Genomic DNA, 54,553 nt, shown 5'->3' on the forward strand with positions numbered 1-54,553 from the left:
CACTGTCCGACGTCCCCGACGGGATGATCGGCTTGATGTCCTCGGCCGCGTCGCCAAAGTTGTTGCTGGCCATGCGGATCTCATGGCTCCGCATCCAATTCACGTTGCCCTTCAGCGTGTTGATCTCGCCGTTATGGGCCAGCATCCGGAACGGCTGCGCCAGCCACCACTGCGGGAAGGTGTTGGTGGAATAGCGCTGGTGATAGATCGCAAAGGACGATTCAAACCGCTCGTCCATCAGATCGGGATAGAACACCGCCACCTGCTCGGCCAGCATCATGCCCTTGTAGATGATGCTCCGGCAGGACAACGAACACAGATAAAGCCCCTGGATCTGCGCCGCCACCGCCGCCTTCTCGATCCGGCGGCGGATGATGTACAGCTCGCGCTCGAACTGCTCCTGATCAATGTCCTTCTCGCAGCGGATCAGGATCTGCTCGATCTCGGGCCGCGTCGCATTGGCCTTCTCGCCCAGCACTTCGGTGTTCACCGGCACGTGCCGCCAGCCATAGATGTAATGGCCCATCCGCAGCACTTCGGTTTCCACGATCGTCCGGCACCGCTCCTGCGCGCCGAAATCCGTGCGCGGCAGGAACACCTGCCCCACGGCGATCAGCTTGCTCGGGTCGGGTTCATGCCCCGTGCGCCGCACCACATCGTAAAAGAACTTCACCGGGATCTGCACATGGATTCCCGCGCCGTCGCCCGTCTTGCCATCGGCATCCACCGCGCCCCGGTGCCACACGGCCTTCAGCGCGTTGATCCCGTTCTCCACCACCTTGCGCGACGGCTTGCCCGAAACCGCCACCACCAGCCCCACGCCGCAGGACGAATGTTCGTCATCCTGCTTGTACAGCCCATTGTCATGCAGCCACTGCCGCTTGGCTTCCTCGGCCTTCACCCAGGCTTCATCATAGATCGTCATGGCTCGGGTCTCCTTACGACTTTGGCGGCAACGGCAGCGATGACATCACGGCATCGCAATCGAACAGCGGTTGGGTGCTGGCGAAACCGGGTTCGCCAGGAAAGATGAACTGCACGGGGCTTCCGTCCAGCGGCAAAAAGCTTCCTTCGCCGCCGTCCCATTCCGACGGGCCGGAAAAGAACATCCGCCACTCGGGATGGATGTATTCATTCCCGCGCGACCGGCGCAGGACGTTTCCGCTCAGGTCCGTCTCGGTATAGTTGAACTCGGTCTCCTGCAGGGTGATCCCGTCGATCACCACCTGCCGCCCGGTCAGCCGGTCGCCGCCGCGCACGCGGGTGCGCTCGCCTGTGTCATCCGACAGGCCGAAGATGTAATCGTCGCGCCCCTGCGCCAGCAGATCGGAAAACGATGCCGGGTCAGACGGGTTGGGATCCAGCGTCTGACGCACCGTCGGGTCGATCTCGAAGCTTTCCACCCACTGCGCCTCGTAATCTATGCGCGACAGGAAGAACGGTCCCTCCTGATCGAAATCCGCCCGCCACTGATCGCCCGGCGCATTAGCGGTGCATTTGTAATGGTTCGACACCCGGCACCCCTTGGCCTGCACCGTCATGAAGGTGGTGCATCCCTCAGGCGGCGTGAAACTGCCCGCCACGGCAGGGGTCGCAAAGCCGATGGCCACACAGGGCAATACGGGCAACAGGGGCAGAAGGGCGCGGATCATGCGGCAACTCCTTTGCTGCGGGCGTTCAGTTGTTCGGCCAACAGACTGGCCAGCGCCTCGCCCCGGCGGGAAAAGGCATGGTCCAGCACGGCGGGCAGCAGCCCCGCGCGCTTGATCCGCGGCGCGGTGTCGTGCCGCGTGCGGGGCAGGAAATACAGCGCCGCATTGGCCGCCCGCGGCAGCAGGCGGATCTGCGGCTTCTCCATCCGCGACAGGCCCATCACGATGTGATGGTCCGTCCCGGCGGCCATGTGATCGGCGGCATTGCGGATGCGGATCGCCCCGATCCGGCGGCGATAGCGAGTCCACCGCCCCTCATCAGGCACCAGCGCCGGGTCGATCGACATCTGCGGCGAAAAGGCCAGCGCCGCCCGCACCGGGACAAAGCCGCCAATCACCAGCGCCGCGAAACCGCCCATCGAATAGCCCAGCGTCACCGTCTCATCCGTCCCGGCCTCGTCCCGCGCCGCCTCGATCACCTCGACGATCTCTTCGATCAGCCCGGGCGCGTTCAGCCACGACCGCTGCGGATCGCCGATGAACACCGCGCTGTCGCGCCCGCCTGCCGTCGCGCTTTGCGCGAATTCCAGAACCGGGGGCGTATCCGGGGCATGGCCCACCGAACAGAACACCACCACCAGCCGCCGACTGGTGCCGCGATGCCACCACACCCACAGCCGCCGGTCCTTGCGCAGCAGCGGGATGTCCAGACGGGGCAGGGCAGGGGCCATCACCCCGCCCACCGCATCCGCCTGCCCCTCGCCGGCTGACATGCCCACTCTGCGCCCTCCGGCCCTATTCCGCCGCCACTTGGGCAGGCTGCGCCAGATAGTCGAGGATGGCCTCCGCCGCCTCGCGCCCATCGCGGATCGCCCAGACCACCAGCGAAGCGCCCCGCACGATATCGCCCGCCGCATAGACGCCCGGCAGGCTTGTCTCATGGGTGCGGAAATCGGCCTTGATCGTCCCCCAGCGCGTCACCGCCAGATCCGGCACGCCCCACAGCGTCGGCACATCCTCGGGCTCGAACCCCAGCGCCTGCACCACCAGATCGGCAGGCTCCACATAATCCGCGCCCTCGATGATCTCGGGCGACTGCCGCCCGGTGGCATCGGGGGCACCCAGACGCATCCGCTGCACCATCACGCCCTCGACGGCATCCCCCCCGGTGAACCCCTTGGGCGCGGTCAGCCAGACGAACTCCACGCCTTCTTCCTCGGCATTCTGCACCTCGCGCTGCGACCCCGGCATGTTCGCCCGGTCGCGCCGATACAGGCACTTCACCGATGTGGCGCCCTGCCGGATCGCGGTGCGCACGCAGTCCATCGCCGTGTCGCCGCCCCCGATCACCACCACGCGCTTGCCTTCTGCGTTCAATTCGCCGCTGTCAAACTCGGCCACATCATCGCCAAAGCTCTTGCGGTTCGACGCCGTCAAATAGTCCAGCGCCTTCACGATGCCCTTCGCCCCCACGCCGGGGGCCGCGATATCGCGCGCCTTGTAGACACCCGTCGCGATCAGCACCGCGTCATGCTGACCCCGGATCGCGTCAAAGCTGATATCCTCGCCCACGTTGCAATTCATCACGAACTGCACGCCCGCCTCTTCCAACTGGTCGATGCGCTGCATCACCACGGGCTTTTCCAGCTTGAACCCCGGGATCCCATAGGTCAGCAGCCCGCCCGCCCGGTCATAGCGATCGTACACCGTCACCTGCACGCCCCGGCGGCGCAGCATGTCCGCCGCCGCAAGGCCCCCCGGCCCGGCGCCGATGATCCCCACCGATTCCGTCCGCTCGGCATGGGGGCGGATCGGCTGCACCCAGCCGTTCTCCCATGCTGTATCGGTGATGTATTTCTCCACCGATCCGATGGTCACCGTGCCATGGCCCGACTGTTCGATCACGCAATTGCCTTCGCACAGCCGGTCCTGCGGGCAGATGCGGCCGCAAATCTCAGGGAAGGTATTGGTCGCCTGGCTGATCTCATAGGCCTCCTGCAACCGCCCCTCGGCGGTCAGGCGCAGCCAGTCGGGGATGTTGTTGTGCAAAGGGCAGTGCGACTGGCAATAGGGCACGCCGCACTGGCTGCACCGCCCCGCCTGTTCGGCGGCCTTCTCGGCGGCATATTCCCGGTAGATTTCGTGAAAATCCTGCGCCCGCAGGTTGGCCGGCCGCTTTTCGGGCGTCTCCTTGCCCACGGTCACGAACTGAAGCATGCGGTTCTTTGCCATGAGGCGCCCTCTCTGACGGGTTTTCTCGGGTGCGCCTTCTTACCCTGCCTGCCTGCAGGATAAAAGTCAGTATAGTTTACCTATTATGATGTTTTTTCAGGAACAGGTCAAAATCGCTGCCCATTTTCCCGAAAATTAGGTCAGCACAGTTTCCAATCCTGCCTAGAAACCCAGCAAAAGCAGGATCAGCGCCCCCCCGCCCACAATGATTCGCCACCAGCCAAAGATCGCAAACCCATTCCGGCTTACGAAATCCAGCGTCCAGCGCACCACCAGCACCGCCGACACAAAGGCCATCGCAAAGCCCACGCCGATATCCAGCACGGCGGAAAAATCCAGAACGTCCCGGCTCTTGTACAGGTCATAGGCAAAGGCCCCGGCCATCGTGGGCATTGACAGAAAGAACGAAAACTCGGCCGAGGCGCGTTTGCCCACGCCCAGCATCCGCGCCCCCACGATCGTCGCGCCAGACCGGCTCACCCCCGGGATCATGGCCAGACACTGGATGAACCCGATGATCAGCGCCTTGCGAAAGGGCAGGGCCATCGCCTCCTCATGCACGGACTCCGGCGCCACCCGGTCGATCACCAGCAAGACAAACCCGCCCAGAATCAGCATCACCGCAATCAGGATGGGTGTCTCGAACAGCACGGTCTTGATGATGTCATGCGCCAGTACGCCCACCACCACCGCCGGAACGAAGGCCAGCAGCACCGACGCCACGAACCGGGCCGAGGCCGGATCGCTGTGCATGGTCGATGCGACGCGCCACAGCTTGCCCGCATAGACCGTCAGGATCGCCAGCACCGCGCCCAGCTGGATCACCACCTCGAAGGTGCGCCCGGGGCTGTCAAACCCCAGAAAATGCCCCGCCAGCAGCAGATGCCCGGTCGATGACACGGGGATGAATTCCGTCAGCCCCTCGATCAGGCCAAGGAAGGCGGCGATCAGCGTGTTTTCCATCTGTCCCTTCCGGCCCGCGATCCGCCCGCTGGCAGATCAGACCTTGCGCAGGTTCTTGGCCGATTCCTTGATCGCCGCATACTGGCCCGACGGGCGATACCGCCACAGATACTCCGGCAACACCGGATCCATGGCCGTGGGCGTGATCCCCAGATCGACCAGCCCCTTAGCCCCCGGCGCCACCACATTGTCGGTCCGCAGGTTGCGCACCTGATCCCGCGTGATCAGGCCGTTCTGGAACAGGCCCAGCGTCACCGCCTGCAACAGATCGAACGCACCACCCATGATGCTGGCCACAAAGAACGGCACGTTCACGATCATCCGCCGCCGCCGGATCACCGTCAGCATCTTCTGCATCAGCGTGCGGAAGGTCGCCACATCCGGCCCGCCCAGTTCATACACCCCCGGCGCCGCTGCGCCCGTGATCCCCTTCACCGCCGCCTGCGCCACATCATCCACATAGACCGGCTGGAACTTCGTCCCCGCGCCCACCACCGGCAGCACAGGCCCGAACCGCGTCATCGCGGCAAAGCGGTTGAAGAACCCGTCCTCGTTGCCGAAGATGATCGACGGCCGCAGGATCACCGCGCCCGGAAAGGCCGCCAGAACCGCCGCCTCGCCCGCCGCCTTGGTGCGCTGGTATTCCGATGCGCTGTCCGCATCCGCGCCGATGGCCGAAAGATGCACCAGCCGCGCCACGCCCTCTTCGGCCGCGAGCCGCGCGATGCGCGCGGCGCCGCCGGACTGGACGGCGTCAAAGGTGTTCTTGCCAGACCGGTTCAGGATGCCTACGCAGTTCACCACCGCATCCGCCCCCCGCATCGCCGCCCGGACAGAGGCATCGTCGCGGATGTTGCAGGCCACAGGCTCCACCTGACCCACCACGCCATAGGGTTTCACGAACAGCGCCTCGTTCGGCCGCCGCACGGCCACGCGCACGCGCCAGCCCTCCTTGGCCATGCGGCGCGCGATGTATCGCCCGACAAACCCCGACCCGCCATAGATGGTGACAAGCTTGTTCATGTCCGGTTCCCCAATCCACTTTGCGCCGTGATTACACGCTTGCACGCCGAAGGCCAAGCATCCGCAGCGCCGCAGGCGCGGGGCTACGATCTTCCTTCGAAAAATCACCCCGCGCTGCCGGCCACCCGATGGCACCCAGAATTTTCGAAGGAAATTCGTACTGTCCCGCGGCAAAAGAAAAACCCCGCGTCGGGCGCGGGGTTCTTCAATCTCGTCACCGATCCGGCGGTATCAGGCCTTCTTGCCCTTCACGCCCGCCCAGATCCGCTTGTTCGTCAGATACAGAAGCGACGCGAGGATCGTCAGGAAGATCACCGCCTTGAAGCCCGCCTCGCGGCGGTCCATCAGCTTCGGCTCCGCCGCCCACATCAGGAAGGACGACACATCCTCCGCCATCTGGCTCTTGGTGGCGGGGGTACCGTCGGCATAGGTCACCAGATCATCTGCCAGCGGCTCGGGCATCGCGATCCAGCTGCCCGGAATGGTGGACACGCCATGCTCGTCCTTGCAGGTCTCGGGGATCGCGCCTTTGTCGAAGGACGTGTTGTAGTAGAACCCGTCGATGCCATCGGGGGCACATTCCGGGTTCTCTTCGTAATGGGTCAGCAGCGAATACATGTATTCTGCCCCGCCCATGCCGTTGAACAGCTGGCTCATCCCCGTGCCATAGGGCCCGGAAAAGCCCGCCCGCGCCTTCGTCATCAGCGAAAGGTCAGGCGCGCCTTCCATGGCCGAGGCCGGGAAGTGATCCGTCGGCAGGCCGGCGCGATCCTCACCGGTTTCCGCATCGGTCACGGTGAACTGTTCGGCATAGGCGCGCACCTGATCTTCGGGCAGCTGCGGGCCGCCTTCGTCGGCCAGCGTGCGGATCGGCACGTATTTCAGCCCGTGGCAGGCCGAGCAGACCTCGGTGTAAACCTGAAGCCCGCGCTGCAGCTGAAACTGGTCAAACTTGCCGAAGGGGCCTTCATGGGCGAAGGCCACATCGGTGATCTCCCGATGACCACCGCCCGCCGCCAGTGCCGCGCCAGAGGTCGCCACCACCGCCAGCGCGGCCGAGAGTGCGATTTTCCTGATCATGGTCTCAGTTTCCTCTCTCACTCGGCCGGTTGCGCGATGGCATTGCCACCCGAACCGCCGCTGCCCTTGCCGTAATGGGCATTGAAGTCATCCTCGATCGTCGCCGGCTGCGGCAGCGGCTTCTCGATCACGCCCATCAGCGGCAGGATCACCAGGAAGTAGGCGAACCAATAGGCCGACGCGATCAGCGAGATGGTGGCATAGGGCTCTTCCGCCGGCATCGCGCCGACCCACATCAGAACCATGAAATCCACCACCAGCAGCGCGAACCACCACTTCATCATCGGGCGATAGCGGCCCGACCGCACGGTGGAGGTGTCCAGCCACGGCGCCAGCGCCATCACCGCGATCGCCCCGAACATCGCCAGCACGCCAAAGAACTTGGCGTCGATGATGCCAAAGGTGATCCACTCCGCCGCGATCACGACCCAGACATCGGCCGTAAAGGCGCGCAGGATCGCGTAGAAGGGCAGGAAGTACCATTCCGGCACGATATGCGCGGGCGTCGCCAGCGGGTTCGCCTCGATGTAGTTGTCGGGGTGGCCCAGATAGTTGGGCATGAAGCCCACGATCGCGAAGAACACCGCAAGGATCACGGCCAGCGCGAACAGGTCCTTGATCACGTAATAGGGCCAGAACGGCACCGTGTCGCGCGCGGCCTCTTCCTTCGACCCGCGGCGCACCTCAACCCCGGTCGGGTTGTTGTTGCCGGTGGTGTGGAACGCCCAGATATGCACGGCCACAAGGCCCGCGATCACGAAGGGCAGCAGATAGTGCAGCGAGAAGAAGCGGTTCAGCGTGGCGTTGTCCACCGCAGGCCCGCCCAGAAGCCAGGTCTGGATCGCCTCGCCCACGCCCGGGATCGCGCCGAACAGGCCGGTGATCACCGTGGCGCCCCAGAACGACATCTGCCCCCACGGCAGCACATAGCCCATGAAGGCCGTGGCCATCATCAGCAGATAGATCAGCATCCCGATGATCCACGTCACCTCGCGCGGGGCCTTGTAGGACCCGTAGTATAGGCCGCGGAAGATGTGCAGATAGACCGCCACGAAGAACAGCGACGCGCCGTTCTGGTGCAGGTAGCGGATCATGTAGCCGCCATTCACGTTGCGCATGATGTGTTCGACCGACGCGAAGGCGTAATCGACATGCGGCGTGTAATGCATCACCAGCACGATGCCCGTGATGATCTGCAGCGCCAGACAGAAGGTCAGAACGATGCCCCAGATCCACATCCAGTTCAGGTTCTTGGGCGTGGGGATCATGATCGTGTCGTACATCAGCCCCACGATCGGCAGCCGCTTGTGCAGCCACTTCTCGCCGCCCGTCTTGGGCTCGTAATGGTCGTGCGGAATTCCAGCCATATCTCCGTTCCTCACCCAAGCTTGATCGTGGTTTCGTCAACAAAGGCCGCCACCGGCACCGGCAGGTTGCGCGGGGCGGGGCCGCGGCGGATACGCCCGGCCGTGTCATAGTGCGACCCGTGGCAGGGGCAGAACCAGCCCCCGAAATCGCCGGCGCCATCGCCCAGCGGCACGCAGCCCAGATGGGTGCACACCCCCATCATCACCAGCCACTCACCCGCCTCGTCCAGCGTGCGGTTCTGGTCAGATGCGTCGGCACCCGGCTGCGCGTTGGCATTCTCGGCCAGCGGATCGGGCAGGTCGGTCAGCGCCGTGGCGCGCGCGGCTTCGATCTCTTCCGGCGTGCGGCGGCGGATGAACACCGGCTTGCCCAGCCATTTTACCGTCAGCTGCGTGCCCTGCTCGACGCCCGAGACGTCGACAAAGATCGACGCCAGCGCCTGCACGTCGGCAGAAGGGTTCATCTGGTTGATCAGCGGCCAGACAGCGGCGCCCGTGGCAACCGCACCGGCCCCTGCCGTAGCGTAGTACAGGAAATCCCGACGGGTGCCTGCGTTCTCTTCAGCGTGGGACACGAGATCTTCTCCCTTCCAAAGCCGCGGGGCCGTCCCGCGACTCGCATATCAACATGGGCCGCGGTTCCCCGCAGCCTTGCCCGGCGGCTTTTAGACGTGTCGCGCTGGCTCGTCCAGCGGACAAACGGGCGCATCCCGGCCAAAAGCCCAAGGAAATCACGCCCTCCGCCCGCGCGCACCGTCCAGCGCCACCCAACGCCCGGCTTACGACCTGACTTTCGCGTTGTAGAGTCTGGCCCACCGCGCGCCCGTCTCAACCCCCTGCGACAAGTCGTAGCGCGAATCCCGCAAACAGAAACCCCGCCAAGGCCTGCAAAACCCATCCGGCCCGCAGGTAGAGCCGGGCCGCACCCACAGTTGAAAACAGAATCACATAGATTCCGTGAATCGCGAAAGACGCCACACAGGCCCCGGCACACAGGATCGCCACATCTCCCGGCCCGGCCGCCTGCAGCGGAAACATCCCCAGCACCGCCAGCCACGAGGTCAGCGCCTTGGGATTGACCGCGTTCACCGCCAGCGCGCGGCGAAACCCTGTGGCAAAGCCCGCCCCGTCCTGCCCCTGCGGCAGGGCCATGCCCCGCGCCCGAAAGCCGCGCCACGCCGCCCGCAGATAGCGCCACGCAAACCACGACAGCAGCACCACCGCCGCCCCTGTCAGCACCGCCTGCGCGCCGGGCAGCACCCCGATCACCGCCGCCACGCCCAGCACCATCCCCAGACACCACAGCCCGATGCCAAGACCCACGCCCGCGGCCGATCCCATCCCCGCCGCCCGCCCCGACCCCAGCGCCAGCGCCACCGTGTTCAAGACATTCGGCCCCGGCGTGGCGATATTGGCCGCCAGAAACAGCCAGACCGCCGCAAACTCGCCCCAGGGCAGGGTCATCGCGCCAGCCTCCGCGCGGGCCGGGTCAGACCGGCACGGTCGCCTGCATCGACGGGCGGGCCGCAAACTGCGCATACCACGCCGCCAGACGCGGGCGGCCAACGCGCCAGCCCCGCGCGTCATGGCGGAAATCCAGATAGCCCAGCGCACAGCCCACCGCGATCTGCCCAGCGTCCAAAGACCCCTCCAGATGCGCGATCCACCGCGTCTCAAGCGCGTCGAGCGCGCGGTCCACCTTGGCCCACTGCCCTTCGACCCAGGGGCCAAAGCGCATCTCCTCGGGCCGGATACGCCCCTCATAGACCATCAGCAGCGCGGCATCGAGGATGCCATCCCCCGTCGCCTCAACCGTCAGCGTATCCCACAGCCGCGCTCCCGTGGGGTAGAGCCCTGCACCCGCCCGGTCGTCCAGATAGCGGCAGATCACCCGGCTGTCATAAAGCGCAGGCCCATCCGCCCGCTCCAGCGCAGGCACCTTGCCCAGTGGATTGGCCTCAAGCGGCGCGGTCCCCGGATCGACCGGGTTTCCCGAACCCGTGATCCGCTCCACATCGCCCAACTGCCCGGTCTCGTGCAGCAGCACCATGACCTTGCGCACATAAGGCGAGGTGGGCGAATGATAGAGGCGCATGTCAAAACCCTCCGCAGGCCATCGCCCGCGACCCTAGGCCCGTCCCCGCCAACCTGCAACCACCCGCCGGAGCGGTTCTTGACGCAAAAACCGCTCCGGAATTTGCGCCAAATTCCGCTTCCCCCAAAGGCAGGCCCACGACACCGCGGCAGGCCGCGGCCCACCCCGCCATTCCCCTTACCCCAAGGCCCGCATCAATGCCGCGATCTCCGCCGCCATCCCGCCCTGCGCCTCCAGCGCCGCGATCACCCCGGCCCGCACTTCCGGCGTCTTGTTCTGGTTCAGCTTCCACGTCCCGTCCACCGCCGTGACCTCAAGCCGAAAGGGCAGGATGCCCCGCATCATCCGCTCCATCACGCCCTCGCCCATCTTGTCCTTGGTCCAGGGCCGCTTGTCCGCCAGCCGTCCTTCGAACACCCCGGTCAGCGCGTCCACCTGCGGCTCCAACTCTGCCGCGCCCATCGGGTGCAGCATCCCGCGCAGATGCACCGCAACATAGTTCCACGTCGGCACCTGATCCGGCACCCCGTACCAGTCGGGCGAGACATAGGCATCCGGCCCCTGCACGGCCAGAAGCGCGGGCGCGGGCAGCGCGGCCCGCGCGATCCCGTTCGACCGCGCCAGATGCACCTCCACCGCGCCGCCGGGGGCGATCACAAAGGGCACATGCGCCGCCAGCGGCCCCTCCGGCCCGTTGATGCACAGCATCCCGAAACCGCGCCGGGCGGCAAAGGCCAGGTTCTCCTCCCGGCTTGCGCCGCGAAAGGCCGGATTCGGATGCATGACATGACCCTCCAAAGTATTCGCCGTTTCATGGTTAACGCACCGCGCAACGTGCGCTGCGTGCATACGCCCGTCTGCACGCGCGCCTGCACACGATCCGGCACGCCCCGGAACGGCACACCGGCAGGATTTACACAGCGTTCCCGGTCACTTGGCAATCCATCCTGCCACCCCGGCGCGGTCGCCCCCGGCTGCGGCACGCGCGACGAAGAGATGAAGTTTCTGTAACGCAACGCCCTTGTTACATCCCGGCCACCGAACCGTCATCCCGCTGTCATCCCCACTGCCTACCCCGCTTCCACCAGTTGCACATCCGTGGGGGACAGCATGAACAACCTTCTGAAATCCGGCCTACTCAGCCTCGCCCTGATCACCGGCGTCACCGGCATGGCCGCCGCTCAGGACGTGATCCGCTTCGCCGTCACCGATATCGACGGCGCCGAAGCCGTCCAGCGCGAGATGGGCCCCTTCAAGGATGCCTTCGAACGCCTCTCCGGCCTCAAGGTCGAATTCTTCCCCGTCTCCGGCCGCACCGTGGCGGTGGAGGCGATGGCCGCGGATCAGGTGGATTTCGTCCTCACCGGCCCGGCGGAATATGTCGTCTTCAACGCCCGCATGGATGCCCAGCCGGTCGTGACTTGGAACCGCCCCGACTACTATTCCAACGTGGTCGTTCTCGACACCGCACCCTATCAGGCGCCCGCCGATCTGAAGGGCCAGAAAATCTCGTTCGGCGAGATCGGCTCCACCTCGCAACACCTCTCGCCCGCCACCCTGCTGGCCGAGGCAGGGCTTGTCTATGCCACGGATTATGAACCGGTTTTCCTCAAGCGCAACGTCGCCATGGAAGCCCTGATCGCGGGCGAGATCGCGGCCATCGGGCTCAACCGCACCCATATCGACCAGATGACCGAAGCCTTCCCCGACCATAAGCTGCGCGTGCTGGTGCGCGGCGACGGCCTGCCGAACGACGTCCTCCTTGCCTCCTCCAAGGTGCCCGCCGAAATCGTGGACACCGTCCGCCGCACCTTTGCCGACCATGGCGAGGAACTGATCGCCGCCGTCACCACCACCGAAGAGAATGAAAAATATCTCGGCGGCGGTTTCACCGCGGATGTGACCGATGCCGATTACGACAACGTGCGCAAAATGTTCGAAAACGTGGGCGTGACCGAATTCACCGAATTCGTGGGCGAGTGATCGGCGCATGACCGCGCACCCCCGCGCCGCACAGCTTCAGGCCGACCCCGCGCAGGCGGGGTCTGCCCTTGTTGTGTCGCGGCTGGCAAAATCCTTTGATGGCCGGCCGGTGCTGACGGGCCTTGATTTCACTGTCCGCGCCGGGGTGGCCACGGCCCTGATCGGGGCCAATGGATCGGGCAAGTCCACGCTGATGAAATGCCTCATCCGCCTGATCGAACCCAGCGCAGGCCAGATCACCATGCTGGGTCAGGATGTGCTGTCGCTCTCGCCGCGCGCGCTGCGGGCCTTCCGGTCGCAGGTGGGGGTGGTCTGGCAGAAGCACAACCTCGTCCCCCGCCTGTCGGCCCTGTCGAATGTGGTGCACGGCGTGCAATCCCGCATGTCCGGTCCGCGCACTTGGTTCCAGTCGCTCGCCCCCGCCGCCGTCCGCGCACAGGCGCTGGCCTGCCTTGACCGCGTGGGTCTAGCCGACCGCGCGCTCCAGCGGGTGGATAGCCTGTCGGGCGGGCAGGCGCAGCGCGTCGCCATCGCCCGGATGCTGATGCAAGAGCCGCGCATCATCCTCGCCGACGAACCCGATGCCAGCCTCGATCCCCAATCGGGGCAAGAGGTGATGCGCCTGCTGGCCGATCTCGCCCGTCAGGACGGGCTGACGCTCATCATCATCTCGCACCGCATGGAACACACGCTGGAATTCTCCGATCACATCCTCGGCCTGCAACAGGGCCGCATCGTGATGGACCGGCCCACCCGGGGCGTTGATGCCGCGCTCCTGCGGCGCTTCTTCGAACATCAGGATTAGGCCGGATGGCGGATACCACCCCCCAGATACCGCGATTCCAGCACCGCAGCCTCGGCGAATATTTCGGCATGATCATCGTGCTGGCGCTGGTCCTGTCCTCCATCGCCGCCACCGCGCCGCAACTCGATGCGCTGGGCCGCGGCCTGACGCGCCTCTTCGCGCCCTCGGGCCTTCTGGCGCAGATGTTCCCGCCCGACATCAGCCGGATCGACCGCATCGCGCTGCAACTGCTCGAAACCCTGCAGATGGCCGTCGCCGGGGCCGCGCTGGGCCTGATCTTCGCGCTGCCCTTCGCCATCCTCGCGACCGACCGCCTCTCCCCCCACCCGCTGATCCGCATGGCCGCCCGCGGCATCATCGCACTGTTCCGCACCATCCCCGATCTGGTCTGGGCCATCTTCTTCATCATCATGGTGGGCCTCGGCCCCGCCGCGGGCGTGCTGGCCATCATGGTGGACAAGATCGGCTTCGCCGGCCGCTTCTTCGCCGAAGCGATGGAAGAGGCCGACACCGGCCCGCAGGATGCGCTCCGCGCCATCGGGGCCAGCCGGATGGGCGTCATCTTCTCTTCCGTCATCCCCGCCTGCCTGCCCTCCTTCACCGCAACCTCGCTCTTCTCGCTGGAAAAGGCGGTGCGCGGGTCCGCCGCGCTGGGCCTTGTGGGCGCGGGCGGGATCGGGGTCGATCTCAAGGTCGCCTTCGATCTGTTCAACTACGACGAGGCGCTGACCATCATCCTGATGCTCTTCGCCCTCGTGATTGCGGTGGAACAGGGATCCAGCTGGATCCGCTCGAAACTGATCTGAAAGGGGGGCAGGGGATGACCACCGACACCGCGCATCGCTACTGGAACGAAGAATGGCGCCGCGCCGATGCCACCTCCAAATGGGCCAAGGCCGAGGAAGAGGTGCTCGCCCATGCCGCCCGCCTGCCCAAAGGCGCGCGCGTCCTTGATCTGGGGGCAGGCATCGGCCGCCACGCCCTCGCGCTGGCCCGTCTCGGCTGCACCGTCGATGCGCTCGACGCCGCCGCCGAATCCGTCCGCATCATCGACATCGCCGCCCGCGCCGAAGGCCTGCCCGTCACCGCCCGTCAGGGCGCGATGACCGAACTGCCCTACCCGGACGCCGCCTTCGATCACGTCCTGTCCTGGAACGTCATCTATCACGGCGACGAGGCGATCGTCCGCACCACGCTGGCCGAGGTGGCGCGCGTCCTGCGCCCGGGTGGCACCGTCATGGCGACCATGCTTTCGGCCCGCCGCCTGCCCGTGGAACGCGCCCGCGCCCCGGGACGCGAGATTTCGCGCAACACATGGGTGTTCGACGGCGAAGGCGACAAGGTCCATCCCCACTACTTCTGCCATGCCCGCGATCTGCTGGCCCTGTTCTCCGGTTTCGAACCGATATCGCTCGTGGACCGCGAACATGAACGCCCGGGCACATGGCACTGGCACATTCTGGCGGAGCGTCTCTGATGGATCCCATCCTCATCGAAGGCGCGCGCCTCATTCTGGATGACCGTGTCGAACGCGCCTCCCTCCGCATGGAGGCAGGCCGCATCACCGGGCTGGACGTGGCCCGCGACGGTGCCGCCGTGATCGACGGGCGGGGCCGCATCCTTGCCCCCGCCTTCGTCGATATCCACGGCGATGCCTTCGAACGCCAGATCCAGCCCCGCCCCGGCGTATCCGTCCCGATCGACGCCGCGCTTCTGGAAACCGATCGCCAGCTTGCCGCCAACGGCATCGCCACCGCCTATCACGCCCTCACGCTCAGCTGGGAACCCGGCCTGCGCTCGGTCGAGACGGGGGCTGAGATGCTGCGCGCCCTCCACCGCCTGCGCCCCCGCCTGACGGCCGAGAACCGCCTGCAACTGCGCTGGGAAACCTTCTGCCCCGAAGCCATCCCCCTGATGGCCGAGGCGCTCGCCGCCCGCGATCTGCCCGCCGTGGCCTTCAACGATCACACATCCGCCGCGCTGCTGCACCCGTCCATCGCGCTGCATGACCGGCCCTTCGACCTGATCCCCGAATACCCAGTGACCGATGTCCAGGCCCCCGCCTTCCGCGCCAAGATGGAGACGCGGGCGAAACGGTCGCACATGACGACCGATGATTACGTCTCGCTCATGCTGCGCATCTGGAACCGCCGCCCGCGCGTGGCCGATGACATCGCCGTGGTCGCCCGGATGGCCGCCGAACGCGGCGCGCCGATGCTCAGCCATGATGACAGCCAGGTGGAGACGCGCGATTTCTACCGCGCCCATGGCGCGCGCATCGCCGAATTCCCCATGCACGAACGGGTGTTTCTGGATGCCCGCGACAGGGGCGACTGGATCGTTCTGGGCGCGCCCAACGCCATGCGCGGCGGGTCGCATCTGGGCTCCCCCGGCGCGGCCGACATGATCCGCCGTGGCCTCTGCGATATCCTCGCCTCGGATTACTTCTACCCCGCCATGCTGGGCGCCGTGGTGCGGCTTGCCGCCGATGGCGTGGCCGCGCTGCCCGATCTGTGGCGCCTCGTCGCCGCCAATCCGGCCGCGGCCATGGGCCTGTCCGACCGGGGCCGCATCGCGCCGGGCCTGCGGGCCGATCTTTTGCTGCTCGACTGGCCCGATCAGGGCGCTCCCGCCCCACTGCGCACATGGGTCGCCGGGCGCGGCGGCTATTCTGCGTTGCCCGACGGCGCGCTTCATGTGGCCCAGATGGCCTGATCGAAAAGGGGGGATGCCATGACCGACAGTTTCGCCGCCGAAGATGCAGGCACCGATTTCACCTATTCCCATCCCGGCCAGTCACCCTTCCGCCGCGCCCTGATCCGCGCCGTCGAACGCGCCAGCGGCCAACCGATGCTGCGCAGCCTCTACAGGGATTGGCAGGCCGGTCCCCGCCGGGACGAGACCGTCTTCGACGCCGCCCTCCGCCTTTTGCGCATCCAGCCGCAGGCCACATGGCACAGCCCCGCCGCCCATATCCCCCAGACGGGCGGCCTCCTCCTGATTGCCAACCACCCTTATGGTATCGTCGATGGCCTCGCCCTCGGCCAGCTCGGCATGCGCCTGCGCGGCAACGTGCAGATCCTGACGAACAGCGTCCTCTGCCAGCCGCCCGAGATTGCGCCCCACCTCCTGCCCATCGACTTCAGCGGCACGCCCGAAGGGCGCAAGACTTCGGGCCAAAGCCGCCGCCTTGCGGTGGAACTCCTCACCGCGGGCAAGGTCGTTGCCATCTTCCCCGGCGGCGGCATCGCCACGGCGAATGCCCCCTTCCGGGGCCGCGCCCATGATGCCGAATGGCACGGCTTCCTTGGCCGCCTCGCCACCATCCCCGGCGTGACCACATTGCCGGTGCATTTCGGCGGCCAGAACTCACGCCTGTTCCAGATCGCCAGCCACCTGTCCTATCCCCTGCGCATCGCGCTCATCTTCCACGAAACCCGCCGCCTGATGGGCCGCCCGCTGCCCATGACCGTGGGCCGCCCGATCACCGCCCACAACCTGTCCGGCACCCCGCGCACCGAAATCGCCGCCGAACTGCGCCGCCGCACGATGGAACTGGGCGGTCAGGGGGATGAGGTCTTCATCTGGCCGCCCCACGTGAAATGGTAGGGCGGAAATGGCCGGGCAGGGCTCACCCCGGGCCGATGCCCATGGGTAGCGTGGGCTAAAGCCCACCCTACCCACGAACGCACAGCGAGGCGCCGCTCCCCCCGCCATCGCCGGTAACGTGGGCTTAAGCCCAAGCTACGCCTGCGCACACGGCGAGGCGCGCCCATCCCACCCGATCCACCGTCGCCCGTAGCCTGGGCTTCAGCCCACGCCCCGCAGGGGTGCCATTACGGCGGGGTTCACCCCGCCGCCCTTCATCCCACGCGCCGCCCAGCCACCCATGTCCCGCGCAACATCCCCGCCTCGCCAAAGCGATGCACGCGGATCACATCCGCCCGCTTGCCGATGGCGATCTCGCCCCGGTCCGTCAGCCCCGCCGCCCGCGCGGGAGCGTGCGTGACCGTGGCCACCGCCCGCGCCATATCCCCCCACAGATCGCCCAGCATCAGCGCCGCCGACAGCAGCGACGACGGCACATAATCCGATGACAGGATGTCCAACAGCCCCTCTTCGGCCAAAGCCTGCGCCGCCACATTGCCCGAATGGGATCCCCCCCGGATCAGGTTCGGCGCCCCCATCATCACCGCGATGCCATGCGCGCGGCAGGCCCGCGCCGCCTCGGCCGTGGTGGGGAACTCGGCAAACTGCGCCCCGTGCCGCGCCGATTGCGCCACATGCCCCTCGGTCGTGTCATCATGGCTGGCCAGCACCGCGCCATAGCGCCGCGCTGCCGCGACAGCCGCCGCTTCATGGGCCGCGCCCATCAGGGCCGACAGGGCCTTCTGCCCCTCGACATGCTCAACGAACTCCGCTTCGGAAAACCCGTGTTTGCCGCAGACGTAATTCTTCAACTGCGTCATGTCGCGAAACTGCCGCTGCCCCGGCGTGTGGTCCATGAGGCTGACAATACCCACCCCATCCTCGGGTCCGAACTTGCCCAGTTCCGCAATCAGCGTCTCGGAGCAGACCTCGGCCCGCAGATGCAGCAGATGGTTGATCCGCAGCGCCCCCGCCTCGCGTAGCGCGATGATCTCATTGGCCAGCGCCCGGGCATATTCGCCATAGTTGGATTTGGATTTCGAAACCACAGATCCCACCCGCAGCGCGTCGAACACCGTAGTGATCCCCACGCTCGCCAGTTCCGCATCATGCGCGATGATCGCCGCCGCATGGGGCCAGGCCACCTTGGGGCGCGGTTCGATATGCCGCTCCAGATTGTCGGTGTGCAATTCGATCAGGCCGGGCATCAGCAGATCGCCCCCCATATCCTCGGCCCCCGCAGGCACGCCCCCGCCATCCCCGATCTCGGCAATCACCCCATCGCGCAGCACCAAGGCCCCGGTCCGCATCTCGGCCCCCAGAACAAGGGTCGCATTGGCAAGGATCGTCTCTGTCATGTCAAAGTCCGGAAAATGCTGGCGGCTCGGGCCACCTTGTTGCGATAGGATCGGGGCCGAATTGCGCAAATTGCGTCACACCCATGTGACAAAGCCGGGCTAGGCCTCTCCGCATGACCGAATACACACGCTACGCCGTCTACTACGCCCCCCGCCCGGGGGATTTCGCCACCCGCGCGACCCTCTGGCTTTCCGACGCCGCGCCCCATCTGCCGGGCCTGCCGCGCCCGCCCGCCGACCTGACCACCGCCCCCCGCCGCTACGGCTTTCACGGCACGATCAAGGCCCCCTTCCGCCTTGCCGATGGCACCACGGAACAAGACCTGCGCGACGCCCTCGCCGCGCTTGCCGCGCGCCTTGCCCCGGTGCGCATGGCGGGGCTGAGGCTGGAACAGGTGAAGGGCTTCCTCGCCCTCCTCCCCGAAGGCGACGAGACCGATCTCCTCGCCCTCGGGGCCGAGGTGGTCAGCCACCTCGATCCCCTCCGCGCCCCTCTGACCGAGGCCGAGATCGCCCGCCGCCGCCCCGACCGCCTGACCGCGCGCCAGCGCGACCTGCTCGCCCGCTGGGGCTATCCCCATGTGATGGAAGAGTTCCGCTTCCATCTCACCCTCACCGATGATCTGCCGCCCGAACTGGCACAGGCGACCGCCGCCATCCTCGGGCCATGGTTCGCAGACGTGCTGCCCCGCCCCTTCGACATCGCCGATCTCTGCCTGTTCGGCGAAGATGCCGCAGGCCGCTTCCAGCTTCTGCATCGCTACCCGCTCACCGGCTGAAGCGCGCCCAGAAACCGGGCCACACCCTGCTCCAGCGGTCCGTCGTTGCACACATCCACCACCGCCAGCTGCTCCGGCACCTCATAGCTTGCCCGCTGCAGGCGCGCGGTGATCTCTTCCCGCGTCTCGCGCCCGCGCGCCAGCAGCCGTTCCATCAGCACGGCCGAAGGCGCGGTGACGCGGATCACCGTCAGGTCGGGATAGATCGCCGCCGCCGCCTCCAGCGCCGCGCGCGATCCGTTGAACAGCACATCCCGCCCGGTCATCCGCTCCGCGATCTGGATCGCGGGCAGGCCATAGCGCAGCCCATGCGCCCGCCAGTCCAGCGCGAAGGCGCCCTGCGCCTTGCGCTGCGCGAACTCTGCCTCGGTCACGCCTTCGAAATCCTCGCCGCCCATCGCTTCCGGCCGCGTGATCACCCGCCGCACGATCAGCAGATCGGGCCGCGCCGCGCGGCCTGCGTCAATCAGTGTGTCCTTCCCCGCGCCTGATGGCCCGACGACGGCAAACAGCCGCCCCATCATGCCGCAGCCTGCGGGGTAAAGGCCGTGACATCCACGAACCGGTCACAGACCTGCGCCCGCGCGGCCTCGTCATGAAAGATGCCAAGGATCGCCGCCCCCCGCGCCTTGGCCGCCGCGATCAGCCCCAGCACCACCTCGCGGTTCGCCGCATCAAGGCTGGCCGTGGGTTCATCCAGAAGCAGCGCCGGATAGGGGTGGATGAAGCCCCGCGCGATGTTCACCCGCTGCTGCTCGCCCCCCGAAAACGTGGTGGGCGACAGCGACCACAGCCGTTCGGGGATGTTCACCTGACGCAGCAGGGCCGCCGCCCGCGCCCGCGCCTCTTCTGCCGGATGGCCCAGCACCCGCAACGGCTCGGCCACCACCTCCAGCGTCGGCACCCGCGGCACCACGCGCAGGAACTGGCTCACATATCCCAGCGTCGCCCGCCGCAGCGCGATGATCTCGCGCGGGGTGGCCTTGGTGATATCCGTCCCCGCGATCACGATGCTGCCCGTCGCGGCCAGATAGTTGCCATAGACCATCCGCATCAGCGTGGATTTCCCCGCCCCCGACGCGCCGATCAGCCCGACACATTCGCCGGGCGCCACCGACAGCGCCGCATCCGCCATCACCCGGATCACCGCGCTGCCCTGATTGTGCAGCGTGAAGGTCTTCGAAAGCCCCGAAATTTCGATCATGTCACACCTGCAGAACGGAAGAGACGAGAAGCTGGGTATAGCCGTGCTGCGGATCGTCCAGCACCTGATCGGTCAGCCCCTGCTCCACCACATGCCCCGATTTCATCACCATCAGCCGATCGGCGAGCAGCCGCACCACGGCAAGGTCATGCGTCACGATGATGACCGACAGCCCCATCTCGCGCACCAGCCCGCGGAGCAGGTCCAGAAGCCGCGCCTGCACGCTGACATCAAGGCCCCCCGTCGGTTCATCCATGAACACCAGCCGCGGCCCCGTCACCAGATTGCGCGCGATCTGCAACCGCTGCTGCATCCCGCCCGAAAAGGCGCTCGGCCGGTCGTCGATCCGCTCGGCGGCAATCTCCACCCGCCCCAGCCAGTCCGTTGCCCGGTCGCGGATCGCGCCATAGTTGCGCGCCCCCACCGCCATCAGCCGCTCGCCCACATTGCCGCCCGCCGTGACACCCATCCGCAACCCGTCGCGCGGGTTCTGGTGGACAAAGGCCCAATCCGTCCGCGACAGCCGCCGCCGCTCAGGCTCGGTCATGGCCAGCACATCGCGCGGGCCCTCCGACGTGTCAAAGACGACACTGCCCGCATCCGGCGCCAGATGCCCCGCCAGACAGGAGAGCAGCGTCGATTTCCCCGATCCGCTCTCGCCCACGATTCCCAGCACCTCGCCGGGCCACAGGTCAAACCCCACATCCGCACAGCCGATCCGCGCCCCATAACGCTTGGTCAGCCCCCGCACCGCCAGAAGAGGACCGACTGACGTCACTTCGGGCTTCATCTTGGCGGAAATACCCAATTCCACGGCCCCCATCAGGCAACCCCCTCTGCCACCGGCGCACCCAGCCGCCCCACATGTCCCGCCGCACGGCGGCAGCGGCAATGATCCGTGTCCGAACAGACGAACATCCGCCCGCCCTGATCATCGGTGATCACCTCGTCGAGATAACTGTCGCTTGCCCCGCACAGATCGCAGTCATGCGGCGCCTTCGATGCCTCGAACGGGTGATCCTCGAAATCGAGGCTGACCGCCCGGCTATAGGGCGGCAGCGCATAGATGCGCTGCTCCCGCCCCGCGCCAAACAGTTGCAGCGCGGGCGACCCCGACAGTTTGGGATTGTCAAAGCGCGGAATGGGCGACGGGTCCATCACATAGCGCCCCTCCACCTTCACCGGATAGGCATAGGCCGTGGCGATATGGCCGTGTCGCGCGATATCCTCATACAGCTTCACATGCATCAGCCCGTATTCCTCCAGGCTGTGCATCTTCCGCGTCTCCGTCTCGCGCGGCTCCAGAAAGCGCAGGGGTTCCGGGATCGGCACCTGATAGACAAGGATCTGATCCTCGGTCAGCGGCGCTTCCGGGATGCGGTGGCGGGTCTGGATCACGGTCGCCTCCGCCGTCGCCTCGGTCGTGGCCACGCCCGCCGTGCGCTGAAAGAACTTGCGGATCGACACTGCATTGGTCGTGTCATCGGCCCCTTGGTCGATCACCTTCAGCACATCCTCGGGCGTCAGACAGGCCGCCGTCACCTGCACCCCGCCGGTGCCCCAGCCATAGGGCATCGGCATCTCGCGGCTGGCGAAGGGCACCTGATAGCCGGGCACGGCCACGCCCTTCAGGATCGCGCGGCGGATCATCCGCTTGGTCTGCTCGTCGAGATAGGCAAAGTTATAGGCTTGGTCGGTCATTCCCCAATCTCCTCGGCAAGGCGGCGCAGGACGGCAGACAGGTCGGCAAGCACATCTCCGGGCGCCAGATGGATCAGCCGGTATTCAAGGCGGGCCAAGCCCGCCGCCGGGGCACGATCCGCCGCATGGTCATGTGTCTTATCGAGTAGATCGATCGCGATGCGGCGCGACGGTATGGCGAAATCCACGATCCAAGGCCCCACCGGCGCCTGCCGCCGCACCGGCAGGCAAAGGAAGCGATGGCCCCGCAGCGCCTGCCAAAGCACGGCTTCGGCAGGCGTCATGCTCGCCCGCAGGATGCGGGCGTGCAGGCGCTGTGTATCTGACCGATAGGCAGGCATCCCGCGCACCCCCTCCCCGACCCTCCCCCGTGCCGGGGGAGGGAGCTTCACCCCCCACCCTGCGGCAGCATCGGTGAACACCGTGTTAACCGTGACATGCCGCCACCCGCCGGGCGCTCTCCCTCCCCCGGCACGGGGGAGGGTCGGGGAGGAGGTCGCCCCGGTCGAAATCAGGGCGCTCATTCCGCTGCCTCCCGCATCGCGCTGGCCTCGACCTCGGCCCGCAGCTTGCGCACCAGTTCCAGCTCGCTCTGGAAATCCACGTAATGCGGCAGCTTGATATGCTCCAGAAACCCGGTCGCCTGCACATTGTCGGCATGCATCAGCACGAATTCCTCGTCCTGCGCGGGTGCGCCGGTGAAATCCTCGCCCAGCTCCTTCCAGCGCAGCGCCCTGTCCACCAGGCTCATGGCAATCGACTTCCGCTCATTCTGGCCAAAGGTCAGCCCATAGCCGCGGGTGAATTGCGGCGGTTCCGTGCGCGATCCCTTGAACTGGTTCACCGTCTCGCATTCGGTCACCTCGATCTCGCCGATGCAGATGGCAAAGCCCAGTTCCGGCACCTCCATCTCCACCGCCACCATCCCGATCCGTAGCTCGCCCACAAAGGCATGGGTCCGCCCGTAGCCGCGCTGGGTCGAATAGGCCAATGACAGGATGAACCCCTCATCCCCCCGCGCGATCGCCTGCAGGCGGGTCGCCCGGGATGCGGGCAATTCCATCGGCTCGCGCGTCAGGTCGGGCGGCAGCGTGTCGTCGCGCGGGGCGTCCTCGATCATCCCGTCGCGGTTCAGGAAAGATGTGATATGCGGCACCATGCCCGGGGCGGCGGGCGCGCGCGGCGCCACCGGCGCCTCGCCATTCGCCGCCAGCGTGAAATCCAGCAGCCGGTGCGTGTAGTCGAAGGTCGGCCCCAGAACCTGCCCCCCCGGCGCATCCTTGAAGGTCGCGCTGATCCGCCGCGCGACCGCCATCTGGGCCGTCTCCACGGGCAAGGACACACCATGCCGGGGCAGGGTGGTGCGATAGGCCCGGATCAGGAAGACCGCCTCGATCAGATCGCCCCGCGCCTGCTTGATCGCCAGCGCCGCAAGGTCGGGGTCGTACAGCGACCCCTCCGCCATCACCCGGTTCACCGCCAGCCGCAACTGCTCGCGGATCTGCGGGATCGTCAGGTCCGCGACAGACGGATCGCCCCGCCGCTCCTCGGCCAGCCAGGCATGGGCATTGTCGATGGCCCGCTCGCCGCCCTTCACCGCCACATACATCAGACATCCTCCACGATGGTTGACCGGGGCAGGGCCGCAACCCGGCCCCCGGCGGTGAAGACACAGTCAAACCCCAGCGGGAACAGCGCCCGGTTGGCACGGAAGGCCGCGACCTCGGGCAGCGACAGATGCGCGTGATCCCGGATCCCCGGCCCGGTCAGCCGCGCGCCCTCTGCCAGCAACTCCGCCCGCTCAACGATCAGCGTGCAGGCCCGGTCGGGATATTCCGGTGTGCCGATGGCAAAGCGGCCCACGGGCTGCAACGCCTCCCACGTGCCGATGGCGAACATCGCCGCTTCGGCCCCCACCAGCGGCGCGCCGGTGTGAAAGGTGATCCACTCCCGCACCGCTGCCACGTCATGCGCCCCCGCCAGATGCACCGGCGTGGTGCCATCCAGCAGCGTCAGCGCCACCGTCCCCGCCGCCACCGACAGCGGTGCCGGTGGCACTGCGCCCCCCAGATCGGCAATCCGCCCCGGTCGCGCCATCACATCCAGCAGCGCGCGGAACGCCCGCGCCGCCTCCAGCGGCGGATCGGCAAAACCACCCGCCAGCGCATCCACCGCCGTCATTTGTCCTCTCCCCGCACCATGGTGAAGAACTCCACCTTCGTCGCCGCCGCCTTCTCGGCCCGCACCTGCCGCGCCTCGGCCTCGGCCTGCGCCAGCGGGTCCAGCACCGCCGCCCGGATGGCCGCCGCCGCGCCCGTCTGCATCAGCGCATCCACCACAGCGGCGCGGCGCGCGTGATCCCGGTCCCGCCCCTGCACCACCGCATGGCCCACCGCGCCCGAGGCCAGCCGCAAGCTGCACCGCACCACCGTCATCTCGCCCAGATTGAACGGCGCACCCGTCGCCCCGGCCCGGCCCCGCACCATCACCGCGCCGATCTCCGGCGCGCGCAGCAGGGCGTGATCGGGCAGCGGATCCGGCAGCAGCCCCGCCAGCGCCGCAGGCCGCGCCCGCGCCAAAAGCCCCATCCATTCCTGCCGCGCCGTCTGGGGTTCGGCCCTGTCCATGCTGTGACTAGACATCTTTTTCCGCTTGTCGAGTTGCCTATACAACTATACAACTCTCATACAGCCGATGTCGAGACGTCGGTGCGAAGCTTTGATGAAACTTCAATGACAAAAGGGGGTTGGAATGGCCCGATCCGCGATCTGGCGTGAAATCGCCGCAACCCTGCGGGCCGAGATCGCGCGCGGCCACGTCCCGCCCGGTGGCCGCCTGCCGACCGAGGCCGACCTCGCCGCCCGCTTCGGCGTGAACCGCCATACCGTGCGCCATGCGCTGGCCGATCTCGCCGCCGAAGGGCTGGTCCATTCGCGGCGCGGGGCAGGGGTCTTTGTCACCGGGCGCGCGGCGGATTATCCGCTCGGCCGTCGCGTCCGCTTTCATCAGGCCGTGACCGCCGCCGGGATGACACCCTCCCGCCGCCTGACCCGCACCGAAACCCGCCCCGCGGACAAGGTGGAAGCCGGGCATCTGGCGATTGGCGAAGGCGAGGCGGTCCATGTGTTCGAAGGCGTCTCGCTGGCCGATGGCCACCCGATCGCGATGTTCCGCTCGGTCTTTCCCGCCGCCCGCCTGCCCGATCTGCCCCGCCGCATGGCCGAGACGAACTCTGTCACCGCCGCGCTCGCCGCCTGCGGGGTGGCCGATTACACCCGCGCCTCCACCCGCCTCACCGCCAAGACCGCCAAGCCGATGCTGGCGCTTGCCCTCCAGATCAAGGAAGGCGCGCCGGTCCTGCGCTCCGTCGCGATCAACGTGGATCCCGCCGGGGTGCCGCTGGAATACGGCATCACCTGGTTTGCAGGCGATCGCGTCACCTTGACCGTGGGACCTGTGGAAATGTCATAAGCCCGTTGCAGGCCGCGTTTATCCACAGCAAAAACCAGATCGTGAGAGCAGCCCATGCCCCCCTTCCTGCCCCCCTTGCGCCTGACCGGCGCGGATGTCCTGTCCGGTGACGGCTTTGCCAGCCGCCCGGTCGGCATCGCGAACGGGCAGATCGTCGAGGCCGGCGCCACGGCGGATGTGGATCTGTCGGGCTACTGGCTTCTGCCGGGCATCATCGACCTGCACGGCGACGGCTTCGAACGCCAGATCTTCCCCCGCCCCTCTGCCCCCTTTCCCATCGCGCAGGGCCTTGCCTCCACCGCGCGCGAGGCGGCGTCGCATGGCGTGACCACCGCCTTCCTCGCCCAAAGCTGGAGCTGGGAAGGCGGCTTCCGCGGCCCCGATCAGGCCGAGGCGCTGATGGCCGCCGTGCAGGCGTTCCGCTCCACCGCCCCGGTCGACCTGCGCGTGCAGATCCGCGCCGAAACCCATCTGGTCGAGGCCGTCCCCCGCCTCATCGCCGCGGTCGAGCAGTTCCGTGTGGGCTATGTCGTGTTTAACGATCATCTCGAAGAAGGCTTCCAGATGCATCGCCGCAATCCCGATGGCTTCGGTCACTGGGCGCGCAAGGCCGGTCTGACCGAGGTGCAGTTGCTTACAAGGATGGAGGCCGCCCGCGCCAAGGCGCGCGACGTGCCGCGCGCGCTCTGCATGATGGCAGGCGCCTTCGACAGGCTCGGCGTGGTCTATGGCAGCCACGATGACCCCGATGCCGAAACGCGCGAGGTCTACCGCATGATCGGCGCCCGCGTGTCCGAATTTCCCACCACCCGCCGCGCCGCCGCCGCCGCCCGTGCGGCGGGCGATCCTGTCATCATGGGCGCACCCAATGTGGTGCGCGGCGGATCGCAGGCGGGCAACATCGCCGCCGTGGAACTGATCCGCGACGGGCTCTGCGATGCGCTGGTGTCGGATTACCACATCCCCGCGCTGCCGCTGGCCGTCTGGGCGCTGGTCGATCAGGGCATCCTGCCCTTGGCGCAGGCATGGCGGCTGGTGTCCGAAGGCCCGGCGCAGGTGCTGGGGCTGGTGGATCGCGGCACGCTGCAGAACGGCCTGCGCGCCGATCTCGTCGCGGTCAACCGCGACACCCGCGCCGTGGAACTGGTCATCTCCGGTGGCCGCATGGCGCATCTGTCGGGCGAAGCCGCCGTCCGCTTCTGCGCCGTCGCAGGCAGCGCCCGCATGGCCGCCGAGTAACGCTAACCCGCGAAGAGGCGCCGCAAACGCCCCGTGTCGATGGCGCGGACCACATGGCCCTCGGGCTTCACCGTCGCCACATCCTCGCCCGCCACCAGCGCATTGACCACGGCTTCCTCCACCGCCTCCACCCCCGCCAGATAGACCGGGTCCATCCCTTCCCCGTTCACCTCGCGCCGCGTCAGGATTGCGGGGGCGTGCTGCGGCATCGGCCCTGGGTCCGCCACCGACAGGGCAAGGAAAATGTCCCCCGAACTGTTCCCCCCCGGCGTGCCACCCCGCCCGATCCCCAGCGCCGCCCGCTTCGCCATCTGCCGCAGATGCAGCGCCGACAGCGGCGCATCCGTCGCCAGCACCACGATGATCGACCCGTCCTCGCGGTCCTTCAGCCCATCCTCGGGGAACATCTCCCCCACCGGGCGGCCAAGGATCCGCAGCCATGGCCGCAGCCCGTGATTGGCCTGCACCAGCGCACCCACGGTGAACGCCTCTCCCCCCACCTCCACCAGACGTGACGCCGTTCCCGTCCCGCCCTTGAACTCATAGCAGATCATCCCGTTCCCGCCGCCCGTGGACCCCTCCGCCACCGGCCCGCCCGCCGCCGCGCGCAAGGCCGCCAGCGCATGATCCGGCGTCACATGCAGGGCGTTGATGTCGTTCAACACCCCGTCATAGGTTTCCGCCACCACCGGCATGGCCCAGGCGTGATCTTCCGCGAAATAGCGGTCATAGGTCTCGATCATCCAGCGCACCGCGCCGTGATGCACCGCGCCCACGCCATGGGTGTTGGTGATGCAGACCGGCCCGATGAAATAGCCCGCATCGTCGATCCAATGCGTCCCCGTCATCTCGCCGTTGCCGTTCAACGCGTAATGCCCCGCCCAGACCGGCACCGGCATGCCTGCGTCCGCACGCGGCAGGATCGCCGTCACGCCCGTGCGCATCTTCCGTGCCGGATCGGTCAGCGTGCAGAACCCCACCCGCAGCCCCGGCACATCGGTGATCGCGTTCCACCGCCCCGGCCGCCCCGGAAAGGGCAGCCCCAGATCGCGCGCGCGGGGTTTCGTCATCGGGCCTCACCTGTGCTGAACGCTCGCCCCAGTCATCGCCCATCCCGCGCCCGGCGCAAAGCCGCAAATTCCGCCCCCTGCCACCAAGGTCGTGTTGAGCGCTTGGCCACACAGGCGCAGGATACCCCCACAGCCAGACCTGGGGAGAGGCCTGTGCGCGACCGCGATCATGTCCGGGAAATCGACCATGTCCTGAACGGCCGCCCGTCCGAACGCGACGGCGTGGTCGCCCAGTCGTGGCGCCGCTGCGTCAATGATTACGGGCTCGATCCCACTCGCCCCAGCCCCCCGCATATCGTCACCGAAAGCCGCCTGCGCGAACATCGCGAACAATCCGAACGCCTCATCGCCATCGCCCGCAGCGGGCTCGAGGCGCTGTTCCGCCAGATCGCCGGTCAGAAATATGTCCTCCTTCTGGCCGATGCCAAAGGCGTGACCGTGGATTACTTCGGTGATCCGAAATTCGAAGATGAACTGCGCCGCGCGGGCCTCTATCTCGGCTCCGACTGGTCGGAACAGCTTGCCGGCACCTGCGGCGTGGGGTCCTGCCTCGTGACGCAACAGGCCATCACCATCCACCAGACCGATCATTTCGACCTGACGCACACGCCGCTCTCCTGCACCGCCGCCCCGATCTTCGATACCTCGGGCAACCTTACGGCGGTGCTCGACATCTCGCTTCTTCGCTCGCCCCAGCCCAAGATCAGCCAGAGCCTTGCGCTGAACCTCGTCACCGCCAGCGCGCGGCGGGTGGAAATGGCCAACCTCATGGCGATGAACCGCGGCGACTGGGTGCTGCGCTTCTCCACCAGCCCCGAATTTCTGGATGTCGATCCCGAAGCCGCCGTCGCGCTGGATGGATCCGGCCGCATCATCGGCATGACGCATGGCGCCGAAACCGTTCTGGCCCAGCAGGGCACGGGCGCCGTGCTGGGCGAACGGATCGACCGCTTCTTCGACCTGTCGGTGGACAACCTGCCCGATCTGATGCGCGGCCGCCCGACCGAGGATCGCCTCATCACCCTGCGCGACGGGCAGGGGATGTTCGGCCATGCCATCGCCCCGCAATCCGAACGCCTCTCCCTTCCCGTGGCGCGCGGCGGGCCAACCTCGGCGTTCCAGAGCATCGGCGGCAGTGATCCCGCGATCCAGCGGCTGGTGGCCGAAGCCGCCCGCCTTGCCCCCACCTCGATCCCGGTGCTTGTCACCGGCGAAACCGGCACGGGCAAGGAACGGCTGATCCGCGCCATTCATGCCAGCCAGCCGGGCAACCGCCCCTTCGTTGCCCTCACCGCCGCGACCCCGCCCGAAGACTGGCCCGCGCTGGCCGAGGCCGCCCAGACCGGCACCCTGTTCCTCGACGCGCCCGAAGACCTGCCCCCCGCCAGCCAGTCGCATCTGTTGCGCCTCGTGGCGGGCCTCGATACCCTGCCCACCCGCCGCCGCCCCCGCTTGATGACCGCCACCGCCGCCGACCTGCCCGCGCTGGTGCGCGAGGGGGCGTTCCGGCCCGATCTGTTCTTCCGGCTGGCGGCGGCCCGGCTGTCCCTGCCGCCGCTGCGCCTGCGGCAGGATTTCGACTGGCTGCTGGATCGCATGATGCGCCAGTTCAGCCACCTGCGCCCCGACAGCCTGCGCCTCTCGCCCGCCGCGCGGGCGGAACTGCAATCGCGCGACTGGCCCGGCAACCTGCGCGAACTGGCCAATACGCTGGAGGTGGCGGTCGCCCTTGCCGAAGGCGCGGTCATCGACCTGCCCGATCTGCCCCCCGCCCCGCTTGCGCCCGTGGAACGGCCCGACACCCTTGCCGATGTGCTGGCCGCCTGCGGCGGCAACATGGCGCTGGCCGCGCGGCGGATGGGGGTCAACCGCTCCACCATCCTGCGCCGCGCCCGGCGCGACGGGCTCCTGCCCAACTAGGCCGTTGCACGCGCCGTTGCGTCCGCAACGCCCGCGCCGGGAAACTGCACCGCCCCCCGCATCCCCCGCAGGAACAGGATGACAGCATCCCCCAATCCGCGCCCCCTTATGGGCAGAGGAGCGAAAGGGAGGACAAAATGCTCGATTCATCCGCGACCACCGAGGTGCAGGCCGCTCTCGATACTTTCGGCGCGGCGCTGGAACGCGGCGACATCGCCGCCGCCACCGCCTGCTTTCAGGACGATTGCTATTGGCGCGATCTGGTGACCTTCACCTGGAACATCCACACCAGCGAAGGCAAGGACCAGATCGCCGCCATGCTGGGCGCGCAACTGGCCGCAACCCAACCGTCCAACTGGCGCATTGCCGACGGCGAAACCGCCAGCGAAGACGGCGGCATCTCCACCGCATGGATCACTTTTGAGACCGCCGTCGCGCGCGGCTATGGCCTGATCCGCCTGAAGGATGGCCTGATCTGGACCTTGCTCACCACCATGGTGGAACTCAAGGGGCATGAAGAACCCAAGGGCTTCGCCCGCCCGCTGGGCGCCAAGCACGGCGCTGACAAGCACCGCCCCACCTGGAAAGAGGAACGCGAGGCCGAGGCGCGGGATCTGGGCTACACCACCCAACCCTATGTCGTCATCATCGGTGGCGGGCAGGGCGGCATCGCGCTGGGCGCACGCCTGCGGCAACTGGGCGTTCCCGCGATCATCGTGGAGAAGAACGAAAAGCCCGGCGACAGCTGGCGCAACCGCTACAAATCGCTCTGCCTGCATGACCCGGTCTGGTATGACCACCTGCCCTACATCAAATTCCCGGAAAACTGGCCCGTCTTCGCACCGAAGGACAAGGTCGGCGACTGGCTAGAGATGTATACGAAGGTGATGGAACTGAACTACTGGTCCCGCACCACCTGCAAATCCGCCAAATATGACGAGGTGACAAAGGAATGGACCGTGGTGGTGGACCGCGACGGTCAGGAAGTCGTGCTGCGGCCCAAACAGCTTGTCCTCGCCACTGGCATGTCGGCCAAGCCGAACCTGCCCAGCTACAAGGGGATGGAGACGTTCCGGGGCGATCAGCACCATTCGTCGCAACATCCCGGCCCCGATGCCTATCGCGGCAAACGCGCGGTGGTGATCGGATCGAACAACTCCGCCCACGACATCTGCGCCGCGCTTTGGGAAAACGATGTCGATGTCACGATGGTGCAGCGCTCTTCCACCCATATCGTGCGGTCCGAACCGCTGATGGAATATGGGCTGGGCGCGCTCTACTCCGAACAGGCGGTCCGCTCCGGGATGACCACCGAAAAGGCCGACCTGATCTTCGCCTCGCTGCCCTACAAGATCCTGCACGAATTCCAGATCCCCATCTATGACAAGATCAAGGAGGTGGATGCCGAATTCTATGCCGGCCTCGAAAAGGCAGGGTTCTGGCTCGATTGGGGGGCCGATGGATCGGGCCTCTTCATGAAATACCTCCGCCGCGGGTCGGGCTATTACATCGACGTGGGCGCCAGCCAGCTCATCATCGACGGCAAGATCAAGCTCGCCCATGGCAATGTGGCCGAGGTGGTCCCCGATGGCGTGGTGCTGGAGGACGGCACCCACCTGCCCGCCGATGTGATCGTCTACGCCACCGGCTACGGCTCCATGAACGGCTGGGCGGCTGACCTGATCGGCAAGGACGTGGCCGACAAGGTCGGCAAATGCTGGGGCCTCGGGTCCGACACGCCCAAGGATCCGGGTCCCTGGGTGGGCGAACAGCGCAACATGTGGAAACCGACGAAGCAAGAGGCGCTGTGGTTCCACGGCGGCAACCTGCACCAGTCGCGCCACTATTCGCAATTCCTGTCGCTGCAACTGAAAGCGCGGATGGAAGGCATCGACACCCCGGTCTACGGCATCCCCGAAACCTACCATCTGGGGTAAAAGGCGGCCGCCCCGGCCTCAACCGGGGCGGCGCACCTGCGGCCCGCGCGTCTCGATCTGCCGGAACAGCAGCACGATCGCCCCCGCCAGCAGCATGTAGACCAGCGCCAGCAGCAAAAGCGGCTCGTAAACGATGAACGTATCCTGCCGCACCCGGCTCGCCACGGCATAGATCTCCACCACCGTGATCGTCGCCACCAACGGCGTCGCCTTCATCTGCAACACCGTCTCGCCCCCCAGCGTGGGCAGCACCGCGCGCACCGCCTGCGGCAGCCAGATGCGCCACAGGATCAGGTGCCGCGGCATCCCCATGGCGCGGGCCGCCTCCAACTGCCCGCGCGGCACGGATTTGAACGCCCCGCGCATCACCTCGCCCTCATAGCCCGCAAAGGACAGCGTCAGCGCCAGCAGCGCATAGGGCCATGCCTGCCGCAGGATCGGCCACAGGTCGCTCTGCCGGATCCACGGAAACTGCGGAAACAGCGACCCCAGCCCGTAATAAAAAAGCCAGATCTGCAGCAGCAGCGGCGTCCCCCGGATGACCGTGCAGAACACCCGTGCGGGTGCCGCCAGATACCAGGGCCCCGCTGCCTGCGCCAAACCCAAAGGCACCGCCAGCGCCATCCCCAGCACCGATGACAGGACCAGCAGCCAGATCGTCCGCCAGATGCCCTCGGCCATCATCGGCGCGTATTTCGGCAACCAGTCCCAGCGCATCGTCGTCGCGCACCAGATCACCAGCCCCAGCCCGATCAGGCCCAGCGCTATCCGATGCGGTTGCAACCACGCCCGCATCTCAGCCCCCCGCATTGCGCGGCTCACCGCGCCGCGCCCAGGCTTCGATCCGGGCAAAGACCCAGCCCGACAGCAGCGTGAGGATCAGATAGATCACCCCCGCCGCGATGAAGAAGGTAAAGAACGCCTTTGTCGATGCCGCCGCCTGCCGCGTGGCAAAGGTCAACTCGCCAAAGCCCACCACCGCCAGCAGCGCGGTGTCCTTGGTGGCAATCAGCCACAGGTTGGAAAGCCCCGGCATCGCCAGCCCCAGCATGGCCGGAAAGATGATCCGCCGCGCCATCAACAGGGGCGGCATCCCCATCGCGCGCGCGGCCTCCACCTGCCCCGGCGGCACCGCCAGCAGTGCGCCCCGCAACACCTCGGTCGCATAGGCGCCCTGCACCACGCCAAGAACGGTGATCCCCGCTGCAACCCCGGAAATCTGGATCCGCTCATGGCCGAAGGCGATCAGCACCTGATTCACCAGATCCGTCACCCCGAAATACAAGATCAGGATCAGGATCAGCTCCGGCACGGCGCGCACGATCGTCGTATACATCGCCAGCAGGTCGCGCGTGACAGGCCCGCCATGGATCTTGCCCCATGCGCCAAGGCCACCCAGCACCAGACCCAGCGAAAACGCCCCCACCGCGATCAGCAGCGAATTCCACAGCCCGGCAAGCAGCGTCGCCCCCCATCCGGGGGGCGAGAGGGCCAGAAGGTCCAGCGGTCCCATCCCGCCCTCTCCCCGAACTCAGCCTCAGTTCCCGTAGATGCTCGACGCGAAATAGCCCGCCGTGATCTTGTCATAGGTGCCATCGGCCAGCACGGCGGCGATCCCCTTGTTGAAGGCCGCCTTCAGATCTTCCTCGCCCTTGCGCAGGCCCACACCCACGCCAAGGCCCAGAATCGCCGGATCATCCGCCACGGCACCCTTCACCTCGCAGCAGGCCGCCCCTTCCGGCGTGGCAAGGAAGGCATCCAGCGCGATGCTGTCGGCCTGAATGGCGTCGATGCGGCCCGCGACCAGATCCTGATTGGCCTCGTCCTGCGTCTGGTAGGTCTTCACCTCGGCGGCGGTGGGGGCAAAGTACTTCTCGACATAGGCCTGATGCACGGTCGACACCTGCACCCCCACGATCTTGCCCGCCAGCCCCTCGGGCGTCGGCGCCATCTCCACACCCTTGGCACCCACCACGACCGTGGGCGTGTTGTAGTACTTGTCGGAAAAGTCGATGGTCTGCATCCGCTCTTCGGTGATCGACATCGACGCCATGATCGCGTCGATCTGCCCCGCCGTCAGCGACGGGATGATCCCGTCCCAGGCCACCGGCACGATCTCGCAGGTCAGCTCGGCCGCAGCGCAGATCGCGCCGATCATCTCCACCTCCCAGCCGACCCATGCGCCGCTCGCATCCTGGCTGGCAAAGGGCGGATAGGCCTCGGCGGCGATCCCCACCTTCACGGCCGTCTGGGCCTGCGCCGCCCCCGCCATAAGGCCCAGCGTCAGCGCCATCGCGGTCATCGTTCTTTTCATCGTCGGTCTCCCTGTTGGTTTCTTCTTCTTCCCCGTCCGGCCCGCCGCTTACCCGACAGACCGGAGGAATTGCTGCAGGCGCGGCGATTGCGGCGCCCCGAAAAGCCGCTCGGGCGGTCCCTGTTCCTCCACCAGCCCATCGGCAAGGAACACGACATGGCTCGCCACCTCGCGCGCGAATTTCATCTCATGCGTGACAAGGATCATCGTCCGCCCCTCGGCGGCCAAGGCCCGGATCACCGCCAGCACCTCACCCACCAGTTCCGGGTCCAGCGCCGATGTGGGCTCATCGAACAGCATGGCCTTGGGCTCCATGCACAAGGCCCGCGCGATCGCCGCGCGCTGCTGCTGCCCGCCCGACATGAAGGCCGGATAGGCCCCGGCCTTCTCGGCCAGCCCCACCCGCGCCAAAAGCGCCATCGCCCGTTCCACCGCTTCGGCCTTGGGAACCCCCATCACATGCACCGGCACCTCGATCAGGTTTTCCAGCACCGTCTTGTGCGTCCAAAGGTTGAAACTCTGGAACACCATCCCCAGACTGCGGCGGATGCGTTCGATCTGCTTGCGGTCGGCGCAGGTGCCATCGGCGCGCTGCCGCACTTCCTCGCCCGCGATCACCACGCGCCCAGCGCTGGGCGTCTCAAGAAAGTTGATGCAGCGCAGCATCGTGGATTTGCCCGAACCCGACCCGCCGATCACCGCGATCACATCGCCCTCATGCGCGGTCAGATCGACACCTTTCAGCACATGATGCGGGCCAAAGGATTTGTGCAGCCCCTCGACCCGGATCGCCTCACGCGCCGCGCCGGGGGCGGTCGCCGATGCCGTCTGCGGTCCTGTCTCAGCGGCGGGTGCAGCCAAATCTGCGCTCCTGTACGGTTGTGGAACAATTTAGACGGGGCGTCGGCCCGTCTGGCAAGCAAAATCGCGCGACCAGTCCCCGCTTCGCCCCCGTCCCGCATCCCCCCGTTGAACTCTGCGTGATCGGGTGCCGCGTTCCGCGCCGTTCCGCGCGATTTCCCGCCCTAAGGTGACGCTGCGGCAGGCTGCCGCACTTCCGCCGGGCGCGGGGCTTGCCACCTCAGGGGCAGAGAAAAAACAACCGCAGGAAGGTATCGCCATGACAAAACTCCACCGGGGAACCTGGATCGTCGCCGCCTGCCACGAAGGCGCGCTGATCCTCGAAAACGCAGGCGCCGCACAGGAACCAGACCTGCGCCTGATCGACCGGCTGGAGGCCCCCGCCGCCCATCCCCTGCCCACGGGACAGGCCCACCCCGAGGTGACGGATCGCGCCAGCCTCGCCCTGTCGGCCTTTGCCGCCCGCGTCGTGGGCCGCCTCGCGCGCGAGGTGGCGCGCGGCAATGCCCGCCACCTCGTCCTCGCCGCGGCACCGCCGCTCCTGACCGCGATCCGTGATCGGATGGACGATGACCTGCGCGCCCGGCTGATGCTCACCCTGCCGCAGACGCTGACCCGCCACCCGGTCCCCCGCATCGCAGCCGAGGTGCAGACCGCGCTGTCGCGCGCCGCCTGACACCCACACCTTCGGACGGGCGGATTCGCGCTCATTGGCGCCAAAATCCCCCGTTTCCTCCCTTTGCCTGTCCGCACCAGCCTAAAGGACAGGTTCCCGCCGCCGTAATCTCAGCTAGAACGCGCCTGTGGCTGGAGGCGCGCATGGTGCTCAACGCAGAGGTCATCGAAGAGGTCCGCGAAACGCTGGGTGATGCCACCCTGCGCAGTTTTCTCGCGCGCATGTTGGCCGAGGTCGAGGAAACCCGCTTCCAACTGCTGTCCCTGCTTTCTTCGGCGGATTACGCGACCCTCGCCGCAACCTCGCACCGCGCCTCGGGATCAGCGGCGTCGGTCGGCGCCGTGGGCCTGCACGCCGCACTGAAAGAGATCGAGAATACCGCCCGCGGCCCCGCGGCCCCGACGGCGCTGCCGGATCTCATCTCCGGCCTCTCCGCGCGCATCGCCGAAACCCGGCTGGCGCTGATCTCGCTCATCGGCCCGCTCTGACCGCACCCCCCCGGGTGGAAATCCGCTCAAGCCCCTCGCGCACCCGGCCTTGCGCCTTGCCCATCGCCGCACAAGGCGGCACCTGTGCCCCATGACCCAGCAACGCCTGCCCCTCCTTGCCCTCTCCCTCGCCGCGCTCGCGGCCATGGCCACGCCGCTCCCGGCGCAGGCGGGGCCGCAGAACTGCCCGCCCGGTCTTGCCAAGAAGGCCGTGCCTTGCGTGCCGCCCGGGCAGGCCAAGAAGTGGCAGGTTGGCAACCGCATCCCCGGTGGCGTCCCGTGGTACGAGGTGCGCGACTGGGACCGTTACGATCTGCCCGCGCCCCCCGATGGCAGCCGCTATGTGCTGATCGACAACGATCTGCTCCGCGTGGCCATCGCCACCGGCATCATCCTCGAATATCTCGGCCGCTATTAGGCCGCGACTGGCCCGCTACTGGGCCAGCGCCCGCGCGAACAGCGCGGCCAGCCGCGCCTGCCCCGCGCGATAGTCGGGCATGGACCGCGCGCTGGTCTTCAACCCCTTCACCGCCGCGATGATCGCCTGCGCCACCTCCGGCCCGCTGCCCAGCCCCGGCGGCACCCCCCGCCGTGCCAGCCACGCGCCCAGCGTCTCCACCATCCGCGCCTCGCCCGCCGCCGCCAGATCGCCCGTCACGGCGAAACCCACATCCATCAGCTCTTCGCCATGCGGGGTGGACAGCACCGCCTCCATGAACTTGCCATCCTTGGCGACAAAGGCCGCCAGCAGCGCCTGCTCCAGCGTCTGCCCCGGCACCTCCAGCGCCGCCGTCATGTCGCGCAGCGCCTCTTCGAAATACCGCACCGCCAGCGACCGGAAGATATCCTCCTTGTTGCGGTAATGCAGATAAAGCGCCGTCCGCGACATCCCCGCCCCCCGCGCGATGTCATCCATCGAGGTGCGGCGATAGCCATAGCTGGAAAAGGCATGAAAGGCCGCGTCAAGGATCGCATCCTGTCGGTCCACGGGGGCAGGGCTGGGCGGCAAGTTCACGGCCATGCCGACACCCTGACAATTTTCCCCCAGATTGTCAATTGACAGTATGACATTTCACGCTCAATATGTCAGAAAGAAATGGAGGCACGCATGCCCACGACCCTCACCGTGAATGGCCGCACTGAAACGCTCGACCTGCCGCCCGACATTCCGCTGCTCTGGGCGCTGCGCGACGGGCTCAACCTCACCGGCACCAAATTCGGCTGCGGCGTCGCCGCCTGCGGGGCCTGCACCGTGCATGTCGATGGGCAGGCCGTCCGCTCCTGCCAGACCGCGCTGGGCGATGTCGCCGGCGCCAGCGTCACCACCATCGAAGGCTTGGGCAACCCCGCCGCCCTGCACGCCGTGCAGGCCGCGTGGGCCGCGGCACAGGTCGCTCAATGCGGCTATTGCCAGTCGGGCCAGATCATGCAGGCCGCCGCCCTGCTGGCCGAAAACCCCACCCCCACGGATGCCCAGATCGACGAGGCGATGTCGGGCAACCTCTGCCGCTGCGGCACCTACCCCCGCATCCGCGCCGCCGTGCAGGATGCCGCCACCCGCCTGAAGGAGGCCTGATCATGGGACGCGTGATGAAGATCGCCCGCCGCGGATTCCTCTTCGGTTCGGTCGCCCTTATGGGCGGCGTCGCCTTCGGCTGGTATCGCTACGCCACCCCCCACGGCAACCCGCTGGAAGGCACGCTCCCCGAAGGCGCGGCCACCCTCAACCCTTACGTCATCATCGACCAGACCGGCGTCACCGTCATCGCCCCCCGGGCCGAGATGGGGCAGGGCATCCACACCACCCTCGCCGCGCTTGTCGCAGAAGAGATGGATCTCGACTGGTCGCAGATCCGCGTGATGCACGGCCCCGCGTCAAAGGCCTATTACAACGCGGCCATCCTCGGCGAAGGCGTCCCCTTCGCCCCCACCGATGACAGCCGCCTCGCCAATACCGTGCGCGGCGCGATGGACATCCCGGCCAAATTCCTCGGGCTTCAGATCACGGGCGGCTCCTCCTCCATCCCCGACGGGTATGAAAAGATGCGCCTCGCCGGGGCCGCCGCCCGTGCCGCGCTGGTCGAGGCGGCGGCACAGCGCCTCAACGTCCCCGCCGCGCAGCTTTCCACCGAAAACGGCGCCGTGATCGCCCCCGATGGCACCCGCATCCCCTATCCCGAACTGGCCGTCGCCGCCGCCGCCATCGACCTGCGCGCCGAACCCGCGCTCAAGCCCCGCGAAGACTGGCGGCTTCTGGGCCGCACCCTGCCGCGCACCGACATGCTGGCCAAGGTCACGGGAACAGAGACCTACGCCATCGACCTGCGCCTGCCGGGGATGCGCTTCGCCACCGTCCGCACCAACCCGCGCCTCGGGGGCGAAATGCTGGGCTATGACGCCACCGCCGCCGAAGCCATGCCCGGCGTCGAACGCATCGTTCCCCTGCCGGGTGGCGTGGCCGTGGTCGCCACCAACACATGGACGGCGATGCAGGCCGCCGATGCCATCACCTTCGACTGGGGTCCCGCCCCCTATCCGGCCACCAGCGCCGAGATCGCCGAAGAACTGCGCGCCAGCTTCACCCCCGACCGGCTCGACAGCACCAACCGCGATGATGGCGACGTGGACGCCGCCCTTCCGCCCGATGCCTTCACCGCCGAATACACCGCGCCCTACCTCGCCCATGCCACGATGGAACCCATGTCCAGCGCGGCATGGCTCAAGGATGGCCGCCTCACCGTCTGGACGGGCCACCAGCTCCCCACCCAGATCCTGACCGAGGCGCCCGCCCTCACCGGCCTCCCGCCCGAGGCGATCACGGTCGAGGTGCTGCCGATGGGCGGCGGCTTCGGTCGCCGGGCCGAAATGGACATCGTCCGTCAGGCCATCGCCGTGGCACAGGCCATGGAAGGCACCCCCGTCCTCGTGACTTGGTCCCGGGAAGAGGACATGACCCACGATTTCTACCGCCCCGCCGCCATGGGCCGCATCTGCGCCGCCGTGGCTGACGGTCGGATCACCGCCTTCGATTTCGCCACCTGCGCCACCTCCGTGGTGGAAAGCCAGATGGGCCGCATCGGCCTGTCGATCCCCGGCCCCGATGGCACCATCGTGCAGGGCGCGTGGGAACAGCCCTACCGCCTGCCCAACCACCGCGTGACGGGCTACCGCGCCCCGGCCATGGTCCCCGTGGGATCGTGGCGGTCGGTCGGCGCGTCGCAGAACGCCTTCTTCCACGAAACCGCGATGGATGAACTCGCCCATCTCGCGGGCGCGGATCCGCTGGACTTCCGCCTGTCCCAGATCGACCACGATCCCTCGCGCAAGGTGCTCGAGGCTGTCCGCGACATGTCCGGCTGGGGCAGCCCCACCCCGGGCCGCGCCAAGGGGGTGGCCTTCTGCCTGTCCTTCGGCGTCCCCACCGCGCAGGTGATCGAGGTCGAGGAAACGCCCCAAGGCCTTCGCCTCACCGGCGCATGGATCGCCGCCGATGTCGGCATCGCCCTCGACCCCGGCAATATCGAGGCACAGTTGCAAGGCGCCATGGTCTATGGCCTCTCCGCCGCGATCCGGGGGGAAATCACCTTTGGCGATGGCATGGTGCAGCAGGCGAACTTCTGGGATTACGAACCCCTCCGCCTGTCGCAATGCCCGCCCATCGCGGTGCAGATCCTGCAAAACCAGCCCCATATCCGCGGCATCGGCGAACCCGGCACCCCGCCCGCCGCCCCCGCGCTCGGCAACGCCATCTTCGCCCTAACGGGCCAGCGCCTGCGCGACATGCCCTTCGCCCGGACAGTCAGCTTCGCCTGACGGGGCCGGATAGGGCCAGCTAGGGCAGGGTGGGGGCCACTTATGGCAAAAAAGACAGGCGGGGTGGCAAAACCCCGCCTGCTCTTCATTTGATCAAAGACTCGCCACGATCTGCCTCTATGCTGGCAGCCCTTGGTAATTTTGAATGAAGGATTGGGATCATGGCCAAAGCACCGCTCAAAACCGTGACCGATACGCGCGAACAGCTTCAGGATGACGTCGAGGCCCGTATTCAGGCCCTGCGCGACGAAATCGCCGCGCTGACGAAATCCGTCCGCGATCTGGGCCTGCAAAGCGCGGCCGAGGCAAAGACCAAGGCCCGCGACATCGCCGATGACGCCACGGCCGAGGCGCTGCAAGCCGTCAAGGACCTGCGCGCCCATGTGGACACGCTGCAATCCGATGTCGAAGACCGGGTGAAAAGCCACCCTTTCGCCTGGCTGGCGGGGGCGGTCGGTCTGGGCGTGATCCTCGGCCTCATCCTCACGCGCCGCGATTGATGCGGCGCGCGGGTCCCATGGCCCCCGTGATGGGGGCCATCGCCCTGATGGTTGTGGCCGTGCTGGTCACTCTGGCCGCACTCGGCCTCTTGACCGCCGCCGCCGTCACCGCGCTTGTCCCCCATACGGGCCTGCCCGGCGCGCTCGCGCTTGTCGCGCTGGGCCTTCTGCTGCTTGTGGCCCTCGTCGCGCTCGCCATCCGCGCCGCCTTGCGCGCCGCGCAGGCCCGCGCGCGCCAGACGGCCACCGTGGCGAACCTCGCCAAACTCGCCATGGTGCTCCTGCCCCGGGCCGGGGGCACGCGCCTTGCCAAAGGCCTGCAGATGGGCCTCGGCCTCGCCCTCATCGCGCTGCCGCTCCTGCGCCGCAAGGGTTGATCCTTCCCAACCGCCCCGCGCCCGCCCTATGCTGCGGGCCGGAGGAACCGCCATGACCCGCATCACCGCCATCCGCGCGCTGGACATCCGCTTTCCCACCTCGCGCAGCCTTGACGGCTCCGATGCGATGAACCTCGCCCCCGACTACTCCGCCGCCTATTGCATCATAGAAACCGATGACGGCACCGAAGGCCACGGCCTCACCTTCACCATCGGGCGCGGGAACGAACTTTGCGTCGCCGCCATCCGCGCCCTCGCCCCCCTGATTGAACATATCCCCGTCGAAGACCTGCTCGCCGATATGGGCGCGACATGGCGCCGCCTCACCGGCGACAGCCAGCTCCGCTGGGTGGGGCCCGACAAGGGGGTGATCCACCTCGCCACCGCCGCCCTTGTCAACGCGCTGTGGGATCTCTGGGGCAAACGCGCGGGCAAACCCGTCTGGCGCCTCCTCTGCGACATGACGCCCACAGAGACCGTGGCGCTGGTGGACTGGCGCTACCTCTCCGATGCGCTCGACCCCGGCCGCGCCCGCGAACGGCTCGAAGAACACGCCCCCACCCGCGCCGCCCGCATCGCCGAGATGCGCGCCACCGGCTACCCCGCCTATACCACCTCCGCCGGCTGGCTCGGCTATTCCGACGAAAAGATGCGCCGCCTGTGCCAAGAGGCGATCGCCCAAGGCTGGTCCCATTTCAAGATGAAGGTCGGCGGCAATCTGGAAGATGACATCCGCCGCGCCCGCATCATCCGTCAGGAAATCGGCCCCCACCGCCGCCTGATGATGGATGCCAATCAGGTCTGGGGCGTGGCACAGGCCATCGAACACATGAAAGCGCTGGCCGAATTCGACCCGTGGTTCATCGAAGAACCCACCAGCCCCGATGACATCCTCGGCCATGCCGCCATCGCCCGCGGCGTGGCCCCCATCAAGGTGGCGACGGGCGAGCATTGCCAGAACGCCGTGATGTTCAAACAGTTCCTGCAGGCCGACGCCCTGCAGATCCTCCAACTCGACAGCGCCCGCCTCGGCGGCGTCAATGAAATCGTGGGCGTGTTCCTTTTGGCCGATCACTTCGGCACCCCCGTCTGCCCCCATGCGGGCGGCGTGGGCCTGTGCGAATATGTCCAGCACCTGTCGATCTTCGATTATGTCTGCGTCTCGGCCAGCCTCACCGATCGGGTGCTGGAATATGTCGATCACCTGCATAACCATTTCCTAACGCCCGTTCATATGAACGCTGGCCACTACATGCCGCCCGAGGCGCCCGGCTATTCCATCACTATGAAACCCGCCTCTCTCGCCGCGCACCGCTACCCCGACGGCGCGGCGTGGCAGGGCTGATCGGGCCTCCAGGTCGCCACGCGGCATGGGCCGCAGAGGCCCCAACCCCGGCGCCGGTCACATCACGCCAATATCCGCCTGTGCCACCGACACCGATTTCACGATGGCAAACACCGCTGCCCCCTCCCGCAACTCCAACGCCATAGCCGACCGCCGCGTGATCCGCACCAACAGCGCATCCCCCCCCACCGACAGCCGCACCAATGCGCCGGGTCCATCCCCCATCCGCACCGCCGCCACCACCGCCGGAAGCACGTTCAGCGCCGAAATCCCCTCGGGCCGCGCCCGCGCGATGATCACGTCCTGCGCCGCGATCCGCACGCGCAGCGCCGTCCCCACCGCCGCCTCCACTCGGGGCAGCCAGACCGGCCCCGCCGCCGTTTCCAGCCGCGTCAGCCTGTCCTCCTCCTGCGCGGCCACCCGTGCGGGCAGGATCGACCCCGCCTCCCGCAGCCCCAGCACCGGCGCCAGCGCCGGATCGGCCAGCACCTCGGCCACCGGCCCCGCCGCCCGGATGCGGCCCGCCTCCATCACCACCAGCGTGGTCGCCAGCCGCGCCACCTCGGCCATCGCATGGCTGACATAGAGGATCGGGATATCCGTCCCGTCCCGCAACCGCTCCAGCCAAGGCAGGATCTCGGCCTTCCGCGCCTCATCCAGCGCCGCCAGCGGCTCATCCATCAGCAAAAGGCGCGGGTTCGACAGCAGCGCCCGCCCGATGGCCACCCGCTGCTTCTCGCCGCCCGACAGGGCGACGGGGTGCCGCTCCAGCAGCGCGCCGATGCCCAGCATCTCCACCACCGCCTCCAGCGAAACCCCACCCTTCGGCGCGAACCAGCGCCCATAGGTCAGGTTCTGCCGCACCGTCAGATGCGGAAACAGCCGCGCGTCCTGAAACACATAACCCAACCGCCGCCGATGGGGTGGCAGGGCCACGCCCCCCGCCCGGTCAAACAGCACCGCGCCCCCGGCACTGATCCGCCCCCGGTCTGGCATCAACAGCCCCGCCACCGCATTCACCACCGTCGTCTTGCCCGATCCCGACCGCCCGAACAGCGCCGTCACCCCCGGCGGCGCGTCAAAGGCCACGTCCAGCGCGAATCCCGGAAACGCATGTTCCAGCTCCACCGACAGGCTCATCCCAGCCCCCCGATCCGCCGCGCCACCCGCCGTCCGATCCATTCGCTGGCGATCAGCGCCCCCATCGCCACGGCGATGGACACGATCACCAGCCGGAACGCCTGCGCGTCGCCCCCCGGCACCTGAAGGAAGGCATAGATGGCCGATGGCAGGGTCTGCGTCTCACCCGGAATGTTCGACACGAAGGTGATCGTCGCCCCGAACTCCCCCATCGCCTTGGCAAAGGCCAGCACCGCCCCGGCCAGCACCCCGGGCAGGATCAGGGGCAGCGTCACCGTCAGGAACACCCAGGCGGGCGACGCGCCCAACGTGCCTGCCGCCTGCTCCAGCTTGGGATCCACCGCCTCGAACGCCAGCCGTATCGCCCGCACCATCAGCGGGAACGCCATCACCGCCGCCGCCAGCACCGCGCCCGTCCAGCGAAAGGCCAGCACGATGCCGAACCACTGGTCCAAAAACTGCCCGACATAGCCCCGCCGCCCGAAGGTGATCAGTAGCAGATAGCCGGTGACGACAGGCGGAAGGATCAAGGGCAGATGCACCAACCCGTTCAGCACCTGTTTGCCCGGAAACTCCCGCCGCGCCAGCAGCCACGCCACCCAGATGCCAAGGGGCAGGCTGATCACGGTTGCCCAGAACGCCACCCGCAGCGACAGCGCCACCGCCTGCCATTCCGTGGGCGACAGCCAGTCCGTCATCAATGGGCGGTCCCTGTGGGCGGCATGGCATCCCTGCGCTTGCGATATATCCGGGCGAACATATCACCACGGCCCCGGCGCGGGGCAAGCCCCTTCTGCCCCGCTCAGCCCGCCAGAACGATCAGGTCGCGCGCGTGCAGGCTCACCTCCGTCTCGGCCCCGATGGCCGGGGGTGGGGCATCCATGCGGTTGAACGTGTCCAGCGCCACGACAGACCCGCCCGCCCGCGCCCGCACCCGGATGATGGAGCCAAGGAATTCCACACTCTCGATGGTCGCGGGCAGCACCACATCCGCGCCCTCGACGCGGCCCAACTGCACCGCCTCCGGCCGCAGCGCCAGCGCCACCGTCGCGCCCTTGCTCGCCTCCACCGGCTCGGCCAGCGTCACCGGCACACCCGCCAGCGTCACCGATTGCGGCCCCGTGACCGCGCCGTCAAAGACGTTCAGCGTCCCCACGAAGGTGGCCACGAACCGCGTCGAGGGGCGGTTATACACCTCGAACGGCGCGCCCACCTGTTCCGCGATCCCGCCATTCATCACCACCACGCGGTCCGACATCGACAGCGCCTCTTCCTGATCATGCGTCACGAAGATGGTGGTGATCCCCAACTCCCGCTGGATCTCGCGGATCTCGTTGCGCAAGGACACCCGCACCTTCGCATCCAGCGCCGACAACGGCTCATCCAGCAACAGCACCCGCGGGCTGGGCGCCAAGGCCCGCGCCAAGGCCACCCGCTGCTGCTGCCCGCCCGACAGCTGGAACGGATAGCGCCCCCCCATCTCGGGCAGCCCGATCAGGCGCAGCATCTCCTCCACCCGCGCATCGCGCTTGTCCTTGGCCACGCCCTTCACCTTCAGGCCGAAGGCCACATTCTCGGCCACCGTCATGTTGGGAAACAGCGCATAGGCCTGAAACATCATCCCGATATTGCGCTGGTTGGGCTTCAGCCCCGTCACCTCCTGCCCGTCGATCACGATCCCGCCCGATGTCGGCGTCTCGAACCCCGCCACCATCCGCAGCACCGTGGTCTTGCCGCATCCCGACGGACCCAGCAGCGAGATGAACTCCCCCTTCTCCACGCTCAGGTTGAAATCCTTCACCACCCGGTTGGTGCCAAAGGTCTTTTCCAGATGGGACAGCGACAGGAACGACATCAGGCCTTCGCCCTTTCATGTTTGGCAAATCGCGTGGCAAGCTGCATCAACCCCATGCAGCCCCAGGTGATGGCAAAGGCGATCACCGCCAGCGCCGGCGGCTCATAGGCGCGGTTCGCCCCCAGAAGCTGCATATAGGGCCCGAAGGCCGGCCGGTTCAGCAGCGCCGCCATCGTGAACTCGCCCAGCACGATGGCCAGCGTCAGAAATGCCCCCGACAGCACCGCCACCATCACGTTGGGCAGGATGATCCGCGCCAGAATCGTCACCCACCCCGCGCCAAGGCTCTGCGCCGCTTCCGTCAGCGTGCCCACGTCAATCGTCCTCAGCCCGGTATCCACCGACCGGTACATGTAGGGCAGGGCCAGCGTCGCATAGCCCATGGTCAGCAGGATATCCGTCCCCAGCGCTGACCCCGTCAGCGGCAGGAAGGACGAAGTGTTGTACATCCGTATATAGCCGAACACGATCACGATGGCCGGGATCACCAGCGGTAACAGCGTGATGAACTCCACGAAGGGCCGCGCCTGCGGCAGGCGCAGCCGCACCCAATAGGCCGTCGGCACCACCAGCACCACGCCCACCACAATGGTCGCCGCCGCCAGGGCCAGCGAATAGCCGAACGTGGCCCAGAACGCCGGATCCCCGAACACCGCGGCATAGGCGTCAAAGGAATAGACCCCGCGCCGCATCTTCAGGCTGAATTCCGTCATCCCCACCAAGGGCAACAGGAAGAACAGACAGCCCAGCAGGAACACGCCCCAGGCGACAACCCGCATCATTTCAGCCACCTTTCCGACCGCACCCGCAGCCAGATGTACAGAAGGTTCGCCCCCGCCGTGATCAGGATCATCCCGAAGGCCAGCGCATAGCCAAGGTTCGGATTGCCCAGCACATCGCCGCGGATCTGCGCGAACAGCTTGATCGGCACGATGTTCAACTGCGGCCCGGTCAGGGCGAAGGCCGTCGCCACCGCGCCAAAGGCATTGGCAAACAGCAGCGCGAAGGTGCCAAGGATCGACGGAAACAGGATGGGCAGGGCCACCATCCGCCAATACTGCACCCCCGTCGCGCCCAGCACCGCCGCCGCCTCACGCCATTCCCGCTTCAACCCGTCCAGCGCGGGCGTGATGATCAGGATCATCAGCGGGATCTGGAAGAACAGATAGGTGATCACCAACCCCCAGAAGGACAGAAGGTTGAACCCATAGGCGCGCAGGTTGATCCCGAACTCCGTCCGCAGCCAGACCGTGATCAGCCCCACCGGGCCGATCGTCGCGATAAAGGCGAATGCCAGCGGCACGCCCGCGAAATTCGACGCCACGCCGGAAAATGTCAGCAGGGGCGACCGCACCCCCTTGGGCAGGCCGCCGAACACCACCGCCGCCGCCATGGCAAAGCCCACGGCACAGCCCAGCGCGGCGGTGTAAAAAGACAGCTTGATGGATGTCCAATAGGCCGCCCGGATCGAATCCGTGTTCAGATCCAGCATGTTCTGCAAGGTGAACCCGCCATCCGGCGTCTGGAACGCGCCCAGTACGATCCGCATCGTCGGCAGGATCAGGAACAGGGTCGCGAAAATGGCAAAGGGCAGGATGCCCAACCAGTGCAGGGGAAACCTGCGCGGCGCGCGCCGGATCGGTTCGGTCGGCATCGGTCCCCCTTCGTGCGGGCCGCTCTCGCGGCGGCCTCTTCGAAAAACCCCCGCCGCAGCACGGCTGCGGCAGGGGATCGTAGCATCAGGCCGGATTATTCGGCAACGTTCGCGCCGACGGTCGCATCCCAGCCCGCCGTCACGGCCGCCTTGTTGGCGTCCTGCTCGGCCACGGTCGGGAAGACGGCGGTCTCATAGGCCTCTGCCGGGGGCATGGCGTCCAGCATTTCCTGCGGAACCTTGCCCGCCGCCACCAACTCGCCAAAGCGCGCGGTGGTGCAGCCGCCCTTGATATAGCCCAGCTGCCCCTCGTCCGAGAAGATGTGCTCCATCCACAGCTTCGCGGCATTGGGCTGCGGTGCATAGGCGCTGATCGCCTGCACATAGAGACCGGCCACCGTCGATTTCGGGATCACGATCTCCACCGGCGGGTTGCCCGCCAGTTCGCGCGCCCAGGACTGGCCGTTGAAATCCCACGCGATGACGATGGGCGTGGTGCCCTGCGCCAGCGTGCCCGCCTTGCCGATGACCGGCACGAAATTGCCCGCGTCATTCAGCTGCTTGAAGAACTCAAGCCCCGCCTGACCCGACGCTTCGCCAGCCGCCGCCCCGGTGGACAGACCCGCCGCCAGCACCGCAAGGATCGCCTGGTTCGACGCGCGCGGATCGCCCGCCAGCGCCACCATGCCCGCATATTCCGGCTTCAGCAGATCGGCCCAGTCCTGCGGCGGGTTCGGCACCAGATCGGTGTTCACCACAAAGCCCATCACGCCGTAATAGGCGCCCGCCCAATGGCCATCGGCATCCTTGATTTCGGCCGGGATCGAATCCCAGGTCGAAACCTTGTAGGGCGACAGCAGCCCCTCGGCCTGGGCCGACGGACCGAAGGCCAGACCCACGTCCAGAACGTCGGGCGCCTGCGGGCCCTTGTTGTCCTTGTTGGCCTTCACGGCCTCGATCTCGTCCGCCGAACCCGCATCGGGGTTCAACTCGTTGACGGTGATCTCGGGATACTTCGCCTTGAACGACGCGATGATGTCGCCATAGCCGCACCAGCTGTGGGGCAGGGCGATGGTCGTCAGCATGCCCTCTTCCTTGGCGGCAGCCACGATCTCATCCATCGACTGCGCCTGTGCGACGGGCGCGGCCAGCATCCCGGCGATGCTTGCCGATGCAAACAACGTGTTACGAATCTTCATGTGAACGTCTCCCCGTTCGTGATTTCCGTCCCGATCCGGCTGCCCGCCCTCCAGCAGGTCATCTTCTCCAGCCACCAGCACGTCACGGCTCTACGCCGTTAGGGCAGGTTAGCGGCGGCACAGCCGACTCGGCAACGGTCCTCGCACAGCAATGTAACATTTTTTTCGCTTTTTCCGCGCCTGAAACAAAATCGACAGCTGCCGCGCGAAAAGGAAAGTTTCAAAGCGCCCCGTAGCACCTAATCGGCCTTGATCGGCACCGGGCGGCCTTCGTCATCCAGCGCGACAAAGGTGAAATTCGCCTCGGTCACCTTCTCGCTCACGGCGCTCTGACGCGGCCTGCGCCAGGCATCGACGTGGATCGTCATCGACGTGCGCCCCTGCCGCACCAGCGTGGCGTATAGCGATACCTCATCCCCCACCTTCACCGGGCGGTGAAAGATCATCGCATCCACCGCCACGGTGGCGCTGCGCCCGCCGGATGTTTTCGTGGCGATGCTGCCAGCGGCAAGGTCCATCTGGCTCATCAGCCAGCCGCCGAAAATGTCGCCCGACGGGTTGGTATCGGCGGGCATGGCGATGGTGCGGATGGTCGGGCTCATCTGCGGTGGCTGGTCTTCGCGGCCCATGGCGCTGGCTCCCCTCTGCGTCGGCAGGGATAGGGATGCGAATTCGCCCCGCCCTTGGCAAGGCAGAAACCCGCCCCCCAAAACCGTGCCGCCGCCGCCCCTGCACCGCCTTCCCGCGCGGGCGACTCATGCCATGGTTAATTCAACCCTTTCCGTTCCGTTGCGGCACCGCGCGTATGCACGCCCGTCTGCACCCGTTCCTGCACCCGTTCCGGCACAGGCGCCGTCAGCCAAACCGTTGGAAAACTGCAAGATAAACACGGCGCGCGCAGGCTTGCGCCGGGTGCATGGCGACCATGCATATCTGCCCCTTACGCCCGCCCGCCCACAGGCCTAAGTGAGGCGCGTAACAGGAGACATGCGATGTCGAACCCCATTCCCCACGCCCGCCCGGCCCGGGCCCACGCCGCCGCGCTGGCCGCGCTTGAACAGATGTTCGGTTATTACGCCTATGCGTGGCAACCCTTCGCCCCCGCCCGATCCCCGGACGCAGACAGGGCCATGGACACGGCCTTCGACAAGGCCGCCTGACCGCCCTCAGCGGGCGCGGAAGGCCACCACGTTGCCGCCCTCAAAGCGTTGTTTTTGCGCGATCATCTGGCTCTTGCGCAGCTTCTGGCCGGCATCCATGTGATCCAGCAGCATCAGCCGGAAGGTCGCTTCCATCAGCTGCGGCGGGATTGTCGCGCCTTCGCCCCCGGTCAGCTGTGCCAGCCGCCACGCGCCATCCTCGCGGTCCACCTGCCGCCGCACGGCGGCGCGGTCGGCCACGCCATAGGTGATGCAGAAACTGTCGAGGAACTCCTCATCCTCCGCCGTCAGATCGGGCTCGGGCAGCATTTCTTCCATCGGCAACAAACCCTTGACCGAATAGGTCAACGGCGCCGCCTTGTGCGCGCCGATGGAGTCCGAAAACAGAACCCCCCGCCCCCCAGCCAGATGCCACCCCTGCGCCAGATACATCAACCGCTGCAGATCAAAGAAGCCAAACCCTTCCCACGCATGGTGAAAATGGTGGGAAAGATAGATCGCCACATCCTGCGCCCGGCTCGTCATCTGCGTGTCTCCTCGTCTCTGCATCCATCACGCGCGCCCCTGCCATCCGGCAAAGCGCCATTCCCCGCCCCGAAATCCCGGGGCAGCGACCTTGTGTTCTTCTGCTGCTTATGCGCCCCGAAAGCGCCGCGCCCCCTTGCCCTCAGGCGGTGAAGCGCTCCCGTCCGTCGCCCACCCCGTTCATGCGCTGCACCTCCAGCACGACCTCCAACCGGTTGCGCGCGTTGAATTTTTGCATGATCTGGGTCATGTAATGCTTCACCGTCTTGTCCGAGAGGTTCAGCTTGTTCGCGATCTCCTTGTTGGACGATCCGTTCAGCAACTCCCGCACCACCTGATCCTCGCGCGAGTTCAGGCCGACCGACGCCCGCACCGCCTTGCGCTGCTCGGCGGCGCGCATCTCGCGGATGATCCGTGTCGCCATGGACGAAGAGATGAACTCCTTGCCCGCGGCCACTTCCTCGATGGCATAGTGAATATCCGTTCCGGAACTGCCCTTCAGCACGATGCCATGCGCACCCGCGGACAAGGCCTGCATGCACTCCTCGGTGCTGTTCGACGCGGTGAAGATCAGGATTTTCACCGCCGGTTTCTCGGCCCGGATCTGGCGGATCATGCCCAGCACATCGCCCGGCAGCGTCAGCTCCGTGATCAGCATGTCGCAGCGCCCGTCCAGCACATGCCGCAGCGCGGCATCGGCAGTCGCGCCGGTCGCCTGAATGGTGTAATTCGCCTGCCCACGCAGGATATCGGCCAGCCCTGCCAGCACGATCGGATGGTCATCCACAAGTACAAGGTTCAGCATCTCAGTTCCAATTCACAAGATCGGATCGGGCCCTGATGGGGGCCGGGCCAGTTGATCCAGCCGCTTCCTATCCCTTGGAATTAAGCTACCTTAATTGCTGCCCCGATCTATCCGAAACTGTGCGTCATGCCGACTTTCGGACATGTTCCTGCCATCATTGATATGGGCTGCACTTATCAATTCCCGTTGCGCCGTCGGTCCGTTTCCCGCCCGTAAACAAAGCCCGAAATGGCGGATTTGGATTGCGGCGGAACTGCGGCAGAACGGGGGCGCATCTTCAGATGGAATACACGCAAAGATTGTAGAACCAATCCCGCATTCGCCAATGGATTACCCGCCCAGCGAAACTGATTCGCGGTTTGCGCCCGCCCGCCCGCCCGCCGCTGCGCCGTGGCGGGCTTGGCCCCGTGATTAGCGGCCAGCTTCGCCGATGTGCGGCCGCAGAAAGGCCCAGCAGGCCGCCCGGGCATCCGCCTCGGTCAACAGCGCGGGTTCCACGCAGCGCTGCACCCCAAAGCCGTCGATCAGGCAGATGAAGGCCGCGGCGACCGTCTCGGCCTCGATCCGCCGCCCGTTCGCCGCCGCCGCCTCGTCCAGCGCGGCCATGATCGTGGCGCGGTAATCGCCATACAGGTTGCGATGCGCTGCCCGCAGCACCGGGTTGTTCGCGATCTCGCCCCACAGGGTCAGCCAGATGTTCAGGACATCACGGTTGAACAGGTCGGGCGACACCAGCGCCTCCACCATCGCTTCGATGCGCGACAGGCCCGGTCGCGGCGCGTCGAACACCTCGATCCATTCGCGGTACATCCTCTGGTAGACCGCCACCAGCAGCCCGTCCATCGACCCGAAGTGATGCGTGATCAGCCCCCGCGACACCCCGGCCTCGGCGGCCACCTTGTCCACGGTGAATTCCCGGATGCCGCCCCGCGCCATGCAGGTGCGGGCGGCGTCTTCCAGCAGCGCCCGCCGGTCGGCGGGCGACAGGCGGGCCTTTCTCTTGGTCGCGTCCGTCACGCCTGTCGTTCCGCTCTGGGGCTTGCGCCCGGGTCATGCCTTGCGGAAGGCTACCGGGTCGGGGTGGCCATCGGCAAGGATCACCGGCACAAGGTTCGCGTCATGGATCGCCAGATAGGGTTCAAAGCAGATGAAGATGAACCCGCCCGATTCCTCCATCAGGTCCTCCATCCGGTTGAACATGGCCCGCCGCTTGTCGGTGTCCTGCTCGGTCATGGACGCCTGATACAGGTCCTCATATTCCGCGCTGTCAAAGAAAGACCAGTTGTAGATCCCGATCTGATCGGGGCGGAACCACACCAGATTCTCCGTCGGGTCGATCCCGCCGGCAAAGTTCATCAGCACCAGTTCGACGGATTTGTAACCCTCGCCCGCCGTCTTGTCGCCCAAGGCCCAATAGGCGGCCTCTTCCGTCGGCTGGATGTTCACCGTGATGCCGGCCTCGGCCAGATTGGCCTGAATGATCTGCGCAATCGTCTGGCTTGTCCCGTCGGTCAGGGCGTAAAGGTTCACCTCCAACCCCTCTGCCCCCGCCTCGGCCAGCAATTCCTGCGCCCGGGCCACATCCCGCGCCGCAATCAGGTTCGACGCCCGCGCATAGCCCGATGTCGGCGGCACCACACCCGTGGACCGCGCCACCAGCCCGTCATAGGCCCCGGCCAGCACCGCCTCGCCGTCATAGGCATACTGGATCGCCTGCCGCACGCGGATATCCTTCAACGGCTCGGCATTCATGTTGATCGTCAGCCAGGCATAGCGGGTAGAGGCCGCCTCGATCAGCGCCGCCCCCTCCGGCATCGCGCCTTTCAGTTGCGACGCCGCCCCCACCGCCACGCGGGTAAAGTCGAAGGCATCCGCCTCATAGGCGAGTTGCGCCGCCTGATCGTCGGTGACGATGTAGAACTCCACCCGCCCAAAGGCGGGCTTCTCTCCCGTCCAGTCCGGGTTGGCGACCAGCGTCACCTTCTGGTTCTGCTCCCACGCTTCCATCAGGTAAGGCCCGCATTGCGCCGGGATTTCGGTCGTATAGCTTCCCCCCGCCGCCTCTACCGCCTTCTGGCAGACGATATGCCCGCCATAATAGGGCAGGGCGATCACCATGAAGGGCGCGAAGGCCTCGGTCAGGTGGATGATTCCGTTGCGGTCGTCAATGACCTCCACCTCCTTCAGCTTCTCGAACTGATAGGCCCAGGCGCTGTCAGACCCCGCGATCCGCTCGAACGAAAACTTCACATCCGCCGCCGTCACCGGGCCGAAATCCCCCGTCCATGTCAGCCCCTCGCGCAGCGTGAAGGCCAGCCGCGTGCCATCCAGCCATTCGATCTTCTCCGCCGCCCAGGGCCGCACCGCATTCCCCTCGCGCATGTCGCCCAGGCGCACCAGCGTTACATTGGTGCAGCGCGGGATGATGTCGTCCAGTTCGCCGATGATCCCGAACGGGTCCAGCACCTGAAAATCCGCACCCACCCGCAGGCGAAGCGTGTCGCCCTCCGCCGCCCAGCCAAAGCGCGGCATCGCCGCCGCCGCCGCCAGACCCATCCCTGCGGCCTTCAGGAAGCCGCGCCTATCGGTGTTCCACTGCATGTTGTTCTCCCTGTTGGTCTTTTCGTTGATCGGCAAAATGGCACCGCGCCTGCCGCCCTGCGCCCACCGGCGCAAGGTCCGGCGCCGTCACGCGGCAAACCTCGCGCGCCATCGGGCAGCGCGTATGGAACTCGCATCCCGACGGCCGCCGCAGGACCGACGGCACCTCGCCCCTTATGGCCAGATCCATTCGCCTTTGGCGCGGATCGGGCCTCGGCTCGGCGGCGATCAGGCTCGCGGTATAGGGATGGGCGGGCGCGGCAAAGACCTGCGCCGTCGGCCCCTTTTCCACCACCCGGCCGAGATAGAGGACAACCACCCGGTCGGCCACATGCCGCACCAGCGCAAGGTTGTGGGTGATGATCAGATAGGCGAGCCCCATCTCCGCCCGCAGGTCCGCCATCAGGTTCAACACCTCGGCCTGCACCGAAACATCCAGCCCCGCCGTCGGCTCATCCGCGATCACCAGCCGGGGTTTCAGCGCCAGCGCCCGCGCCACCCCCACCCGCCGCGCCTGCCCGCCCGACAGTTCATGCGGATAGCGTCGCGCCATGGCCGGCGGCAGCCCGACCTTGGCCAGCAACTCCCGCGCCATCCCCTCGGGGTCCGGCAAGGCCACGCCATGGATGCGGAACGGCTCTGTCACCAGATAGCCCACCGTCAGACGCGGCGACAAAGACGCGGTGGCATCCTGAAACATCATCGCCGCCGCCCGGCGCAGCCGCGCATGGCCCGCCGCCCCCTCCACCGCCTGCCCGTCCAGCGCGATGCTCCCGCCCGACACGGCCTGCAACCCCATCACCGCCCGCGCCAGCGTCGTCTTGCCCGATCCGCTCTCCCCCACCAGCGCCACGCTTTCCCCGCGCCCCACCGACAGGCTCACATCCATCAGGATCGGCAGGCGCGCCCGCGACAGGAACCCGCCCAGAGGCAAGGCCACCGACACCCGCGCCAGGTCCAGCACCGCGCTCATGCCGCGCTCCTGTGGCACAGCACCGACCGCCCCGCCTCCTGATGCCGCGGCACGGGCGCCGCGCACCCCGCCTCGGCCATCCCGCAGCGCGCCGCAAAGGCACAGCCCGCAGGCAGCGCCATCAGGTCCGGAATGCGCCCCCCGATCGTCGGCAGATGCCCGCTTCCCGGCATCACCACCGCCGGATCGCAGGACAAAAGCGCCCGGGTATAGGGATGGCGCGGATCGCGGAACAGCGCATCCACCCCCGCCTCTTCCACCACCTCGCCCGCATACATCACCGCCACCCGGTCGCAGAGTTCGGCGATCACCCCCAGATGATGCGTCACCACGACAATCGCCCCGTCAAAGCTTGACCGCAGGTCGCGCAGCAGATGGATGATCTGCGCCTCCATCGTCACGTCCAGCGCCGTCGTCGGCTCATCCGCGATCAGAACATCGGGCCTCACCAGCAGCGCCGCCGCAATCGCCACCCGCTGCCGCATCCCCCCCGAAAGCTCATGCGGATAGCGCCGCAAACACCGCCCCGGATCGGGTATCCCCACCCGCTCCAGCATCCCCGCAATCTCCGCCGCCCCCTTCACCCCGCCATGTGCGCCTGCGAAATCCGCCAGTTGCCGCCCGATGGTCAGCACCGGGTTGAAGGCCGTCATCGGGTCCTGGAACACCATCGCGATCCGCTGCCCCCGCAGCCGCCGCTTCTCTTCCCCCGACAGGCGCAGCATGTCCGTCCCGTTCAG

General features: G+C 67.2%; 60 protein-coding genes (2 of these 60 running past the window's edge). 20 read left to right on the top strand and 40 right to left on the bottom strand.

The window, feature by feature from the left end; translation table 11 throughout:
* The 12 genes from gltB to GU920_RS08035 all read right to left on the bottom strand — a co-directional run.
* Nucleotides 1-925 carry the 5' portion of a glutamate synthase large subunit gene (gene gltB, locus GU920_RS07980; RefSeq protein ID WP_161766382.1) on the bottom strand. 3,614 nt of this gene lie to the left of the window's left edge, so only the first 925 of its 4,539 coding nucleotides appear in the window; the start codon lies at nucleotides 923-925; its stop codon lies beyond the left edge, outside the window.
* Between the two features lie 13 nt (nucleotides 926-938).
* Complete coding sequence (locus GU920_RS07985; protein ID WP_161766383.1) at nucleotides 939-1,652, bottom strand: hypothetical protein; 714 nt, start codon at nucleotides 1,650-1,652, stop codon at nucleotides 939-941.
* The gene (locus tag GU920_RS07990) at nucleotides 1,649-2,431 is read right to left on the bottom strand and encodes a hypothetical protein (RefSeq protein WP_161766384.1); all 783 of its coding nucleotides are present in this window, start codon (nucleotides 2,429-2,431) and stop codon (nucleotides 1,649-1,651) included. Before GU920_RS07990 ends, GU920_RS07985 begins: the two co-directional genes overlap by 4 nt.
* A 16-nt stretch (nucleotides 2,432-2,447) precedes the next feature.
* Nucleotides 2,448-3,884: an NAD(P)-dependent oxidoreductase gene (locus tag GU920_RS07995; RefSeq protein WP_161766385.1), complete on the bottom strand. Its 1,437-nt coding sequence runs from the start codon at nucleotides 3,882-3,884 to the stop codon at nucleotides 2,448-2,450.
* A 162-nt stretch (nucleotides 3,885-4,046) separates the two neighbouring features.
* Nucleotides 4,047-4,847 (bottom strand): undecaprenyl-diphosphate phosphatase, encoded by an 801-nt coding sequence (locus GU920_RS08000; protein ID WP_161766386.1) that lies wholly within the window; start codon nucleotides 4,845-4,847, stop codon nucleotides 4,047-4,049.
* Between the two features lie 36 nt (nucleotides 4,848-4,883).
* Nucleotides 4,884-5,870, bottom strand: a complete 987-nt coding sequence (locus tag GU920_RS08005; protein ID WP_161766387.1) for a complex I NDUFA9 subunit family protein — start codon at nucleotides 5,868-5,870, stop codon at nucleotides 4,884-4,886.
* 231 nt (nucleotides 5,871-6,101) lie between these two features.
* The gene (locus tag GU920_RS08010; RefSeq protein WP_161766388.1) at nucleotides 6,102-6,950 is read right to left on the bottom strand and encodes a cytochrome c1; all 849 of its coding nucleotides are present in this window, start codon (nucleotides 6,948-6,950) and stop codon (nucleotides 6,102-6,104) included.
* 17 nt (nucleotides 6,951-6,967) lie between these two features.
* The gene (petB, locus tag GU920_RS08015; RefSeq protein ID WP_161766389.1) at nucleotides 6,968-8,317 is read right to left on the bottom strand and encodes a cytochrome b; all 1,350 of its coding nucleotides are present in this window, start codon (nucleotides 8,315-8,317) and stop codon (nucleotides 6,968-6,970) included.
* 11 nt (nucleotides 8,318-8,328) lie between these two features.
* Nucleotides 8,329-8,892 carry a ubiquinol-cytochrome c reductase iron-sulfur subunit gene (gene petA / locus GU920_RS08020; RefSeq protein WP_161766390.1) on the bottom strand — a complete coding sequence of 188 codons (564 nt, stop codon included), beginning with the start codon at nucleotides 8,890-8,892 and terminating at the stop codon, nucleotides 8,329-8,331.
* 253 nt (nucleotides 8,893-9,145) lie between these two features.
* Nucleotides 9,146-9,781 (bottom strand): LysE family translocator, encoded by a 636-nt coding sequence (locus GU920_RS08025; RefSeq protein ID WP_161766391.1) that lies wholly within the window; start codon nucleotides 9,779-9,781, stop codon nucleotides 9,146-9,148.
* A 25-nt stretch (nucleotides 9,782-9,806) separates the two neighbouring features.
* On the bottom strand, nucleotides 9,807-10,412 hold the full coding sequence (locus GU920_RS08030; protein ID WP_161766392.1) for a glutathione S-transferase: 606 nt from the start codon (nucleotides 10,410-10,412) through the stop codon (nucleotides 9,807-9,809).
* A gap of 177 nt (nucleotides 10,413-10,589) precedes the next feature.
* On the bottom strand, nucleotides 10,590-11,195 hold the full coding sequence (locus GU920_RS08035; protein ID WP_161766393.1) for an FMN-binding negative transcriptional regulator: 606 nt from the start codon (nucleotides 11,193-11,195) through the stop codon (nucleotides 10,590-10,592).
* Between the two features lie 327 nt (nucleotides 11,196-11,522).
* Between GU920_RS08035 and GU920_RS08040 the strand changes: the two genes are divergently transcribed.
* From GU920_RS08040 to GU920_RS08065, 6 genes are read left to right on the top strand one after another with little or no spacing between them, the layout of a single operon-like run.
* A complete protein-coding gene (locus GU920_RS08040) occupies nucleotides 11,523-12,395 on the top strand; it encodes a PhnD/SsuA/transferrin family substrate-binding protein (RefSeq protein WP_201743996.1) in 873 nt (290 codons plus the stop codon).
* A gap of 7 nt (nucleotides 12,396-12,402) precedes the next feature.
* Nucleotides 12,403-13,200: a phosphonate ABC transporter ATP-binding protein gene (locus tag GU920_RS08045; RefSeq protein ID WP_161766394.1), complete on the top strand. Its 798-nt coding sequence runs from the start codon at nucleotides 12,403-12,405 to the stop codon at nucleotides 13,198-13,200.
* 5 nt (nucleotides 13,201-13,205) lie between these two features.
* Nucleotides 13,206-14,006 (top strand): phosphonate ABC transporter, permease protein PhnE, encoded by an 801-nt coding sequence (gene phnE / locus GU920_RS08050; protein ID WP_161766395.1) that lies wholly within the window; start codon nucleotides 13,206-13,208, stop codon nucleotides 14,004-14,006.
* A gap of 14 nt (nucleotides 14,007-14,020) precedes the next feature.
* Nucleotides 14,021-14,677 carry a class I SAM-dependent methyltransferase gene (locus GU920_RS08055; RefSeq protein ID WP_161766396.1) on the top strand — a complete coding sequence of 219 codons (657 nt, stop codon included), beginning with the start codon at nucleotides 14,021-14,023 and terminating at the stop codon, nucleotides 14,675-14,677.
* Complete coding sequence (locus tag GU920_RS08060) at nucleotides 14,677-15,915, top strand: alpha-D-ribose 1-methylphosphonate 5-triphosphate diphosphatase (RefSeq protein ID WP_161766397.1); 1,239 nt, start codon at nucleotides 14,677-14,679, stop codon at nucleotides 15,913-15,915. The genes GU920_RS08055 and GU920_RS08060 overlap by 1 nt, the downstream gene beginning before the upstream one ends.
* 18 nt (nucleotides 15,916-15,933) lie before the next feature.
* Nucleotides 15,934-16,809 carry a hypothetical protein gene (locus GU920_RS08065; protein WP_161766398.1) on the top strand — a complete coding sequence of 292 codons (876 nt, stop codon included), beginning with the start codon at nucleotides 15,934-15,936 and terminating at the stop codon, nucleotides 16,807-16,809.
* Nucleotides 16,810-17,063: 254 nt separating this feature from the next.
* On the opposite strand, the gene GU920_RS08070 is transcribed toward GU920_RS08065, so the two are convergent.
* On the bottom strand, nucleotides 17,064-18,206 hold the full coding sequence (locus GU920_RS08070; protein WP_161766399.1) for an alpha-D-ribose 1-methylphosphonate 5-triphosphate diphosphatase: 1,143 nt from the start codon (nucleotides 18,204-18,206) through the stop codon (nucleotides 17,064-17,066).
* Between the two features lie 113 nt (nucleotides 18,207-18,319).
* Here GU920_RS08070 and GU920_RS08075 point away from each other — a divergent pair, with 113 nt between their 5' ends.
* Nucleotides 18,320-18,985 carry a DUF1045 domain-containing protein gene (locus GU920_RS08075; protein WP_161766400.1) on the top strand — a complete coding sequence of 222 codons (666 nt, stop codon included), beginning with the start codon at nucleotides 18,320-18,322 and terminating at the stop codon, nucleotides 18,983-18,985.
* Here GU920_RS08075 and phnN read toward each other — a convergent pair.
* From phnN to phnG, 8 genes are all read right to left on the bottom strand, one after another.
* Entirely contained in the window at nucleotides 18,967-19,509 is a 543-nt protein-coding gene (phnN, locus tag GU920_RS08080) for a phosphonate metabolism protein/1,5-bisphosphokinase (PRPP-forming) PhnN (protein WP_161766401.1), read from the bottom strand. The two genes, GU920_RS08075 and phnN, sit on opposite strands and share 19 nt — an antisense overlap.
* The gene (phnL, locus tag GU920_RS08085) at nucleotides 19,506-20,189 is read right to left on the bottom strand and encodes a phosphonate C-P lyase system protein PhnL (protein ID WP_161766402.1); all 684 of its coding nucleotides are present in this window, start codon (nucleotides 20,187-20,189) and stop codon (nucleotides 19,506-19,508) included. The genes phnN and phnL overlap by 4 nt, the downstream gene beginning before the upstream one ends.
* A 1-nt stretch (nucleotide 20,190) precedes the next feature.
* A complete protein-coding gene (gene phnK / locus GU920_RS08090) occupies nucleotides 20,191-20,979 on the bottom strand; it encodes a phosphonate C-P lyase system protein PhnK (RefSeq protein ID WP_161766578.1) in 789 nt (262 codons plus the stop codon).
* 32 nt (nucleotides 20,980-21,011) lie between these two features.
* Nucleotides 21,012-21,890 (bottom strand): alpha-D-ribose 1-methylphosphonate 5-phosphate C-P-lyase PhnJ, encoded by an 879-nt coding sequence (locus GU920_RS08095; protein WP_161766403.1) that lies wholly within the window; start codon nucleotides 21,888-21,890, stop codon nucleotides 21,012-21,014.
* On the bottom strand, nucleotides 21,887-22,231 hold the full coding sequence (locus tag GU920_RS08100; protein ID WP_161766404.1) for an endonuclease domain-containing protein: 345 nt from the start codon (nucleotides 22,229-22,231) through the stop codon (nucleotides 21,887-21,889). Before GU920_RS08100 ends, GU920_RS08095 begins: the two co-directional genes overlap by 4 nt.
* A gap of 179 nt (nucleotides 22,232-22,410) precedes the next feature.
* On the bottom strand, nucleotides 22,411-23,499 hold the full coding sequence (locus tag GU920_RS08105) for a carbon-phosphorus lyase complex subunit PhnI (protein WP_161766405.1): 1,089 nt from the start codon (nucleotides 23,497-23,499) through the stop codon (nucleotides 22,411-22,413).
* Nucleotides 23,499-24,071 carry a phosphonate C-P lyase system protein PhnH gene (gene phnH, locus GU920_RS08110; protein WP_161766406.1) on the bottom strand — a complete coding sequence of 191 codons (573 nt, stop codon included), beginning with the start codon at nucleotides 24,069-24,071 and terminating at the stop codon, nucleotides 23,499-23,501. Before phnH ends, GU920_RS08105 begins: the two co-directional genes overlap by 1 nt.
* Complete coding sequence (phnG, locus tag GU920_RS08115; RefSeq protein ID WP_235933111.1) at nucleotides 24,068-24,532, bottom strand: phosphonate C-P lyase system protein PhnG; 465 nt, start codon at nucleotides 24,530-24,532, stop codon at nucleotides 24,068-24,070. Before phnG ends, phnH begins: the two co-directional genes overlap by 4 nt.
* A gap of 109 nt (nucleotides 24,533-24,641) precedes the next feature.
* Between phnG and phnF the strand changes: the two genes are divergently transcribed.
* Nucleotides 24,642-25,361: a phosphonate metabolism transcriptional regulator PhnF gene (gene phnF, locus GU920_RS08120; protein ID WP_161766407.1), complete on the top strand. Its 720-nt coding sequence runs from the start codon at nucleotides 24,642-24,644 to the stop codon at nucleotides 25,359-25,361.
* A 54-nt stretch (nucleotides 25,362-25,415) separates the two neighbouring features.
* Nucleotides 25,416-26,600 (top strand): alpha-D-ribose 1-methylphosphonate 5-triphosphate diphosphatase, encoded by a 1,185-nt coding sequence (locus GU920_RS08125; protein ID WP_161766408.1) that lies wholly within the window; start codon nucleotides 25,416-25,418, stop codon nucleotides 26,598-26,600.
* Between the two features lie 2 nt (nucleotides 26,601-26,602).
* On the opposite strand, the gene GU920_RS08130 is transcribed toward GU920_RS08125, so the two are convergent.
* Complete coding sequence (locus tag GU920_RS08130; RefSeq protein WP_161766409.1) at nucleotides 26,603-27,670, bottom strand: DmpA family aminopeptidase; 1,068 nt, start codon at nucleotides 27,668-27,670, stop codon at nucleotides 26,603-26,605.
* Nucleotides 27,671-27,823: 153 nt separating this feature from the next.
* On the opposite strand from GU920_RS08130, the gene GU920_RS08135 reads away from it, so the two are divergent.
* A complete protein-coding gene (locus tag GU920_RS08135) occupies nucleotides 27,824-29,590 on the top strand; it encodes a sigma-54-dependent Fis family transcriptional regulator (RefSeq protein WP_161766410.1) in 1,767 nt (588 codons plus the stop codon).
* 137 nt (nucleotides 29,591-29,727) lie between these two features.
* On the top strand, nucleotides 29,728-31,527 hold the full coding sequence (locus GU920_RS08140; RefSeq protein ID WP_161766411.1) for an NAD(P)/FAD-dependent oxidoreductase: 1,800 nt from the start codon (nucleotides 29,728-29,730) through the stop codon (nucleotides 31,525-31,527).
* An 18-nt stretch (nucleotides 31,528-31,545) separates the two neighbouring features.
* On the opposite strand, the gene GU920_RS08145 is transcribed toward GU920_RS08140, so the two are convergent.
* The 4 genes from GU920_RS08145 to GU920_RS08160 are packed head-to-tail and all read right to left on the bottom strand — an operon-like array spanning nucleotide 31,546 to nucleotide 34,702.
* Nucleotides 31,546-32,322, bottom strand: a complete 777-nt coding sequence (locus tag GU920_RS08145) for an ABC transporter permease (protein ID WP_161766580.1) — start codon at nucleotides 32,320-32,322, stop codon at nucleotides 31,546-31,548.
* A gap of 1 nt (nucleotide 32,323) precedes the next feature.
* Complete coding sequence (locus GU920_RS08150) at nucleotides 32,324-33,040, bottom strand: ABC transporter permease (protein WP_161766412.1); 717 nt, start codon at nucleotides 33,038-33,040, stop codon at nucleotides 32,324-32,326.
* 24 nt (nucleotides 33,041-33,064) lie between these two features.
* Nucleotides 33,065-33,841: a transporter substrate-binding domain-containing protein gene (locus GU920_RS08155; protein WP_161766413.1), complete on the bottom strand. Its 777-nt coding sequence runs from the start codon at nucleotides 33,839-33,841 to the stop codon at nucleotides 33,065-33,067.
* A 48-nt stretch (nucleotides 33,842-33,889) separates the two neighbouring features.
* Entirely contained in the window at nucleotides 33,890-34,702 is an 813-nt protein-coding gene (locus tag GU920_RS08160; protein WP_161766414.1) for an ABC transporter ATP-binding protein, read from the bottom strand.
* 259 nt (nucleotides 34,703-34,961) lie between these two features.
* On the opposite strand from GU920_RS08160, the gene GU920_RS08165 reads away from it, so the two are divergent.
* The 3 genes from GU920_RS08165 (at nucleotide 34,962) to GU920_RS08175 (ending at nucleotide 36,284) form a co-directional block, all read left to right on the top strand.
* Entirely contained in the window at nucleotides 34,962-35,378 is a 417-nt protein-coding gene (locus GU920_RS08165) for a baeRF12 domain-containing protein (protein ID WP_161766415.1), read from the top strand.
* A gap of 143 nt (nucleotides 35,379-35,521) precedes the next feature.
* Complete coding sequence (locus GU920_RS08170) at nucleotides 35,522-35,866, top strand: Hpt domain-containing protein (RefSeq protein WP_161766416.1); 345 nt, start codon at nucleotides 35,522-35,524, stop codon at nucleotides 35,864-35,866.
* A 91-nt stretch (nucleotides 35,867-35,957) separates the two neighbouring features.
* Nucleotides 35,958-36,284 carry an RcnB family protein gene (locus GU920_RS08175; RefSeq protein WP_161766417.1) on the top strand — a complete coding sequence of 109 codons (327 nt, stop codon included), beginning with the start codon at nucleotides 35,958-35,960 and terminating at the stop codon, nucleotides 36,282-36,284.
* Nucleotides 36,285-36,299: 15 nt separating this feature from the next.
* Here the strand turns inward: GU920_RS08175 and GU920_RS08180 are convergent, their stop codons facing one another.
* Entirely contained in the window at nucleotides 36,300-36,887 is a 588-nt protein-coding gene (locus tag GU920_RS08180) for a TetR/AcrR family transcriptional regulator (RefSeq protein ID WP_161766418.1), read from the bottom strand.
* Between the two features lie 87 nt (nucleotides 36,888-36,974).
* Between GU920_RS08180 and GU920_RS08185 the strand changes: the two genes are divergently transcribed.
* From GU920_RS08185 to GU920_RS08205, 5 genes are all read left to right on the top strand, one after another.
* Nucleotides 36,975-37,442 carry a (2Fe-2S)-binding protein gene (locus GU920_RS08185; protein WP_161766419.1) on the top strand — a complete coding sequence of 156 codons (468 nt, stop codon included), beginning with the start codon at nucleotides 36,975-36,977 and terminating at the stop codon, nucleotides 37,440-37,442.
* Nucleotides 37,443-37,444: 2 nt separating this feature from the next.
* Nucleotides 37,445-39,679: a xanthine dehydrogenase family protein molybdopterin-binding subunit gene (locus GU920_RS08190; RefSeq protein WP_161766420.1), complete on the top strand. Its 2,235-nt coding sequence runs from the start codon at nucleotides 37,445-37,447 to the stop codon at nucleotides 39,677-39,679.
* A gap of 161 nt (nucleotides 39,680-39,840) precedes the next feature.
* A complete protein-coding gene (locus GU920_RS08195) occupies nucleotides 39,841-40,179 on the top strand; it encodes a DUF883 family protein (protein WP_161766421.1) in 339 nt (112 codons plus the stop codon).
* Between the two features lie 17 nt (nucleotides 40,180-40,196).
* Nucleotides 40,197-40,556, top strand: coding sequence for a hypothetical protein (locus GU920_RS08200; protein ID WP_161766422.1), 360 nt, complete (start codon nucleotides 40,197-40,199; stop codon nucleotides 40,554-40,556).
* A 52-nt stretch (nucleotides 40,557-40,608) separates the two neighbouring features.
* A complete protein-coding gene (locus GU920_RS08205; protein ID WP_161766423.1) occupies nucleotides 40,609-41,901 on the top strand; it encodes an L-fuconate dehydratase in 1,293 nt (430 codons plus the stop codon).
* 57 nt (nucleotides 41,902-41,958) lie between these two features.
* Here the strand turns inward: GU920_RS08205 and modC are convergent, their stop codons facing one another.
* From modC to GU920_RS08240, 7 genes are all read right to left on the bottom strand, one after another.
* Nucleotides 41,959-43,041, bottom strand: coding sequence for a molybdenum ABC transporter ATP-binding protein (gene modC, locus GU920_RS08210; RefSeq protein WP_161766581.1), 1,083 nt, complete (start codon nucleotides 43,039-43,041; stop codon nucleotides 41,959-41,961).
* A complete protein-coding gene (gene modB / locus GU920_RS08215; RefSeq protein ID WP_161766424.1) occupies nucleotides 43,038-43,739 on the bottom strand; it encodes a molybdate ABC transporter permease subunit in 702 nt (233 codons plus the stop codon). The genes modC and modB overlap by 4 nt, the downstream gene beginning before the upstream one ends.
* Before the next feature lie 104 nt (nucleotides 43,740-43,843).
* Nucleotides 43,844-44,896 carry an ABC transporter ATP-binding protein gene (locus tag GU920_RS08220; RefSeq protein WP_161766425.1) on the bottom strand — a complete coding sequence of 351 codons (1,053 nt, stop codon included), beginning with the start codon at nucleotides 44,894-44,896 and terminating at the stop codon, nucleotides 43,844-43,846.
* On the bottom strand, nucleotides 44,896-45,678 hold the full coding sequence (locus GU920_RS08225; RefSeq protein ID WP_161766426.1) for an ABC transporter permease: 783 nt from the start codon (nucleotides 45,676-45,678) through the stop codon (nucleotides 44,896-44,898). Before GU920_RS08225 ends, GU920_RS08220 begins: the two co-directional genes overlap by 1 nt.
* The gene (locus GU920_RS08230; protein ID WP_161766427.1) at nucleotides 45,675-46,550 is read right to left on the bottom strand and encodes an ABC transporter permease; all 876 of its coding nucleotides are present in this window, start codon (nucleotides 46,548-46,550) and stop codon (nucleotides 45,675-45,677) included. The genes GU920_RS08225 and GU920_RS08230 overlap by 4 nt, the downstream gene beginning before the upstream one ends.
* 95 nt (nucleotides 46,551-46,645) lie before the next feature.
* The gene (locus GU920_RS08235; RefSeq protein ID WP_161766428.1) at nucleotides 46,646-47,749 is read right to left on the bottom strand and encodes an ABC transporter substrate-binding protein; all 1,104 of its coding nucleotides are present in this window, start codon (nucleotides 47,747-47,749) and stop codon (nucleotides 46,646-46,648) included.
* Between the two features lie 239 nt (nucleotides 47,750-47,988).
* Nucleotides 47,989-48,378, bottom strand: a complete 390-nt coding sequence (locus GU920_RS08240; RefSeq protein WP_161766429.1) for an acyl-CoA thioesterase — start codon at nucleotides 48,376-48,378, stop codon at nucleotides 47,989-47,991.
* A 363-nt stretch (nucleotides 48,379-48,741) separates the two neighbouring features.
* Between GU920_RS08240 and GU920_RS08245 the strand changes: the two genes are divergently transcribed.
* Nucleotides 48,742-48,909 carry a hypothetical protein gene (locus GU920_RS08245; RefSeq protein WP_161766430.1) on the top strand — a complete coding sequence of 56 codons (168 nt, stop codon included), beginning with the start codon at nucleotides 48,742-48,744 and terminating at the stop codon, nucleotides 48,907-48,909.
* Nucleotides 48,910-48,915: 6 nt separating this feature from the next.
* Here GU920_RS08245 and GU920_RS08250 read toward each other — a convergent pair whose 3' ends face one another.
* The 6 genes from GU920_RS08250 to GU920_RS08275 all read right to left on the bottom strand — a co-directional run.
* Nucleotides 48,916-49,434, bottom strand: a complete 519-nt coding sequence (locus GU920_RS08250) for a hypothetical protein (protein ID WP_161766431.1) — start codon at nucleotides 49,432-49,434, stop codon at nucleotides 48,916-48,918.
* A gap of 142 nt (nucleotides 49,435-49,576) precedes the next feature.
* Complete coding sequence (locus GU920_RS08255) at nucleotides 49,577-50,239, bottom strand: LuxR C-terminal-related transcriptional regulator (RefSeq protein WP_161766432.1); 663 nt, start codon at nucleotides 50,237-50,239, stop codon at nucleotides 49,577-49,579.
* Between the two features lie 411 nt (nucleotides 50,240-50,650).
* Nucleotides 50,651-51,256, bottom strand: coding sequence for a TetR/AcrR family transcriptional regulator (locus tag GU920_RS08260; protein WP_161766433.1), 606 nt, complete (start codon nucleotides 51,254-51,256; stop codon nucleotides 50,651-50,653).
* Nucleotides 51,257-51,289: 33 nt separating this feature from the next.
* A complete protein-coding gene (locus tag GU920_RS08265) occupies nucleotides 51,290-52,840 on the bottom strand; it encodes an ABC transporter substrate-binding protein (protein WP_161766434.1) in 1,551 nt (516 codons plus the stop codon).
* Complete coding sequence (locus GU920_RS08270; protein WP_161766435.1) at nucleotides 52,821-53,813, bottom strand: oligopeptide/dipeptide ABC transporter ATP-binding protein; 993 nt, start codon at nucleotides 53,811-53,813, stop codon at nucleotides 52,821-52,823. Before GU920_RS08270 ends, GU920_RS08265 begins: the two co-directional genes overlap by 20 nt.
* A protein-coding gene (locus tag GU920_RS08275; RefSeq protein ID WP_161766436.1) for an ABC transporter ATP-binding protein crosses the window boundary here: on the bottom strand, nucleotides 53,810-54,553 show its 3' portion. It continues 207 nt past the right edge of the window; 744 of the gene's 951 nt are visible here — the last part of the coding sequence; its start codon lies beyond the right edge, outside the window — the gene reads right to left on this strand; its stop codon occupies nucleotides 53,810-53,812. The genes GU920_RS08270 and GU920_RS08275 overlap by 4 nt, the downstream gene beginning before the upstream one ends.

Source organism: Paragemmobacter ruber (genome assembly GCF_009908315.1).
GTDB classification, from domain to species: Bacteria; Pseudomonadota; Alphaproteobacteria; order Rhodobacterales; family Rhodobacteraceae; genus Paragemmobacter; species Paragemmobacter ruber.

Excerpts from the sequence above, each read along its gene's own strand:
- GU920_RS08010 (WP_161766388.1), bottom strand. The coding sequence starts at position 6,950 with ATGATCAGGAAAATCGCACTCTCGGCCGCGCTGGCGGTGGTGGCGACC.
- modC (WP_161766581.1), bottom strand. The coding sequence starts at position 43,041 with ATGAGCCTGTCGGTGGAGCTGGAACATGCGTTTCCGGGATTCGCGCTG.
- petB (WP_161766389.1), bottom strand. The coding sequence starts at position 8,317 with ATGGCTGGAATTCCGCACGACCATTACGAGCCCAAGACGGGCGGCGAG.
- phnF (WP_161766407.1), top strand. The coding sequence starts at position 24,642 with ATGGCCCGATCCGCGATCTGGCGTGAAATCGCCGCAACCCTGCGGGCC.
- GU920_RS08165 (WP_161766415.1), top strand. The coding sequence starts at position 34,962 with ATGACAAAACTCCACCGGGGAACCTGGATCGTCGCCGCCTGCCACGAA.
- phnH (WP_161766406.1), bottom strand. The coding sequence starts at position 24,071 with ATGACGGCGGTGGATGCGCTGGCGGGTGGTTTTGCCGATCCGCCGCTG.
- GU920_RS08155 (WP_161766413.1), bottom strand. The coding sequence starts at position 33,841 with ATGAAAAGAACGATGACCGCGATGGCGCTGACGCTGGGCCTTATGGCG.
- GU920_RS08025 (WP_161766391.1), bottom strand. The coding sequence starts at position 9,781 with ATGACCCTGCCCTGGGGCGAGTTTGCGGCGGTCTGGCTGTTTCTGGCG.
- GU920_RS08045 (WP_161766394.1), top strand. The coding sequence starts at position 12,403 with ATGACCGCGCACCCCCGCGCCGCACAGCTTCAGGCCGACCCCGCGCAG.
- GU920_RS08205 (WP_161766423.1), top strand. The coding sequence starts at position 40,609 with ATGACCCGCATCACCGCCATCCGCGCGCTGGACATCCGCTTTCCCACC.
- GU920_RS08095 (WP_161766403.1), bottom strand. The coding sequence starts at position 21,890 with ATGACCGACCAAGCCTATAACTTTGCCTATCTCGACGAGCAGACCAAG.
- GU920_RS08190 (WP_161766420.1), top strand. The coding sequence starts at position 37,445 with ATGGGACGCGTGATGAAGATCGCCCGCCGCGGATTCCTCTTCGGTTCG.
- GU920_RS08030 (WP_161766392.1), bottom strand. The coding sequence starts at position 10,412 with ATGCGCCTCTATCATTCGCCCACCTCGCCTTATGTGCGCAAGGTCATG.
- GU920_RS08130 (WP_161766409.1), bottom strand. The coding sequence starts at position 27,670 with ATGACGAAACCCCGCGCGCGCGATCTGGGGCTGCCCTTTCCGGGGCGG.
- GU920_RS08220 (WP_161766425.1), bottom strand. The coding sequence starts at position 44,896 with ATGTCGTTCCTGTCGCTGTCCCATCTGGAAAAGACCTTTGGCACCAAC.
- phnN (WP_161766401.1), bottom strand. The coding sequence starts at position 19,509 with ATGATGGGGCGGCTGTTTGCCGTCGTCGGGCCATCAGGCGCGGGGAAG.
- GU920_RS08145 (WP_161766580.1), bottom strand. The coding sequence starts at position 32,322 with ATGCGGGCGTGGTTGCAACCGCATCGGATAGCGCTGGGCCTGATCGGG.
- GU920_RS08195 (WP_161766421.1), top strand. The coding sequence starts at position 39,841 with ATGGCCAAAGCACCGCTCAAAACCGTGACCGATACGCGCGAACAGCTT.
- modB (WP_161766424.1), bottom strand. The coding sequence starts at position 43,739 with ATGACGGACTGGCTGTCGCCCACGGAATGGCAGGCGGTGGCGCTGTCG.
- GU920_RS08185 (WP_161766419.1), top strand. The coding sequence starts at position 36,975 with ATGCCCACGACCCTCACCGTGAATGGCCGCACTGAAACGCTCGACCTG.
- GU920_RS08235 (WP_161766428.1), bottom strand. The coding sequence starts at position 47,749 with ATGAAGATTCGTAACACGTTGTTTGCATCGGCAAGCATCGCCGGGATG.
- GU920_RS08180 (WP_161766418.1), bottom strand. The coding sequence starts at position 36,887 with ATGGCCGTGAACTTGCCGCCCAGCCCTGCCCCCGTGGACCGACAGGAT.
- GU920_RS08070 (WP_161766399.1), bottom strand. The coding sequence starts at position 18,206 with ATGACAGAGACGATCCTTGCCAATGCGACCCTTGTTCTGGGGGCCGAG.
- GU920_RS08125 (WP_161766408.1), top strand. The coding sequence starts at position 25,416 with ATGCCCCCCTTCCTGCCCCCCTTGCGCCTGACCGGCGCGGATGTCCTG.
- GU920_RS08035 (WP_161766393.1), bottom strand. The coding sequence starts at position 11,195 with ATGCATCCGAATCCGGCCTTTCGCGGCGCAAGCCGGGAGGAGAACCTG.
- GU920_RS08040 (WP_201743996.1), top strand. The coding sequence starts at position 11,523 with ATGAACAACCTTCTGAAATCCGGCCTACTCAGCCTCGCCCTGATCACC.
- GU920_RS08255 (WP_161766432.1), bottom strand. The coding sequence starts at position 50,239 with ATGCTGAACCTTGTACTTGTGGATGACCATCCGATCGTGCTGGCAGGG.
- GU920_RS08175 (WP_161766417.1), top strand. The coding sequence starts at position 35,958 with ATGACCCAGCAACGCCTGCCCCTCCTTGCCCTCTCCCTCGCCGCGCTC.
- GU920_RS08005 (WP_161766387.1), bottom strand. The coding sequence starts at position 5,870 with ATGAACAAGCTTGTCACCATCTATGGCGGGTCGGGGTTTGTCGGGCGA.
- GU920_RS08075 (WP_161766400.1), top strand. The coding sequence starts at position 18,320 with ATGACCGAATACACACGCTACGCCGTCTACTACGCCCCCCGCCCGGGG.
- GU920_RS08105 (WP_161766405.1), bottom strand. The coding sequence starts at position 23,499 with ATGTATGTGGCGGTGAAGGGCGGCGAGCGGGCCATCGACAATGCCCAT.
- GU920_RS08065 (WP_161766398.1), top strand. The coding sequence starts at position 15,934 with ATGACCGACAGTTTCGCCGCCGAAGATGCAGGCACCGATTTCACCTAT.
- GU920_RS07995 (WP_161766385.1), bottom strand. The coding sequence starts at position 3,884 with ATGGCAAAGAACCGCATGCTTCAGTTCGTGACCGTGGGCAAGGAGACG.
- GU920_RS08000 (WP_161766386.1), bottom strand. The coding sequence starts at position 4,847 with ATGGAAAACACGCTGATCGCCGCCTTCCTTGGCCTGATCGAGGGGCTG.
- GU920_RS08230 (WP_161766427.1), bottom strand. The coding sequence starts at position 46,550 with ATGCCGACCGAACCGATCCGGCGCGCGCCGCGCAGGTTTCCCCTGCAC.
- GU920_RS08270 (WP_161766435.1), bottom strand. The coding sequence starts at position 53,813 with ATGAGCGCGGTGCTGGACCTGGCGCGGGTGTCGGTGGCCTTGCCTCTG.
- GU920_RS08170 (WP_161766416.1), top strand. The coding sequence starts at position 35,522 with ATGGTGCTCAACGCAGAGGTCATCGAAGAGGTCCGCGAAACGCTGGGT.
- GU920_RS08200 (WP_161766422.1), top strand. The coding sequence starts at position 40,197 with ATGGCCCCCGTGATGGGGGCCATCGCCCTGATGGTTGTGGCCGTGCTG.
- phnG (WP_235933111.1), bottom strand. The coding sequence starts at position 24,532 with ATGTCTAGTCACAGCATGGACAGGGCCGAACCCCAGACGGCGCGGCAG.
- GU920_RS08060 (WP_161766397.1), top strand. The coding sequence starts at position 14,677 with ATGGATCCCATCCTCATCGAAGGCGCGCGCCTCATTCTGGATGACCGT.
- phnE (WP_161766395.1), top strand. The coding sequence starts at position 13,206 with ATGGCGGATACCACCCCCCAGATACCGCGATTCCAGCACCGCAGCCTC.
- GU920_RS08245 (WP_161766430.1), top strand. The coding sequence starts at position 48,742 with ATGTCGAACCCCATTCCCCACGCCCGCCCGGCCCGGGCCCACGCCGCC.
- GU920_RS08240 (WP_161766429.1), bottom strand. The coding sequence starts at position 48,378 with ATGGGCCGCGAAGACCAGCCACCGCAGATGAGCCCGACCATCCGCACC.
- GU920_RS07985 (WP_161766383.1), bottom strand. The coding sequence starts at position 1,652 with ATGATCCGCGCCCTTCTGCCCCTGTTGCCCGTATTGCCCTGTGTGGCC.
- GU920_RS08140 (WP_161766411.1), top strand. The coding sequence starts at position 29,728 with ATGCTCGATTCATCCGCGACCACCGAGGTGCAGGCCGCTCTCGATACT.
- GU920_RS08225 (WP_161766426.1), bottom strand. The coding sequence starts at position 45,678 with ATGATGCGGGTTGTCGCCTGGGGCGTGTTCCTGCTGGGCTGTCTGTTC.
- phnL (WP_161766402.1), bottom strand. The coding sequence starts at position 20,189 with ATGATCGAAATTTCGGGGCTTTCGAAGACCTTCACGCTGCACAATCAG.
- GU920_RS08100 (WP_161766404.1), bottom strand. The coding sequence starts at position 22,231 with ATGCCTGCCTATCGGTCAGATACACAGCGCCTGCACGCCCGCATCCTG.
- GU920_RS08265 (WP_161766434.1), bottom strand. The coding sequence starts at position 52,840 with ATGCAGTGGAACACCGATAGGCGCGGCTTCCTGAAGGCCGCAGGGATG.
- phnK (WP_161766578.1), bottom strand. The coding sequence starts at position 20,979 with ATGAAGCCCGAAGTGACGTCAGTCGGTCCTCTTCTGGCGGTGCGGGGG.
- GU920_RS08150 (WP_161766412.1), bottom strand. The coding sequence starts at position 33,040 with ATGGGACCGCTGGACCTTCTGGCCCTCTCGCCCCCCGGATGGGGGGCG.
- GU920_RS08055 (WP_161766396.1), top strand. The coding sequence starts at position 14,021 with ATGACCACCGACACCGCGCATCGCTACTGGAACGAAGAATGGCGCCGC.
- GU920_RS08250 (WP_161766431.1), bottom strand. The coding sequence starts at position 49,434 with ATGACGAGCCGGGCGCAGGATGTGGCGATCTATCTTTCCCACCATTTT.